Source organism: Arthrobacter sp. SAFR-023, assembly GCF_051965295.1.
Lineage (GTDB): Bacteria > Actinomycetota > Actinomycetes > Actinomycetales > Micrococcaceae > Arthrobacter.
Map to the genome: position 1 here is coordinate 1 of NZ_JBQCMF010000022.1, position 57,671 is coordinate 57,671.

48 protein-coding genes (1 of these 48 running past the window's edge) are annotated in these 57,671 nt (G+C 65.5%); 26 read left to right on the top strand and 22 right to left on the bottom strand.

The genetic code is table 11. The annotated features are described in order from the left end of the window. Positions 1-82 precede the first annotated feature (82 nt). The 4 genes from ACTHQX_RS19545 to ACTHQX_RS19560 all read right to left on the bottom strand — a co-directional run bounded on the left by ACTHQX_RS19545 (position 83) and on the right by ACTHQX_RS19560 (position 4,508). Positions 83-1,273: a Gfo/Idh/MocA family protein gene (locus tag ACTHQX_RS19545; protein ID WP_440158892.1), complete on the bottom strand. Its 1,191-nt coding sequence runs from the start codon at positions 1,271-1,273 to the stop codon at positions 83-85. Positions 1,274-1,355: 82 nt separating this feature from the next. Then, positions 1,356-2,216 carry a carbohydrate ABC transporter permease gene (locus tag ACTHQX_RS19550; protein ID WP_236806042.1) on the bottom strand — a complete coding sequence of 287 codons (861 nt, stop codon included), beginning with the start codon at positions 2,214-2,216 and terminating at the stop codon, positions 1,356-1,358. Then, complete coding sequence (locus ACTHQX_RS19555; RefSeq protein WP_236806043.1) at positions 2,216-3,196, bottom strand: carbohydrate ABC transporter permease; 981 nt, start codon at positions 3,194-3,196, stop codon at positions 2,216-2,218. Before ACTHQX_RS19555 ends, ACTHQX_RS19550 begins: the two co-directional genes overlap by 1 nt. 34 nt (positions 3,197-3,230) lie before the next feature. Further along, positions 3,231-4,508, bottom strand: coding sequence for an ABC transporter substrate-binding protein (locus tag ACTHQX_RS19560; protein ID WP_440174651.1), 1,278 nt, complete (start codon positions 4,506-4,508; stop codon positions 3,231-3,233). Between the two features lie 723 nt (positions 4,509-5,231). Between ACTHQX_RS19560 and ACTHQX_RS19565 the strand changes: the two genes are divergently transcribed. From ACTHQX_RS19565 to ACTHQX_RS19575, 3 genes are all read left to right on the top strand, one after another. After that, positions 5,232-6,263, top strand: a complete 1,032-nt coding sequence (locus tag ACTHQX_RS19565) for a zinc-binding dehydrogenase (RefSeq protein ID WP_440158891.1) — start codon at positions 5,232-5,234, stop codon at positions 6,261-6,263. 43 nt (positions 6,264-6,306) lie between these two features. Further along, a complete protein-coding gene (locus tag ACTHQX_RS19570) occupies positions 6,307-7,164 on the top strand; it encodes a sugar phosphate isomerase/epimerase family protein (RefSeq protein WP_440158890.1) in 858 nt (285 codons plus the stop codon). Between the two features lie 139 nt (positions 7,165-7,303). Then, the gene (locus tag ACTHQX_RS19575; protein WP_440158889.1) at positions 7,304-8,524 is read left to right on the top strand and encodes an ROK family protein; all 1,221 of its coding nucleotides are present in this window, start codon (positions 7,304-7,306) and stop codon (positions 8,522-8,524) included. 1,591 nt (positions 8,525-10,115) lie between these two features. On the opposite strand, the gene ACTHQX_RS19580 is transcribed toward ACTHQX_RS19575, so the two are convergent. Further along, complete coding sequence (locus ACTHQX_RS19580; protein ID WP_440158888.1) at positions 10,116-11,603, bottom strand: DUF4041 domain-containing protein; 1,488 nt, start codon at positions 11,601-11,603, stop codon at positions 10,116-10,118. A gap of 421 nt (positions 11,604-12,024) precedes the next feature. On the opposite strand from ACTHQX_RS19580, the gene metH reads away from it, so the two are divergent. Next, entirely contained in the window at positions 12,025-15,684 is a 3,660-nt protein-coding gene (metH, locus tag ACTHQX_RS19585) for a methionine synthase (protein ID WP_440158887.1), read from the top strand. Here the strand turns inward: metH and ACTHQX_RS19590 are convergent. The 7 genes from ACTHQX_RS19590 to ACTHQX_RS19620 form a co-directional block, all read right to left on the bottom strand. After that, positions 15,674-18,589, bottom strand: coding sequence for an ATP-binding cassette domain-containing protein (locus tag ACTHQX_RS19590; protein ID WP_440158886.1), 2,916 nt, complete (start codon positions 18,587-18,589; stop codon positions 15,674-15,676). The genes metH and ACTHQX_RS19590 overlap by 11 nt on opposite strands. Continuing rightward, positions 18,586-19,143: a hypothetical protein gene (locus ACTHQX_RS19595; protein ID WP_440158885.1), complete on the bottom strand. Its 558-nt coding sequence runs from the start codon at positions 19,141-19,143 to the stop codon at positions 18,586-18,588. The genes ACTHQX_RS19590 and ACTHQX_RS19595 overlap by 4 nt, the downstream gene beginning before the upstream one ends. A gap of 88 nt (positions 19,144-19,231) precedes the next feature. Further along, positions 19,232-20,152, bottom strand: a complete 921-nt coding sequence (locus ACTHQX_RS19600; RefSeq protein WP_440158884.1) for an AEC family transporter — start codon at positions 20,150-20,152, stop codon at positions 19,232-19,234. Positions 20,153-20,232: 80 nt separating this feature from the next. Further along, entirely contained in the window at positions 20,233-21,561 is a 1,329-nt protein-coding gene (locus ACTHQX_RS19605; protein WP_440158883.1) for an enolase C-terminal domain-like protein, read from the bottom strand. Further along, positions 21,558-23,171: an aldehyde dehydrogenase (NADP(+)) gene (locus tag ACTHQX_RS19610; protein ID WP_440158881.1), complete on the bottom strand. Its 1,614-nt coding sequence runs from the start codon at positions 23,169-23,171 to the stop codon at positions 21,558-21,560. Before ACTHQX_RS19610 ends, ACTHQX_RS19605 begins: the two co-directional genes overlap by 4 nt. A 37-nt stretch (positions 23,172-23,208) precedes the next feature. Then, a complete protein-coding gene (kdgD, locus tag ACTHQX_RS19615) occupies positions 23,209-24,123 on the bottom strand; it encodes a 5-dehydro-4-deoxyglucarate dehydratase (RefSeq protein ID WP_440158880.1) in 915 nt (304 codons plus the stop codon). A 149-nt stretch (positions 24,124-24,272) separates the two neighbouring features. Further along, positions 24,273-25,157: a LysR family transcriptional regulator gene (locus tag ACTHQX_RS19620; protein WP_236806058.1), complete on the bottom strand. Its 885-nt coding sequence runs from the start codon at positions 25,155-25,157 to the stop codon at positions 24,273-24,275. Positions 25,158-25,303: 146 nt separating this feature from the next. Here ACTHQX_RS19620 and ACTHQX_RS19625 point away from each other — a divergent pair, with 146 nt between their 5' ends. The 8 genes from ACTHQX_RS19625 (at position 25,304) to treS (ending at position 32,586) form a co-directional block, all read left to right on the top strand. Then, on the top strand, positions 25,304-26,305 hold the full coding sequence (locus ACTHQX_RS19625; protein ID WP_440158879.1) for a Bug family tripartite tricarboxylate transporter substrate binding protein: 1,002 nt from the start codon (positions 25,304-25,306) through the stop codon (positions 26,303-26,305). 5 nt (positions 26,306-26,310) lie between these two features. After that, complete coding sequence (locus ACTHQX_RS19630) at positions 26,311-26,898, top strand: tripartite tricarboxylate transporter TctB family protein (RefSeq protein ID WP_440158877.1); 588 nt, start codon at positions 26,311-26,313, stop codon at positions 26,896-26,898. A gap of 9 nt (positions 26,899-26,907) precedes the next feature. Then, positions 26,908-28,440 carry a tripartite tricarboxylate transporter permease gene (locus ACTHQX_RS19635; RefSeq protein ID WP_440158875.1) on the top strand — a complete coding sequence of 511 codons (1,533 nt, stop codon included), beginning with the start codon at positions 26,908-26,910 and terminating at the stop codon, positions 28,438-28,440. After that, a complete protein-coding gene (locus tag ACTHQX_RS19640; protein ID WP_214849266.1) occupies positions 28,437-28,841 on the top strand; it encodes a universal stress protein in 405 nt (134 codons plus the stop codon). The genes ACTHQX_RS19635 and ACTHQX_RS19640 overlap by 4 nt, the downstream gene beginning before the upstream one ends. Before the next feature lie 94 nt (positions 28,842-28,935). Next, on the top strand, positions 28,936-29,268 hold the full coding sequence (locus ACTHQX_RS19645; protein WP_440158874.1) for a hypothetical protein: 333 nt from the start codon (positions 28,936-28,938) through the stop codon (positions 29,266-29,268). A 97-nt stretch (positions 29,269-29,365) separates the two neighbouring features. Further along, positions 29,366-29,638, top strand: coding sequence for a hypothetical protein (locus ACTHQX_RS19650; RefSeq protein WP_440158873.1), 273 nt, complete (start codon positions 29,366-29,368; stop codon positions 29,636-29,638). 116 nt (positions 29,639-29,754) lie between these two features. Then, positions 29,755-30,078: a hypothetical protein gene (locus tag ACTHQX_RS19655; protein ID WP_440158872.1), complete on the top strand. Its 324-nt coding sequence runs from the start codon at positions 29,755-29,757 to the stop codon at positions 30,076-30,078. 315 nt (positions 30,079-30,393) lie between these two features. Continuing rightward, the gene (treS, locus tag ACTHQX_RS19660; protein WP_440158893.1) at positions 30,394-32,586 is read left to right on the top strand and encodes a maltose alpha-D-glucosyltransferase; all 2,193 of its coding nucleotides are present in this window, start codon (positions 30,394-30,396) and stop codon (positions 32,584-32,586) included. Here the strand turns inward: treS and ACTHQX_RS19665 are convergent. Further along, complete coding sequence (locus ACTHQX_RS19665) at positions 32,532-33,662, bottom strand: LacI family DNA-binding transcriptional regulator (RefSeq protein ID WP_440158871.1); 1,131 nt, start codon at positions 33,660-33,662, stop codon at positions 32,532-32,534. The genes treS and ACTHQX_RS19665 overlap by 55 nt on opposite strands. A 177-nt stretch (positions 33,663-33,839) precedes the next feature. Between ACTHQX_RS19665 and ACTHQX_RS19670 the strand changes: the two genes are divergently transcribed. The 6 genes from ACTHQX_RS19670 to ACTHQX_RS19695 all read left to right on the top strand — a co-directional run bounded on the left by ACTHQX_RS19670 (position 33,840) and on the right by ACTHQX_RS19695 (position 41,137). Next, positions 33,840-34,706, top strand: a complete 867-nt coding sequence (locus tag ACTHQX_RS19670; RefSeq protein WP_440158870.1) for an ABC transporter substrate-binding protein — start codon at positions 33,840-33,842, stop codon at positions 34,704-34,706. 93 nt (positions 34,707-34,799) lie between these two features. Beyond that, positions 34,800-35,588 carry an amino acid ABC transporter permease gene (locus tag ACTHQX_RS19675; RefSeq protein ID WP_111904624.1) on the top strand — a complete coding sequence of 263 codons (789 nt, stop codon included), beginning with the start codon at positions 34,800-34,802 and terminating at the stop codon, positions 35,586-35,588. Beyond that, positions 35,585-36,370 (top strand): amino acid ABC transporter ATP-binding protein, encoded by a 786-nt coding sequence (locus tag ACTHQX_RS19680; RefSeq protein ID WP_440158869.1) that lies wholly within the window; start codon positions 35,585-35,587, stop codon positions 36,368-36,370. Before ACTHQX_RS19675 ends, ACTHQX_RS19680 begins: the two co-directional genes overlap by 4 nt. Continuing rightward, positions 36,370-37,413: a Gfo/Idh/MocA family protein gene (locus tag ACTHQX_RS19685; protein WP_440158868.1), complete on the top strand. Its 1,044-nt coding sequence runs from the start codon at positions 36,370-36,372 to the stop codon at positions 37,411-37,413. The genes ACTHQX_RS19680 and ACTHQX_RS19685 overlap by 1 nt, the downstream gene beginning before the upstream one ends. Before the next feature lie 100 nt (positions 37,414-37,513). Beyond that, positions 37,514-38,632, top strand: a complete 1,119-nt coding sequence (locus ACTHQX_RS19690) for an NAD(P)/FAD-dependent oxidoreductase (RefSeq protein WP_440158867.1) — start codon at positions 37,514-37,516, stop codon at positions 38,630-38,632. A gap of 318 nt (positions 38,633-38,950) precedes the next feature. Continuing rightward, positions 38,951-41,137 (top strand): putative bifunctional diguanylate cyclase/phosphodiesterase, encoded by a 2,187-nt coding sequence (locus tag ACTHQX_RS19695; RefSeq protein ID WP_440158866.1) that lies wholly within the window; start codon positions 38,951-38,953, stop codon positions 41,135-41,137. 11 nt (positions 41,138-41,148) lie between these two features. Here the strand turns inward: ACTHQX_RS19695 and ACTHQX_RS19700 are convergent, their stop codons facing one another. After that, positions 41,149-41,733 (bottom strand): hypothetical protein, encoded by a 585-nt coding sequence (locus ACTHQX_RS19700; protein WP_440158865.1) that lies wholly within the window; start codon positions 41,731-41,733, stop codon positions 41,149-41,151. A gap of 72 nt (positions 41,734-41,805) precedes the next feature. Further along, positions 41,806-42,513 (bottom strand): TetR/AcrR family transcriptional regulator, encoded by a 708-nt coding sequence (locus ACTHQX_RS19705; RefSeq protein WP_440158864.1) that lies wholly within the window; start codon positions 42,511-42,513, stop codon positions 41,806-41,808. 143 nt (positions 42,514-42,656) lie between these two features. On the opposite strand from ACTHQX_RS19705, the gene ACTHQX_RS19710 reads away from it, so the two are divergent. The 3 genes from ACTHQX_RS19710 (at position 42,657) to ACTHQX_RS19720 (ending at position 46,264) form a co-directional block, all read left to right on the top strand. After that, the gene (locus tag ACTHQX_RS19710) at positions 42,657-44,099 is read left to right on the top strand and encodes a flavin monoamine oxidase family protein (protein WP_440158863.1); all 1,443 of its coding nucleotides are present in this window, start codon (positions 42,657-42,659) and stop codon (positions 44,097-44,099) included. Between the two features lie 51 nt (positions 44,100-44,150). Continuing rightward, entirely contained in the window at positions 44,151-45,665 is a 1,515-nt protein-coding gene (locus tag ACTHQX_RS19715) for an APC family permease (protein WP_440158862.1), read from the top strand. A gap of 116 nt (positions 45,666-45,781) precedes the next feature. Further along, positions 45,782-46,264 carry a pyridoxamine 5'-phosphate oxidase family protein gene (locus tag ACTHQX_RS19720; protein WP_440158861.1) on the top strand — a complete coding sequence of 161 codons (483 nt, stop codon included), beginning with the start codon at positions 45,782-45,784 and terminating at the stop codon, positions 46,262-46,264. Between the two features lie 82 nt (positions 46,265-46,346). On the opposite strand, the gene ACTHQX_RS19725 is transcribed toward ACTHQX_RS19720, so the two are convergent. The 6 genes from ACTHQX_RS19725 to ACTHQX_RS19750 all read right to left on the bottom strand — a co-directional run bounded on the left by ACTHQX_RS19725 (position 46,347) and on the right by ACTHQX_RS19750 (position 50,703). Continuing rightward, positions 46,347-47,504, bottom strand: coding sequence for a cytochrome P450 (locus ACTHQX_RS19725; protein WP_440158860.1), 1,158 nt, complete (start codon positions 47,502-47,504; stop codon positions 46,347-46,349). Between the two features lie 49 nt (positions 47,505-47,553). Beyond that, complete coding sequence (locus tag ACTHQX_RS19730; RefSeq protein WP_440158859.1) at positions 47,554-48,477, bottom strand: AEC family transporter; 924 nt, start codon at positions 48,475-48,477, stop codon at positions 47,554-47,556. A 74-nt stretch (positions 48,478-48,551) separates the two neighbouring features. Next, positions 48,552-49,154 carry a TetR/AcrR family transcriptional regulator gene (locus ACTHQX_RS19735; protein ID WP_440158857.1) on the bottom strand — a complete coding sequence of 201 codons (603 nt, stop codon included), beginning with the start codon at positions 49,152-49,154 and terminating at the stop codon, positions 48,552-48,554. A gap of 163 nt (positions 49,155-49,317) precedes the next feature. Then, positions 49,318-49,524, bottom strand: a complete 207-nt coding sequence (locus tag ACTHQX_RS19740; RefSeq protein WP_236806081.1) for a hypothetical protein — start codon at positions 49,522-49,524, stop codon at positions 49,318-49,320. A gap of 108 nt (positions 49,525-49,632) precedes the next feature. After that, positions 49,633-50,100, bottom strand: a complete 468-nt coding sequence (locus ACTHQX_RS19745; protein ID WP_440158856.1) for an SRPBCC family protein — start codon at positions 50,098-50,100, stop codon at positions 49,633-49,635. Between the two features lie 9 nt (positions 50,101-50,109). Then, complete coding sequence (locus tag ACTHQX_RS19750) at positions 50,110-50,703, bottom strand: hypothetical protein (protein WP_440158855.1); 594 nt, start codon at positions 50,701-50,703, stop codon at positions 50,110-50,112. Between the two features lie 121 nt (positions 50,704-50,824). On the opposite strand from ACTHQX_RS19750, the gene ACTHQX_RS19755 reads away from it, so the two are divergent. From ACTHQX_RS19755 to ACTHQX_RS19770, 4 genes are all read left to right on the top strand, one after another. Beyond that, positions 50,825-51,202: a VOC family protein gene (locus ACTHQX_RS19755; protein ID WP_440158854.1), complete on the top strand. Its 378-nt coding sequence runs from the start codon at positions 50,825-50,827 to the stop codon at positions 51,200-51,202. Between the two features lie 6 nt (positions 51,203-51,208). Beyond that, a complete protein-coding gene (locus ACTHQX_RS19760) occupies positions 51,209-52,225 on the top strand; it encodes a PHP domain-containing protein (RefSeq protein ID WP_440158853.1) in 1,017 nt (338 codons plus the stop codon). A gap of 131 nt (positions 52,226-52,356) precedes the next feature. After that, positions 52,357-53,739: an MFS transporter gene (locus tag ACTHQX_RS19765; protein ID WP_440158851.1), complete on the top strand. Its 1,383-nt coding sequence runs from the start codon at positions 52,357-52,359 to the stop codon at positions 53,737-53,739. 31 nt (positions 53,740-53,770) lie between these two features. Beyond that, positions 53,771-54,547, top strand: coding sequence for an SDR family NAD(P)-dependent oxidoreductase (locus ACTHQX_RS19770; protein WP_440158850.1), 777 nt, complete (start codon positions 53,771-53,773; stop codon positions 54,545-54,547). A gap of 16 nt (positions 54,548-54,563) precedes the next feature. On the opposite strand, the gene pdxA is transcribed toward ACTHQX_RS19770, so the two are convergent. Continuing rightward, positions 54,564-56,882: a 4-hydroxythreonine-4-phosphate dehydrogenase PdxA gene (gene pdxA / locus ACTHQX_RS19775; RefSeq protein WP_440158849.1), complete on the bottom strand. Its 2,319-nt coding sequence runs from the start codon at positions 56,880-56,882 to the stop codon at positions 54,564-54,566. 162 nt (positions 56,883-57,044) lie between these two features. On the opposite strand from pdxA, the gene ACTHQX_RS19780 reads away from it, so the two are divergent. Beyond that, a protein-coding gene (locus ACTHQX_RS19780) for an ABC transporter substrate-binding protein (RefSeq protein ID WP_440158848.1) crosses the window boundary here: on the top strand, positions 57,045-57,671 show its 5' portion. 948 nt of this gene lie beyond the right edge of the window; 627 of the gene's 1,575 nt are visible here — the first part of the coding sequence; its start codon is at positions 57,045-57,047; its stop codon lies off the right edge, out of view.

Sequence of the window (57,671 nt, forward strand, 5' to 3'; positions counted from 1 at the left end):
CCAGCCGGACGCGAGCTTGGCGACTTCCTCGAAGGGCAGGTCGGCCCACTGGCCGGTGAACAGGGTGTACGGGCGGGACACGTCAGGCTCCTTCGGTCGGTGTGGCGGCTGCGGCGTCGGTGGGCTGGACGAGTTGGATGGACGCGCTTTTCGCGGCAGCGGATTCTTCGACGGCGGCGAGGACGCGCTGGACGGCGAGGCCTTCCTCGAACGACGGCGACGGCGCGTCACCGGTGCTGATCGCGGTGAGGAAGTCGCGGATCTGGTGCGTGAACGTGTGTTCCCACCCGATGATGTGGCCCTGCGGCCACCACGCATCCAGGTAAGGGTGGTCGGGTTCGGTGACCAGGATCCGGCGGAATCCCTGCTCGCGCACCGGGGCGGTGGCGTCCAGGAAACCGAGCTCGTTCAGGTTCTCCAGGTCGAAGAGGATGGTGCCCTTGTCCCCGTAGATCTCGAGTTTCAGGGAGTTCTTCTGCCCGGTGGCCACGCGGGAGACCTCCACCGAGGCGATGGCCCCGGAGGCAAGGGACAGCGTGGCCCAGGCGGCGTCGTCGACCGTTACCTCCTCCAGTCCGGACGGGCCGGGCCGGCGGGTTGTGAAGGTGTGCAGCCGGCCGGAAACCTCGGTGACGGAGTCTCCGAGGAGGAACATGACCTGGTCGATCGCGTGCGAGGCGATGTCCCCGAGAGCTCCGGAACCCGCTGTTTCCTTGTTCAGCCGCCAGGACATGGGTGATGCAGGATCGCTGAGCCAGTCCTGCAGGTAGGCCGCGCGGACCTGCCGGACGGAGCCGAGGCGGCCCGCTGCGATCAGTTCCCGGGCCAATGCCAGGGCGGGCACCCGGCGGTAGTTGAATCCGACCATGGACTGGACCCCACGTGCTCGGGACGCCCGTGCCGCCTCAGTCATGGCCTCGGCCTCGGCCAGGGTGTTGGCCAGCGGCTTCTCCACAAGCACGTGCTTCCCGGCTTCGAGGGCGGCGACGGCGATCTCGGCGTGCATCCAGCCCGGGGCGCAGATGTCCACGATATCGATGTCGTCCCGCTCCAGGACCGAACGCCAGTCCGTCGCGGACTCGGACCAGCCGTACTTGGCCGCGGCGGCGGCGACCTGCCCGGCGTCCCGGCCGACGAGCACTTTCTGCTCGAAGGCCAGGACATCGAAGAAGCTGGCGACGTTCCGCCACGCGTTCGAGTGGGCCTTGCCCATGAAGGCGTAGCCGATCATGGCGACGCCGAGGGTTTTGGGCGGGGTGCTTTGATGGGACATTTTTTCGTTCTTTCTCATGCGACTTCGCGCGGGCAGGGCGTGCAGAGCGCCAAAGGGGACCTGGCCTGAGGCTATGGACGGATTACTTGACCGCTCCGAACGTCAGTCCGGCGACCATCTGCCGCCGCAGAATGATCATTAGGACCAGGATGGGTGCAACGATGAGCGTCGCGGCCGCGGTGATGTCCCCCCAGTCGGTGCCGTACATGCCGGTGAATTGCTGAAGACCCACTGGAGCGGTTTTGGCTCCGCTTCGCGTCAGGGACAGGGCGAACAGGAATTCATTCCAGGACAGGACGATGGTCAGTACCGCTGCTGTTGCTACCGATGGCACCAGCAGGGGCCAGATGATCCGTCGAAGGATATTCCAGGTCGAGGCGCCGTCCACCATGGCTGCCTCCTGGATCTCGTAGGGCAGCTGCAAAATCGAGCTGCGGAGAATCCAGACAACGATGGGCAGATTGAAGGCGGCGTAAGGGACTATCAGCACCGGGTAGGTGTCCATCAGTCCAAGCTTGCCCGCGAAGACGAAGATCGGGATGACGGCAACGATGGGCGGAAACATGTAGGTGGAAAGGATCCAGGAGGACAGGCCCTTCCGTGCGCGGAAGTCCCTCATGGTCAGGGCGTATGCTGCCGGCACTCCGACCGCGATGGCCAGGACTGTGGCGCCCAAGCTGACGATGGCGCTGTTCAGGAGGAGCTGTCCGAAGGTTTCGGATTTACCGCCGCCCGCTGAGAGGACCGATGCATAGTTTTCAAGCGTCGGCTGGAACAGCCAGGCCGGCGGTATCTGGTTTGCCAGGCCGGCAGGCTTGATGGAGGTGACGAGCATGAACACCAGCGGGATGAGTCCGATGAGGAGCCATGCCCACAGGAAGGTGCGGCCGACAATGGTCCGGGCTATTGCGCCGCGGCCGATGGTTGTTGAAGGGGTTGACATTACATTTCCTCAGGATCGGACCGGCGGCCAATGACGCGCAGCATCAGGGGTACGAGCAGGGACAGGATGATCAGGAAGATCACACCGAGGGCACATGCGAGTCCCACGTTGAAGCTTTGCAGGCCGACACGGAATATGCCGAGATTGATGATTTCGGTGGAGCTGCCGGGGCCTCCGCCGGTGAGGATCTTGAACGAGTCGAAGGTCTTGAAGGCCTGGATGGTGCGAAGAACTGCGGCGATGGCGATGAACGGGATCATCGCAGGCAAGGTGATATGGCGGAACATTTGCCAGGGCGAGGCGCCGTCGACCAAGGCGGCTTCCCGCGGTTCACCAGGAAGTGACTGGAGCCCTGCCATCAGAATGAGGGCGATGAAGGGGGTCCACTGCCATATGTCCAGGATCAGCAGGACGATCCATGCCGAGGTGGGGTCCCCGAGCAGGTCGACGCCCTTGGGGAAGCCGAGCTGGCCCAAGTAGTAGCCGACCCAGCCGTAGTTGGGGTTCAGTAGCTGCTTGAAGACCATGGCTGCCACGGCAGGTGTGACTGCGAATGGCAGCAGCATGAGGGCCGCTCCAACCTTGTTGGCAGTGGTCTGGGCGGCGAGCGGGAGTGCCAGCGCGAACCCAAGGAGCATTTCCAGGATGACGGCCCCTGCCACAAAGGCCAAGGTGATGAGGAATGCGTGGCGGACGGAGGCGTTGGAGACTGCTTCGATGAAGTTGTTGAACCCGACGAACCGCCCCACCCCGCCGAGGATTTTGTCGTTCCGGAATGCTGAATAGAAGATGAATGCCGCAGGTGCGACCGTCATCAGCAGCAGGACGATCATTGACGGGGCCATGTAGGCCCAGGGGAGTGAGCGCTTCTTCCAGGCCAAAGGCTTCCTGCCGGGCGGAACGGTCGGTGTTTGACCGCCCGCGCGACGGGAATCCTCGACCTGCAGCCCGGCTTTGGGCAGGGCAGCGGTGGATCTCATGATTGATGCTCCTTGGACAGGGTTGGGTGCAGGATCAGTAGCCAGCGGATTTCAGGAGTGTTGAAACCTTGTCAGCTGCTCCCTGGAGGGCCTGCTGTGGGGAGGCGGATCCTGTTGCTGCGTTGTTTACGGCCACGGCTATTTCGTGGCTGACTTCGGTGTAGTTGGTGAGGCGGGCGCGGCCGACGCCTACCTCCAGGGACTGCCCCAGCGTTTCGTAGAAACCGGCGAGGGGGTTGTCTTTCTTGATCGAGGTGTACACGGAGCTGCGGCTTGGGTGCAGGGACTTTTCTGTCATGGCTGTCTGCTGCTCTGCCGCGGTCAGCCAGCTGATTGCCTGGTAGGCCCATTCCTTGTTCTTGGAATTCTTGTTGACACTCAGCATCCAGGTGCCGAAGTGGGGGCCTGCGGCATCGGCCTTGGGAACGGGGGCGTACCCGATGGAGCCCTTGACGTTGTCCGCGAGCTTCAGGTCGTGGTAATTGATGGTCATGGCGGTCAGTCCGTTGTCAAAGGATTCAGCTGTGGTTCCCCAGTCGGCGGACGTGCTGCCTGGCGGTACGTGCCCGCTTTGGGCGAGCTTGGCGTAGTAGCTGAGTGCTTTGGCTCCCTCGGGGGTGTTGAAGGCCAGGCTCAGATCCTCGTTGACGAGGTGTCCGTTCCCGCCGAATGAAGCCAGAAGTGTTTTGAAGTCATCGGTTGCCCAGTCCCCCACGCCGGCCATGACAGTGGTTCCGTACAGTTTCTTGTCCGGCTGGGTGAAGAACTCGGCTGCCTGCGCGTATTCGTCCCAGGTCTGGGGAACCTTCAGGTCTTTGCCGTATTTGGCCTTGAAGTTTGCCTTCTGCTGGGGATCGTTGAAGAGGTCGCTGCGGTATGCCATTACTGCCACGTTGGACTGGATCGGCAGCCCGTAAATATCGAAGCCTGCATTCTTGATGGCGTCCGGGGCGGGCTTCTCTGTCTCGTTCGGGTAGCGCTTGATCGGGGACTCGGCGTTGTAGACGGCCGTGTCGTAAAAGACTTTCGGGATGAAGTCCCCGACGTTTGCGTCGCCGATGGTGTTGAGGTCCTTGTTTTGAATGTAGGGGGTGAGCGGCTCGAGGTTCTGCACGAGAGCCGGCGCCCAGGGTGTGTCGACAACGACGATGTCGTAGTAGCTGCTGCTGGACGCGAACTCCGAGAAGACCTTCTGCTGAAGGGCGTCGTAGGGCTGGTTGTCGATCTTCAGATCAATCCCGAGCTTCTCCTTGAACTGCGGGACCAGCGACGCCACAGCGGCACTGTTGGCTTCATCCGTGGTGTAAAGCATTCTGAGTTCGGCCGGCTTCGCGGCGCTGGCGCTTGGATTGGGCGATTCAGCGGAGCACCCGGTTGCGACCAAAGCTGTCGCCACGGCGGCTCCAAGTCCAGCGATCAGGCGGGACTTTGCTACTCGACTCTGAGTTTTGAACATTTGCCTGTCTTTCGTTGATCGGCTACCGAATGACGATTTTCTCGTCAGGGTGCGGAACGGGTAACGCGCCCTTCGCTACCTTGCAGAGATGCGAAGGCGGTGGGGAGGCTCACAAAAAGACTAGGGACACTTTTGCCAAACGTCAAGCAAAAGTTGCATGTGGACTTCGCAGTAGTTGCACGTACGCATATAAGCCCACGCCGTCTCCCACTCTCCACGGTGGCCCTTCTGCGGCACCAGCCCGGCCGCGGCCCACTTTTCGACCGACTGACTATTGTCAGTTATTGAACAGACTTTTGTATGTGTATTGACATAGCCTATGTGTCCGGTGTCATAATCAGGGCATGGAAGTAGAGCGGGGATGCGGAGTCGGCAGCTCGGCCTGACCTGCCGCCGGCCCTCCGGTGCCGCTTGTTCCGGTCTGGCTGTCCCAGCTCGCAGTTGAGCGCGGACAGCAAAGTCGAGAACGGACGACCGGGCTTCCCTTGAACGGACAGAGGTGCCGCACAGGCAGCACTGATGCCGTGAACGAACCAATTTTGTACGGCGTAACCAGGCAAGAGTAGAAAGAGGCTCGAAGTGCGTGCAGTAATTCTCCCCGGCGACAAGAAGGTCGTCGTCGCCGATCGTGAACGTCCGGAGCCGAAACCCCACGAGGTCCTGGTGCAAACCAAGGCTTCCGCTATCTGTCGCAGCGATATGAGCCTGTACTACGGCAACCCAATCGTCGGCGGTGAGGCCGCAGAAACGGGTGACGTGGTCCCGGGCCATGAAGCGGCAGGAGTCGTCGTGGCGGTAGGCGACGCCGTCACCGGCGTGGCAGTAGGCGACCGTGTCGCGGCTCATCTTGCCGTTGGTTGCGGCCACTGCGAGTACTGCGGCGCGGGCTACACAATGCTGTGTCCCGACTGGAAATGTTTCGGCTTCGACTTCCCCGGCGGCGACGCCGAGTTCTTCACCATTGCGGCCCGAAATGCGCTCCCGCTGCCCGATCATTTCAGCTTCAAGGCAGGTGCGGTGTTGACCGACATGATCGGCAGCCAGTACCACGTCCAGAAGAAAATGGGTGTGAGCGGCAACAAGACAGTCGCCGTCATCGGTCTGGGTCCGATGGGCTCGGCAGCCGTTCTCGTCGCCAAGGGCTTCGGGGCGCGGGTTATTGCAGTTGACATCCTGGACGAACGGCTCGAACAAGCCGGGGTCCTTGGCGCGGACGACATCGTTAACAGCAGGGACACTGATGCCGCGGAAGCAATCCGGGAACTGACACACGGACGAGGCGTCGAAGTCGCCATCGACTGTTCGGGCAACCCTGCCGGCCAGAACACAGCCCTCGATGCCGCAGCAAAGCTCGGCTGCGTCGCCTTCGTCGGAGAATCCCGGGCCACGGAAATCAACCCGAGCGACCAGATCCTCCGCAAGCTGCTGACCGTCGTCGGCGGCTGGTATTTCCCGCTGGGCGAGTGGCCCGAAATCCTGCGTTTCATCGCGGACAACAAGGTGGATGTCGAAGCCATCATTAGCCACGAATACTCCCTGGAAGACGCCGAACAGGCGTTTCGTGCCTTCGATCGGCGCGAGACCGAGAAAGCCGTCTTCACCTGGAGCTGAAAGCGCCAGCACAAAGCCTCACATCGAGAAAGGACTAACAGCAATGTTCCGCTACACCGCAGAAATTCTCCCCTATCACGACATGCCGCTCGAGGATGCAGTCAGGGACTTGGCTGAGGTCGGGTTTACCGAAGTCAACCTATGGTCATCCGCATCACCGCTGGCCCACCACGTAAACCCGGGAGATGATCCGGGAAAAATCCGTGAGGTCCTCGACAAGTACGGCATGAAGGCGTGCGGACTCACCGTGTACGGCAAGAACCAGGACGAAATCCTGGAGCGCGTCCAGTTCGCGGCGGACCTGGGCATCGACACGGTCGTCTTCGACTGTGAGGCCAACTATTCGGACTTCGTAGGATCGTTCCTGCCGCCTATCGTGGAAGCCGGTGCCAAGGCGGGGGTCCGCATCGCCGTGGAAAACCACCTCACGGTCCCTTTTTCCGCCGACTTTGAAGCCGGGGGCAACGAAGACAAACGCTGGGACGAAGGCGTGGACACCTTTGCCCAAATCAAGCGTCTTGTACGGGACATCGACGATCCCTATCTCGGGGTCTGCCTAGCCCCGCCCCACATGTGGGTCATGCAGGAAACGATCAGCGAAGTCATTGCTTTCCTGACCGAGCGTAAGAGGCTGTACTACTACTACATCTGGGACGTTGACCGGGCATACCGCCACGGCGTGGACGGCTTGAACTTCGGACCCGGCGAGAAACAACTTCCCTCGCCCCAGGGAACATTGGACCACCGTTTCCTCCTATCGGAACTCAAGCGAGCGGGGTACGAGGGTGCCGCCAGCCTGAAATGCCACGGAACTCACGGGTGGAGCATGGAGAAGATCGGACGGGAGATCCGCAGATCCGATGCTTACATCCGCGACGCGTACGAGGCGCTGAAAAAGTAACAGGTACTTGAGGGTTGCGATGAGCAGTGAGCCGTTTTGATCTAATGGAGGACGTACACATGCGACATCCGGATGATTGCAGAACCAACCATGCAAGCCCGCTCGATGAGGCGGCGCTCTTTATCAGTAAGGGTATTTGATGACCGTGGTCCAGACGTTGCCTGCTGCAGACAGCCAGTCCAGGACGAAGAAAGCGGCACCGGGTTTCGGCGCCAGCGAGCTCTTTCAGATACTGAGGGACGGTCGCCCGCGCACACGCTCCGAGCTCGCGGCAGCAACCGGGTTTGCACGGTCCACCATCACGGCCCGCGTTGAGGAGTTACTGCACACTGGTTTCATTGCCCCTGTTGGTGATGCCGCTTCCACCGGGGGCAGACCACCCGCTCGTGTGGCGTTCAATCCGTCGGCGCGGGTGGTTGCCGCCGGTGATATCGGTGCCACGCACGCGACCGTGGCAATCATGGATCTCGCCGGGACCACCCTGGCGAAAGCAAGAGAACAAATACAGATTGCGGACGGTCCGGAATCTGTACTTGACTGGCTGACCGAAGCCGTCAGCAGCCTTCTGTCGAAGCTTCAGCGCGCCCCCGAAGACCTGATCGCAGTGGGAATTGGTCTGCCAGGGCCAGTCGAACACTCGACGGGGAAACCATCCCAGCCGCCCATCATGCCCGGCTGGGACGGCTTCGACGTGCCCCACTACGTTCAGCGCACCTTTGACGTCGCCGTTCTCGTGGACAACGACGTCAACATCATGGCGCTGGGCGAACGGGCGGCATGCTGGCCACAAACGGACAACATGCTATTCCTGAAAGTAGCCACAGGCATCGGATCAGGAATTATCAGCAGCGGGCAGTTGCAGCGCGGAGAAAAAGGCACCGCCGGCGACGTGGGGCACATCGCCGTCAACAGGGCCGCCGGGATTGCATGCCGCTGCGGCAACATCGGGTGCCTCGAGGCCATCGCCGGCCGCCCCGCCGTGGCCCGTGCCCTACGCGCTGCCGGCGTCGATGTTCCCAACGACTCGGACGTCATGGCACTGGTCCGCCAAGGCAACATACTCGCCAGCCAGACCATGCGCCAGGCCGGGAGGGACATCGGCGAAGTCCTCAACATGTGCGTGAGCCTACTAAACCCCGCCGTCATAGTGATCGGCGGTTCCATGGCTGAAGCCGGAGAACAACTCATTGCAGGGATCAGGGAAGTTGTTTACGCCCGCTCAACACCCTTGGCCACCCAGGACCTATCCATCGTGCAAGCCCGAACCGGAGCCGATGCTGGCATCACCGGCGCAGCCATCATGGCACTGGACCACGTCCTAGCCCCTGAGAACCTCCAGATGCTCGCCGCCAGTCAATGACACACCTGCACCCTGACGGACCTAGCAAGGCTCCAGGAGGTCCTCGCCAGGCTGAACGCCGTTGCTCGTCGTGGACATCTAACGGCCGTCGGGCTCCGGGACTTGCCGGAGGCATCCGCCAAGAAATGACAGACGCGTCTCGCGAGGACCGCGGATCACCAGTCCGACAAAAGTCATTCGCCGCCTTCATAGGCGGCGCGAGTGGCCCTGACATATGGACCCCAATTCACCCTTAGTCACGTCATTCTCCCAGGTACATCCCAAGGATCTGGAGCCCAGTATGTATCCGTCACGGTGAACTCTAACTCCGACCTCCCGAAGCCATAGGGTTGGCCAATAATCACCATGATGGGTTCAGGGCATCGTGCGGGGAGTGCCGGGCAATTGCTTGCAGCGTCTCCAGGTCGCGTGCGCCGGGAGTTGGGAACGCACCGGGGTGGGTGTGCCAGTCGCCCAAATACGCTAAACGCCGGCCCGAGCAGCGTAGAGCCGGGCTATCTGGTGCGACTGCCAGTCCGCATCCGGTTTGAAGGACGCTTTATTGTGAGAGGCTCCGGGGCCCGGGCCAACATCGTTGGTGACGCAGATGTGTCCAGGGCAGCGCCAACCGGGCAGAATGCCGCCCGTCTCCCAATGGGGCGCCTGCTGCAGCTTCTTCCCTGAGTGTTGCGGCTGGGCAGCATGGAGGGAAACTTCGTTGAGGTTGTATGCCGGACCGGCAAAAGTGGGCTCGGCGCAGCCTATGGGCTGGTTCAGGGGCCCAGCGCTGGCTGGCGGTTGAAGTTGTGGGTTACCCGATCGTGCCCACTCGAAACAAGAGAAGCACCATGAAACGGACGCGGGCACGTGAACGGCCGCTCCGCCCAGCGCAACGTCAGGGCCCAAACGTCAATATAGGGATTAACTTGAGTGGCGAGAGCCGCTGCGGCACCCCGATCCGCTTACTACCTTCCGTTATTGGGAATGCCGTCAACATCGAATGCGGCAACTATCCGCCGCAAGATACCCATGGCGAATCTTCTGACGCCTGGGGCTATGCGAACCCTGATGGATGCCCAGGCTGTGAGGTGGGACGGATGACCGACGATGTAACTTTGACTGACCAGGCGCTGCTTCCCCTCGACGTCACCGAGTGGCTTCGGATACACGCATGGACCCGGACAGCCGTACTTGGCAACATCGCCCAGCGTCGGCAGACAGACACCTCCGGCGTTTTGGTTCCTATGGCAGTTGGGTCGCCGGATTTCACGTTGCGGTCTGAGATGCTGAATGGTTTGGCCAGCAGTTTCAACACTGACCCTGCCGGCGTGCTGCTCGCGGTCGCCAAGTCTGGGTCGGACAATGCGGAGTTCCGGGCTTCGGGGCACATTGATGACTCGATCCCCCTGGGTGATGCGTCGACACTCATCGACTCCGTACGTCGATCAATACAGGCCTCCGCTAATTCGGCGCTCCAGCCCCGAAGTTATTACGGCCACAGTTTGCCGGATGCACCCGTGGATATGTGGTGGGCCGGTATCCTCATCCCATTGGCTAGAAAAACTGGTGTTGCGCATTTCCCCCTGCCACCGCCACTTTTGGCCTCAGGGCCTCATACGGGCAAAGCTTCGGCCTCGGGTGAGCTGAGGCGAAATTCCTCGGCTGCCGGCAATTCAGTGAATTCGACGAGTTCGACGTGGTGTTCCTTGAGTACTTCGAGGACTTCGTGCGGGGTGACGCGGAAGAATTCTCGGCGGAGGTTGACTTTGTTGACGCGCTGCTCAGCGAAGGTCCTGTGCAGCATGGCTTCGGTGGCGACGGCGTCATCGGAGTAGAAGAGAGCGTGTACGTCAAAGCGGAAGGGCACGGAGGCGTCGCCGAGTTCGTTGACCCGGTCCATGGGTTCCAGGCGCCGGGTCATGCCGATCTTGACCATGTTCTCCCCGAAGGCGCCGATGTTGGAGATAACGTACACGTAGCCGGCACGGATGTTCGCCGCGCGCCGTTCGACGTCGGCCAGAGCGAGTTCGTCTTCAGCAATTTTCGCCCGCATGCGTTCGGCGCCTTCGAGGTCGCCGTTGGCGATGAGCGCGTCAAGAGTGGCCTGGTGCATGGCGCGTTCTTTGGCGAGCTTCTGTCGGGCAGCGGCCAGCTCGGCTTCGGCCTTCTTCTGCTCGCGCAGGTCTTCGCGGCGGGCTCGCTCCATTTCTTTCTCCGCTGCCACGGCCTGGAGGTGTTCGGCGGCGATAACCATTTCCTGGATGCGCAGGTGATGGTACTGCTCGTCGATGCGCAGGTTGATCATGGTGCCTTGGCGTTCGATCTGCTCTTTGGCCTTGGTGAGGCGGGAGGTCGCGGTGGCCAAATTGCCCGCTTTGACGGTTTTCACACAGTTTTCGGCTTCGGCGTTGTAGGCGCGCAGCATGATGGTGGACATCTGGTTCACAAACTTCTCGCCCTGCTTTGTGGAGTTGTTGAACGTGAAGTTGGAGGTGGCATGGATGGCCCGCTTGGCTCGGGCCATTTCCTTGTACTGTGCACGTAACGCATCTAGCCTCGCTGCCAGATGTGCTGAGTGCTCGGCGGGATGTTCGAAGTCGAAGACCCCGACCTCCTGCAACGCGGCGGAAGCGCGGGAACTCACCAGCTGGCCTTCTGCCTGGGCGAGTTCGGCGCGCAGGGAATGGAGCTGTCCCTGCAGGCGCTGGCTCTCGGACGCCCATTCCTGGCGCTCGTTCTCTGCGATGTGGCGCAGCTCGTCCCGGCTGGCCTCTATCTGGTCAAACTCGAGCAATCCGCGTTCGTCGAGGATCCTCTGCATCCGCTCCACGTTGGCCAGGGCCGTCTCGGCGGTCTTCTTCGCACCGAAAAACCCGACCTTGCGGACTGCTGCGCCGCGGCCCCTTTCCACATTCTGGGTCTGCTGCAAGTGCTGCTGCGGCTGAGCTGACACCTGGGGAGCGTGCGGCGGCTTGGCCGGCTGCAGCGGCACAGGCTGAGGCTGGATCGGCTGGATGTGAGCCGTCCATTGAATGCCGTCCCAGTAGCGGACAAGAGCAGGGTCTTGCGGGTCGTTGTACCAGCCAGCGGGAACGCTCACGAAGGGACCTATCGTCGTCGAAACAGCATCTGCGGGTTCATCGCGCAGCCGTACGGATCAACGTGCGTAGTTCCCCCAAGATGATCTTGCCCCAAGCCCGGTGGAAAGCTGAAGACGCCGCAAACTGTTTCTTGCTCACCGGCTCTCGACGCTTGGACCCTCTCTATAGCGGTCAAGAAAGAGGCGGCCAATGCCGCCGACCATCGGCGATGTCCTCCGCCCACAAGCCCCGATTGTCTTCCTGCAACGTGCACACCGTGTCCACGCACCGCTGATCATGCAGGACCACCATGTCCGCTCGCGACGACCATACGGTCACGGGCGAGTGCTGCTCCGAAGGGGGATGCCGGGCGCTCATCCCACAGCCGTAGCACATGGAAATACGGCGCTCTGTTACGGGGCCCGGCCGTAGTCTGTTCATATGCCTCGTTTTGCGCTTGATATCGACTCCGTCCCCCGCCCCGTCCGTTCGCAGGAGCTTCTCGATGCGGTGAACCAGCGGGTCGTCATTGCCGACGGGGCGATGGGCACCATGCTGCAGGACCGGGAACTGTCGCTCGAGACAGATTTCCAGGGGCTGGAGGGCTGTAACGAGATCCTCAATGACACGCGCCCGGATGTCATCGGGGACATCCACGACGCGTACTTCGCGGTGGGAATCGACGCGGTTGAGACCAACACCTTCGGCGCAAACTGGTCCAACCTCTCCGACTACGGCATCGACGACCGCATCGAAGAGCTCGCCCGGAAGGGTGCAAAAATCGCCCGTGAGCGAGCCGAAGCGGCAGAAAAAACGGACGGACGCATGCGGTGGGTCCTGGGCTCGATGGGTCCGGGCACGAAGCTCCCCAGCCTTGGGCACATCAGCTATGACTACCTCAAGCAGACGTTCGCGCTGCAGGCCGAAGGCCTCATTGACGGCGGAGCGGACGCCTTCCTCATCGAGACGAGCCAGGACCTCCTGCAGACCAAAGCTGCGGTCAACGGCTGCAAGCAGGCCATCGTGGCCCGCGGCATCCGCCTCCCGATTTTCGTCGAGGTGACCGTCGAGACCACCGGAACCATGCTGATGGGGTCCGAAATCGGCGCGGCGCTCACCGCGCTCGAACCGCTCGGCGTCGACGCCATCGGCCTGAACTGCGCCACCGGACCCGACGAGATGAGCGAGCACCTGCGCCACCTGTCCAAGCAGTCCTCCGTGGCCATCGCCTGCATGCCCAACGCAGGCCTGCCCGTGCTTACCGCGGACGGCGCGCACTACCCACTGTCGCCTTCCGAACTCGCCACCTCGCACGAGCAGTTCGTCAGGGAGTTCGGCCTGGGACTGGTGGGCGGATGTTGCGGTACGACGCCGGCACACATGGCCGCCGTCGTCGAACGTCTTGCGCCCTTCCGCAGCAATGAGAACGACGGCGGGACCAGCCCCGCCAGCGGGAGCAAAACAGCCGGCCGCGTTCCCACCGAACGGGAGGCCGGCATCGCCTCCCTCTACCAGCATGTGAACTTCGACCAGGAATCGTCATACCTCGCCATCGGTGAGCGCACCAACGCCAACGGTTCGAAGGCATTCCGCCAGGCGATGCTTGAGGAGCGCTGGGATGACTGCGTCGATATTGCCCGCGAGCAGATCCGCGTCGGCGCGCACCTGCTCGACGTGTGCATCGACTACGTGGGGCGCGACGGCGTGGCCGACATCAAGGAGGTCGTCTCACGTTTCGCTTCGGCCTCCACGCTCCCACTGGTGATCGACTCCACCGAACCGCCCGTGCTGCAGGCCGGGCTCGAACACATCGGCGGACGCCCGGTCATCAACTCCGTCAACTATGAGGACGGCGACGGCCCGGACAGCCGCTTCGCACGCATCATGCCGCTCGTGAAGGAACACGGCACCGCCGTAATCGCCCTGACCATCGACGAGCACGGCCAGGCGCGCACCACCGAGGGCAAGGTGGCGATCGCCTCGCGCCTCATCGACGCCCTGGTGGGTGAGTGGGGGATGCGCGTCGAAGACATCATCGTCGACGCCCTGACCTTCCCCATCGCCACCGGCCAGGAAGAGACCCGCCGTGACGGCATCGAAACCATCGAGGCCATCCGCCAGATCACCACGAAGTACCCCGGCATCCACACCACCCTCGGCGTCTCGAATGTGTCCTTCGGTCTGAACCCGGCAGCGCGAATCGTCCTGAACTCGGTGTTCCTGCACGAAGCCGTGGAGGCGGGCCTGTCCAGCGGCATCATCGACGCCGCCAAGATCGTGCCGCTCGCTTCACTGCCGGAGGAACAGCGCAAGGTGGCACTGGACCTCGTCTGGGACCGCCGCGAATACGACGCCGACGGCAATGTCACGTACGACCCCCTGGCCAGCATGCTGGACATGTTCGCCGGCGTCGACACTGCTGCGCTGCGCGACCAGCGCGCAGCGGAACTTGCTGCGCTGCCCACCGGCGAACGCCTCCAGCGGCGCATCATCGACGGCGAGGGCAAGGGCCTCGAAGAGGATCTCGACCTTGCCCGCAGCGAAGGCATGACCCCGCTTGGCATCATCAACGACCAGCTGCTCGAGGGCATGAAGGTGGTGGGCGAACGCTTTGGGGCCGGCGAGATGCAGCTGCCGTTCGTGCTGCAGTCCGCCGAAGTAATGAAAAATGCGGTCGCGCTGCTCGAGCCGCACATGGAGAAATCGGACGCGTCCGGCAAGGGCACCATGGTGATCGCCACCGTGCGCGGCGACGTGCACGACATCGGCAAGAACCTGGTGGACATCATCCTCACCAACAACGGCTACAAGGTGATCAACCTTGGCATCAAGCAGCCAATAGCCGACATCATCGCTGCGGCCGAGGAACACAACGCCGACGTCATCGGCATGTCCGGGCTGCTGGTGAAGTCCACGGTGGTGATGAAAGAGAACCTGGCCGAGCTGCAGTCCCGTGGCCTGGGGAAGAAGTGGCCGGTGATCCTCGGCGGAGCTGCCCTGACCCGTGCCTACGTCGAGCAGGACCTGGCGGGCCAGTTCGACGGCGAGGTGCGCTACGCAAAGGACGCCTTCGAAGGCCTTTCGCTGATGGAGCCGCTGGTGCGCGTTGCCCGGGGAGAGGCGCCGGATGCCGTCGGCCTCCCCGCTTTGAAGAAGCGGATCCATAAAGGAGGCCCGAAGTTCAAGGTGACCGAGCCGGAGGCAATGCCCGGGCGTTCCGACGTCGCCTCCGACAACACCGTGCCTTCGCCGCCGTTCTGGGGTACCCGCATCGTGCGGGGTGTGGCCCTCCACGACTTCGCGGCGTTCCTCGATGAGCGCGCCACCTTCATGGGACAGTGGGGGCTCAAGCCCGGCCGCGGCGAGGACGGCGCCTCCTACGAGGAGCTGGTGGAACGCGAGGGCCGGCCGCGCCTGCGGTACTGGATGGACCGCATCCTCGGCGAGGGAATGCTAGACGCATCGGTCGCCTACGGCTATTTCCCGGTGGTTTCAGAGGGCGAGCAGGTGGTGGTGCTGCACCACGGCACGGATCCCGACGGCGTACTCGGCACCCCGGGACTCCTCGCCCCAGACGGCGGGTCAGGCGGTCCGATCGGCACCGAGCGGCTGCGGTTCGACTTCCCGCGCCAGCGCCGGGACCGGCACCTGTGCCTCGCCGACTTCGTGCGCTCGCGCGAATCGGGGCGGATCGACGTGCTGCCGGTGCAGCTGGTCACCGCCGGCGGCAATGTGGATGAGGTGACCGCGAAGCTCTTCGCCGGCGATCACTACCGCGATTACTACGAGCTCAACGGTTTGGTCATGCAGCTCACCGAGGCGCTGGCGGAGTTCTGGCATGCGCGCATCCGCTCGGAGCTGGGCTTCGCGGCCGAGGAGCCGAAGGACAAGGCCGGCCTGTTCAAGCTCGACTACCGCGGCGCGCGCTTCTCGCTCGGATACCCCGCGTGCCCTGACATGGAGGACCGCCGCAAGGTGGTGGAACTGCTGCACCCCGAGCGGATGGGCGTGGTCCTGAGCGACGAGCTGATGCTGCACCCCGAACAGTCCACCGACGCGTTCGTGTTCCACCACCCGGAGGCGAAGTACTTCAAGGTGTGAGCTGGCGCCGGTCCTTGTCCTGTACAGATTGAGCCCGGGCGGGTAGCCCGCCCGGGCTTCCACCCGCGCTGGAGACCGGCTTTACCCGCCGGAGGGCGGCGAGGATTGCCCGCCCCACCACCGCGATACCGATGATCGTGGTGACGGCACGCAGGGTGTCCCATCCCGCCGTCGAGGTCAAAAGCGAATAGAGCAGGAAGCTGCTGAGGTTGGTGGCCAGGGGCGCGCCGGGCATGTAGGAGATGCCCGTGCCGGCGCCGACGGCGAAGGGCCAGAACCACAGATTGGTGAGCAGGCCGAACACGTAGGACGCCAGGACTCCATAGCCGCAGAGCATCCACAGTTCGGCCCGCCCCCGCACCCGGCGGGGGAGCAGGCCGGCCCCGGCGCCCACCCACGCGCAGGCGAAAATCTGGAATGGCGACCATGGGCCGATGCCGCTCCACAAGGCGCTTGAGACGGCGATGGTGGCGGCGCCAAGGAGCATGCCGAAACGTGCGCCGAAGGCCCGGCCAGCCAGGATCAGCAGGATAAAGACTGCCTCCACACCCCCGACCCCGGTGCTGGCCACCCGCACCGCCGACCCGACGGCTGCCAGGACGCCGAGCAATGCCACCGTGTGTGCGGAGCGGACCGAGCCGTCGAGGGACAGCACGATCGCAACGACGGCAACGGGGGCAATGGCCAGCGCCGCGTAGGGGACGGCCGCGGCGGCATCCTCCGGGAGTGCCGCAGCGAGCAATGGCCAGCAGAACGCTGCGAGGGCCAGGAGGTTCGCGGCTGCGAGAACAGTGAGCTCGACGCCCCGCAGCATCCGGATGCCGCGGGCTTTTTTGCCAGCTGGAGTTTCTGGCAGCGGCTCCACGAATCGCGGTGCTGCGATGCGTTCTGCTGTTTGAATTCGTTGCGCTGCGGCGCGTTGCGCTGTCTCGTCACTGGCCGGGGCGGCTTCTGCCTCGGTTGCGGGGGCGACGCCGTCACGCATCGGGAGGATCCGGGCGCCGATGCCGTGCGCAAAATCGAGGTCGTGGGTGGCGATCAGGACCGCCGCGCCCTCATCTGCTGCGGCCCGCAGCGCCGCCGAGACTGCTGTGCGCGCAGCCGCATCGAGTCCGCGGGTGGGCTCATCGATCAGGAGTACCTGGGGACTGTCCATGGTCTGCAGTGCGATGGCAAGGATCCTGCGTTCGCCTGCGGAGAGGTCCCGCGGATGCTCGTGGCCGATGGGCATCGTGGCGTCTCCGCGCAACCGGGCAAGGTGCGAATCCGTAGATCTTGGGGGAAGGCGATCACTGCCAGAGCGTCGCCAGGCGCGCGCCTGGCGACGCTCTGCCGCCCGCAGCTCTGCTCCGACGGTGTCCCTTGTGAAGAGGTCGTCCGAGGCGTCCGGCACAAGGGCGACGCGGCCGCCGTCGACCGTGCCGCCGTCGACCGTGCCGCCGTCGACCGTTCCTTCAGTCAGTGTGCCTTCACCGAGCGCGAGTGCCACAAGGAGGGACGACTTCCCGGCACCGTTCGGCCCCACAAGGGCAACCACTTCACCGCGGTCCAGGGTCAGGGATGCGCTGCGCACGAGCGGCTTGCCCTCGCGGTGCACGGCGAGGTCGCTCGCCGTCAGCACTGGCGCGGGCTCCGCCCGCTGTTCCGGCGGCTGTGCCGGCGTTGGACGGCCGGCGACCGGGGGCAAAGGTGCGGTCGCCACGCCCGGTACCAGGGCGCCGTCGTCGATGGTCCACCATGAGTCGGCAACGGGTACGAGCGGGTCCGCCCGGTGCTCCGCCACGATAACGCAGACCCCCTCGTCGCGGGCGAGGGTGCTGAGCACCGCGATGACGCGTGTGCGTGCTGCGGTGTCGAGGTCGGCCAGGGGCTCGTCAACCAGGAGGAGGGCCGGGTGCTCCACCACCGCGGCGGCGATGGCTACGAGCGCTGCCTCACCCGCCGAGAGGGTGCTGACATTCCGGTCCAGCAGCGCCGACACTCCAATGCGCTCCGCGACCTCCAGCACGCGGGCCTTGGCGGTGCCGGATGCCACGCCGCGAAGCTCAAGTGCGAGGGCGATTTCGTCCCGGACCCGGGTGGTGGCGAATGCGGCGCGCGGATTCTGCAGTACGGCGCCGATGAGGCGTGCGGTATCCCGTGGCGGTGCGGTGGCACGGTCCGTTCCGCCGACGCATACCGTCCCGGAAACTTCCCCACCGTCAACGTGGGAGAGGAGGCCCGCGATGCCCCGCAGGATGGTGGACTTGCCGGAGCCCGTCGGCCCGGTAATGACCGTGACCGAACCGCTCGACGGCGCAAAATCGGCGACGTGCACCTGCGCGTCACCGATACGGAACTGTGCGCCCCGGACGAGAACCGGCGCTTCGATGCCACTGACGGGCTGGTGTACTGCCCGGCTTCCGAAGCCGCGCAGCTCCAGGGCCGCGGCAACCCGGCTTGCGTGCTCGAGGGTGCGCTCGAGTACGGGTACCAGGGCGCGGGGCCCAAAGCGTTCGCCCCGCAACCGAAATGCCAGGCGCACGGACTTCACGGCGTCGGAGAGCGCCGGGAGCGCCGCCCAGGCCACCACAAGCATCCGGGCTATACCCTGCATGGGGCCGCCGCGGGCCAGGTGCACGAAGCCGCGGGCCACGTCCACCCAGGCGTTGAGCACGCCGAAACCCAGGATCATCCCGGCAATCGGCAGGGCGGACAGGACCGCCTCCCACAGGCCAGGCGCCGTTACCGGACCTAGGAGGACTACATGGGCATACGGGGCAGGCAGCGGCACCGGCGGTAGATCGAGCAGGACCGGGCTGCCGATGCCCGCCCCGTTGAAGAGGGTGCGGTAGATGACCCGCGCCGCGATGAAGACGGCAGCGAGAGCCACCGCCGCGCGTAACGGCGCGGGTCGGAAGGTCACGCCGCGGGTGCGGCCGGTGCGCCGTCGACCGTGTAGAGCAGTTCCAGGCTCTGTCCCGGGCTCACCTTCAGGGTGGCCAGGCCTTCCTGCGCGTATGCCCAGGCGCCGGAGGCAGGCTTAACCCAGAGCGACCAGTAGGCAAAGGCGGCCGGCATCTTCTTGCATTCTTCCCGGTACGTGCCGCCTTTGTGGGTGATGTCGAAGTCTGCGGCGGGCACACCGTTCACACGGCACACCAGTTCCTTGGGATATTGGTCAGTGCCCTCGGTCTTCACCTTGGCCTCGTCGAGGACCTTGGACGCGAGAGTCGGCGCGTCCACAGGTACGCAAACGGACGAATCGGCGGCGGCCTGCTTCAGGGCGCCTGAATCGACGATGACCTTCACACCGGCGCAGGGCCCGGCGGCGGCGCTGGATGAAGCCGCTGCCGTGGAAGCCGGTGCAGAGGTGGAGGGCTGGGTGGCGGCCGGCGTGGAGCAGCCGGCGAGCGTCAAGAGGAGACCTGCGGCGGCGAGGGAGCTCGCGGCGGCGGTGCGGATCTTAGTCAAAGTCACCAGTCAAGGGTAGGGCGTTGCCTGTCCGGATCAGGATGCCGTCGTGTTGTGTGACGTTAGATGGGGGCAAATAAGAATCCACCAGGAGCTACCCGGCGGCCCACGCAACAACCAGCAGCGCCCCCACACAAAGGATGGTGGTGCAGAGAATCACGTCGCGGGCCACGGTCATGCCCCGCCCGTAGGGGGAGGCGAAGAGAAATACGTTCTGCGCGGTAGGCAGCGTCCCCATGATCACACTGGCCAGCAGGTGCTGGCCCTCAAGCCCGAAGACAAAGCGTCCCAGCAGCCACACGATCGCAGGCATGCCGGCGATCTTCAGGAACGTGGCCACGAGGGTCTCGGTCCGGCCGTCGTCTTTCTGCAACGGCGCCCTCCCGGCCAGAGACAGGCCAAAGGCGAGAAGCACCATGGGAACAGCCCCGCCGGCCAGCATGTCGATGGGTTTCTGCAGCAGATCCGGCTCCTGCCAGCCTGTCAGTGCCACGACGACGCCGAGTGCCGAGGCGATGATCATGGAGTTGGACAGTGGCTGGAGCAGCACCTTCTTCCACGAAATCCGGGCCCCGCCGAAGATTCCCAGCAGCGTGAGGTAGAACGGGGCCAGAACCAGGAGCTGCACCAGCAGCACCGGCGCCACGTGCTGGGCGGTGCCGACGGCGTACAGCGAGACCGGAATGCCGATGTTGTTGGCGTTCGCGTAGCTGCTGGCCATCGCCCCGACGGCGGTCTCCGCGGCCGGGCGCCGGAAGAACAGGAAGCTGAGCAGCCAGTAAAGAAGCCCCACTGCCGCTGCCGATAGCAGTGCCAGCGGGGCGTCGGTGCCGAGGGCCGCCCGGATGTCCGAGCCGGCAACCACGGTGTAAAGCAGGGCGGGGTTGGTGATGTAGAAGGCGGTGCGGGTCAGTGCGCCCTGGACTTCCGGCCCCAGAATGCGGAACCTGGCAGCGAGGTAACCGATGGCGATGACTGCCGAAACGATGAGTATTCCGGAGACAACGCCGCCCACTCTCTTGACCCTTCTGTTTATGTGCACTCCGCACGGCCGCCTCCTGTTGCGTGGGGGCGGCCGTGCGGAAGTCTAGTAACTTACCTGACCAGGCAGGGCCGCTTCGGGTCGAAGGACCAGCCGTCGATGTAGTACTGCATGCCGATGCTGTCGTCGCGGGCGTCCAGTCCGTGCTTCAGGTACAGCTGGTGCGCCTTGTCCAGCGCCTCGCGGTCCAGTTCGATGCCGAGTCCCGGCGCCGCCGGAACCTCGATGGCACCGCCCTTGATCTGCAGCGGGTTCTTGGTGAGGCCCTGCCCGTCCTGCCAGATCCAGTGGGTGTCCAGCGCGGTGATCTCGCCGGGGGCGGCCGCGCCCGTGTGCGTGAACATGGCCAGCGAGATATCGAAGTGGTTGTTCGAGTGCGAACCCCAGGTCAGGCCGAACTCGTTGCACAGCTGCGCCACGCGGACAGAACCGTGCATGGTCCAGAAGTGCGGGTCGGCCAGCGGGATGTCCACCGCGTTGCTGCGGATGGCGTGGGCCATTTCGCGCCAGTCCGTGGCGATCATGTTGGTGGCCGTCTTCAGGCCGGTGGCGCGGCGGAACTCCGCCATGACCTCGCGCCCGGAGAAGCGGCCTTCGGCGCCGCAGGGGTCCTCGGCGTAGGCCACAACGCCCTGCATCCGCTTGCCCAGCCGGATGGCTTCCTCGAGCAGCCAGCCGCCGTTCGGGTCCAGCGTGACACGGGCATCGGGGAAGCGCTTGGCCAGTGCGGTGACCACGTCCACTTCGTCGTCGCCGGAGAGCACGCCGCCCTTGAGCTTGAAGTCGCTGAAGCCGTAGCGCTCCTGCGCGGCTTCGGCCAGGGCAACCACGGCCTCGGGGGTCATTGCCTCCTGGCGGCGCAGTTCCTCCCAGCGGTCCGACGGCGCGTCCTCCACCAGGTACGGCAGGTCCGTCCGCTTGTGATCACCCACGAAGAACAGGTAGCCCAGCATCGGCACGGACGTGCGCTGCTGGCCGTCGCCGAGCAGTTCGGCCACCGGGACGCCCAGGAACTGGCCGTGCAGGTCCAGCAGTGCGGACTCGACGGCGGTGACGGCGTGGACGGTGGTGCGCAGGTCGAAGGTCTGCAGGCCGCGGCCGCCGGCGTCGCGGTCCGCGAACTCCGCGGCGATCTCGCGCAGCAGCGAGCGGTAGCGGGCCACCGGCCTGCCGGCGATCAGCGCGCCGGCTTCCTCGATGGTGGTGCGGATCTTTTCGCCGCCCGGGACCTCGCCGAGGCCAGTCCGGCCGTCGGAGTCGGTCACGATGACCACGTTCCGGGTGAAGAACGGCCCGTGCGCGCCGCTGAGGTTCATCAGCATGCTGTCGTAGCCCGCAACCGGGACTACCTCCACGCGGACGATTGTCGGCTGGGCGGTCATGCGTTCACCTCTGCTTTCTCTGCAACGGGAACAACTTCGCCGTCGATCCGGCGGTTCAGCTGCCACGGGTTGGCGTCCTGGAGCGCTGCGGGCAGCAGTTCCTGGGGCAGGTTCTGGTAAGCGACCGGCCGGAGGAACCGGTTTATGGCCAGCGTACCCACGGAGGTGGTGCGGGTGTCAGAGGTGGCGGGGAAGGGTCCGCCGTGGACCATGGCGTGGCCGACTTCGACGCCGGTGGGCCAGCCGTTCACGATGATGCGCCCCACCTTCTGTTCCAGCGCCGGAATCAGCTGCGCCGCCGTCGGGTAGTCCTCTTCGGTGAGCTGCAGGGAAGCGGTGAGCTGCCCCTCGATCCGGTTGGTGGCTTCCACCAGTTCCTCGGCGGAGGAGTAGCGGATCACCAGGGACGCCGCGCCGAAGATTTCCGCGTGCAGCACCTCGTTGCTGATGAAGTCGCGGATTTCCGTGCCGTAGATGGCCGGTGCCGGGGCGTTCTCGGTGGGGCCGGGGGTTCCGGTCCCGACGACGGTCACGTTCTCGGCGGCGCCAAGCGCCTCGGTCCCGGAGGTCCAGGAGCCGGCGATGCCGGCGGTCAGCATGGTCTGTCCGGCGCAGGCCGAAACAGCGCGGCCGACGGCGGCAGCGAGTTTGTCGCCTGCCTCACCGGCGGGGGCGAACAGCAGGCCGGGGGAGGTGCAGAGCTGGCCGGAGCTGCCGGTTACGGCGGTGACGTACTGCTGTGCCAGGGCGTCGATCTGCTCGGCGGAGCCCTTGAGGGCGCCGGGGAAGACGAAGACCGGGTTGAGCGAGGACATCTCCGCGTAGACGGGGATGGGTTCCGGGCGGGCGGCGGCGGTGCGCATCAGGGCGATGCCGGCGCTCTGTGAGCCGGTGAAGCCCACGGCCTTGATGGCCGGGTCCGCCACAAGGGCCTGGCCGATGCTGCTGCCCGGGCCGTAGATGAGGGAGAAGACGCCCGGGTGCAGTCCGAGATCAGCAACGGCCTTCGCGATTGCCTGGCCTACGAGTTCGCTGGTGCCGGGGTGGGCGTTGTGCGCCTTGAAAACGACGGGGCAGCCGGCGGCGAGGGCAGAGGCGGTGTCCCCGCCCGCCGTCGAGAAGGCCAGCGGGAAGTTGCTGGCGCCGAAGACGGCGACGGGACCGAGCGGGATCTGGCGCTGGCGGATGTCGACGCGGGGCAGCGGAGTGCGGTCCGGGATCGCGGGGTCGATGCGGACGCCGCGGAAGTCGCCCTGGCGGACCACGTTGGCGAAGAGCCGCAGCTGGCCGGTGGTGCGGGCGCGTTCACCCTGCAGCCGGGCTGCCGGCAGGCCCGTCTCCTGGCCCGCGCGGACAATCAGTTCGTCGCCAATGGCTTCGATGTTGTCTGCAATGGCGTCCAGGAAGGCAGCGTGGGCTTCGGGGTCAAGCGTGCTGAATGATGCGAAGGCCTCGGCGGCCGCGGCAGTGGCGGCCTTGAGCTGCTTCTCGCTGAGCAGGGTGTAGGCGGGCTCGAGCTGTTCGTTGCTGGCCGGGTTGAAGGCGAAGGTGGTCTTGCCTTCGCCTGCAACGGTTTGTCCGGCGATCAGGGAGTGTCCGGTAAGGGTCACAGTTTGTTCCTCCTGGGTAAAGGTGGGAGCCGAAAGGTCAGGAGACCTTGGCGATGAGTGTCTTGAGATCGGCCAGGTCCTGCGGTGCGAGGTTCTGCAGCGGGGGACGGACGCCGCCGGCGGAACGGCCGATGGCGTCAAGGCCGCCCTTGACGATGGACACGGAGTAGCCCTTCACGCGGTCACGGATGTCCAGGTACGGGATGACGAAGTCATTGAGCTTCTGGTTGACGGCTACACGGTCGTTGTTGCGGACGTCCTGGTAGAAGTCGAGCGCGAACTGCGGCACGAAGTTGTACATGGCGCTGGAGTAGGTGCTCATGCCCAGCTGCAGGAGCGGCAGCGCGAAGGTCTCTGCGGTGGGGAGGCCGCCCAGGTAGAACAGGCGGTCGCCGAGCTTGGCGTAGACGCGGGCGTCGTGCTCGAGGTCGCCCACGCCGTCCTTGAAGCCGATGAGGTTCTCGTGGCGGTCGGCCAGCGTGGCCACCGTGGTGTCCTTGTAGATGGCGTTGGCGCGGTTGTAGATGATGACGCCGAGCGAGGTGGCGTGGCAGACGGCGCTGACGTGCTCGATCAGGCCGCCCTGGTCGGCTTCGGTCAGGTACGGCGGCAGGAGCAGGATGCCCTCGGCGCCGGCGGCCTCGGCGGCCTTGGCGTTTTCAATGGCCTGGGCGGTGGAACCGCCGGCGGAGGCCAGGACGGGGACGGTGCTGCCGACTTCCTCGACGGCGGCACGGACCACGCGGGCCGACTCGGCCGGAGTGAGCGAGAAGCCTTCACCCGTGCCGCCGGCGGCGAAGAGACCGGCAACGGGGTAGCTGGCCTGCCATGCCAGGTGCTTGCGGTAGTTTTCCTCGTCGAACTGCAGCTCTGCATCGAAGGAGGTCACGGGGAAGGACAGCAGCCCGTCCTTGAGGGTGTTGGCGAGTTCCTGGGGTGAAAGTTTAGCCACGGGATTGTCCTTGGAGTCTGTGCCGCAGGCGGCGGGGTCTGTGGTGGTGGTTCCTTTTCAGACTAGGGAGGCCCGTCCATGCCTGTCCAAGTGCATTTTTGTATCTATTGATACCCCAGCCGCATGGAGGCCGTTGAAGCTGAAGGCGCTCAGTTGGCGGCGAACTCCAAGTCCCGCAACAGCCGCACCAGGGCAGGGTTCTTTGCGTCCCGGTTCCAGATGGCGTGAAGCTCCACGGGCTCTTCCTCGCCGCTGGCCAGCCGCAGGAATGACACCCCCCGGATACCCAGCCCTGTTGCCGAGTGCGGCACGAAGGCCACCCCGCGCTTGGCGGCCACGAGCGAGACCATGGTGAGGATCTGGCTGACGGTGTGCACCACGTTTTCATGCCGGATGGAGTGCAGGCGGACCACAAGGTCGTAGAAGTACCTCGCCTCCGTGGGGGAATGCATGATGAGCGGCTCGTCTTTGAGGTCCTCGTTCTCGATGTCCCGCTTGAGGCCTGCGAGGGGGTGCGACGCGGGAACCGCCAGCACCATCGACTCGCGGTACAGCAGATGGGAGTCGAAAATCTCGGTGTCGAACGGCGGCCGTGCCAGGCCGAGATCCAGTTCGCCGGTGAGCAGGCCCTGGATCTGCTCACCCGTGACCAGCTCCTGAAGGTCGATGTCCACGTCGGGCACGATCGCACCGATCTCTTCGAGCAGCGGGCCCAGAATGCTGAAGCCGCTCGCGGCCGTGAAGCCGATGCGGAGATGGCCCTGCCGGCCGGAGGCGATCCGGCGTGCGGTCACGGGAGCCCTGCTGGCCAGCGCCATGAGTCTGCGGGCCTCGTCAAGGAAAGCGCGTCCGGCCGCGGTCAGCTCGACCCGCCGGTTGTCCCGTTCGAGCAGTTCAGCCCCCACGGTCTTCTCCAGTTTCTGGATCTGGCGGCTGAGCGGCGGCTGGGTCATGTTGAGGCGCTCGGCGGCCCGGCCGAAATGCAGTTCCTCGGCGACGGCGATGAAGCCGGTCAGCTGGTCGAAGGTAAACATGATGCCCTCCCGGTATTACTTGATGCATATTTGGGCTTAGACATGCATCATAGCGCCTCCCTACACTCGACCTAGCGAACCGGCAGTGACCCGGTTCACACAGACCTACGGGCTGAGGCAGCCCGCAGTGCAAACGAGGAGTTTCAATGATGCACTTCCCCACCCGCCGCGCCGTTCTCGGAGCGGCGTCGGCTATCACCCTGCTGGCCATGACCGCGTGCGGCAACGTTTCCGGCGGCAGCGCCGATTCATCGAAGTACCCCAACGGCCCGGTCACCCTGACCGTGGGCCAGGCGCCGGGCGGCAGCACCGACCTCATCGCACGCGCCGTCTCCGAAGGTGCGGCAAAGACCCTCGGCGCCCCGATGCCCGTGGTGAACAAGCCGGGCGCCAACGGCGCGCTCGCCAGCAAGGAGGTGGCGGGCAAGCCGGCCGACGGCCAGAACCTGCTGCTGCTCACCGCTTCCCTGATCACGATCACCCCGCTGGCCGTGACCGCGGACGAGGCTGTCAACATCGATGACTTCGACATCATCTCGGGCCTGTCCCAGGACGACTACGTGCTGGTTGCCAGCGGGAAGTCGGGTTTCAAGTCCATCAAGGACGTGACCTCGGCCGGCCGCAACATCACCTACGGCACCACCGGCGTCGGCACCGGCAGCCAGCTCGCCCAGACCGTTCTCTTCAAGCAGGCCAACGTGAAGGGCACCGACGTGCCGTTCGACAGCGGCAAGCCCGCCCTGACTGCTGTCCTGGGCAACCAGGTGGAACTGGCAACCATCCAGCTCGGCGAGGCCATGCCGCAGATTGAGGCCGGCAAGGTGTCCCCGCTGCTCGTCTTCTCGGAGGAGCGCAACTCCTTCCTGCCGGACACGCCCACCGCCAAGGAATCCGGCTACGACGTTCCGGTTGCGCAGTACCGCGCCGTCGCCGCCCCCAAGGGTACGCCGAAGGAAGTCAAGGACAAGCTCGTTGCCGCCATCCAGGAAACCTTGAAGTCGGATTCCTACAAGGAGTTCAACAAGAAGAACATGCTGACTCCGAAGGAAATCTCGGGTGAAGAAGTTGTCACCCAGTGGAAGGACTACGCAGCCAAGTACAAGGCCCTGGTGGAGAAGTACGACATCAGCCTCGCCGGGAACAAGTGATTCCAGTGCAGGCAGCATCACCGGTATCCGGCGGAGGGAACAGCTCCAACGCTGTTTCCTCCGCCGGGAACGGCACCAATGACCTTCCCGGCACAGAGTTGGATGACCTGACTCCAGAGCAGCTGGCAGCCCAGTGGGAGGAAGAAAAGCCTCCGGCGGCCGGTGCCCTGGCAAATGTCGGATCTTCGCTGGTGGTCATCGGCGTGGGCATCGGCGCCGTGGTCCTGTCCGTGGCCATGGGCTTGGGTACACCGTCCGCCCCGCAGCCCGGCCTGTGGCCGTTCATGATCAGCTGCGTGATGGTGGTCCTGGGCCTGTTCCAGCTGATCGTCGGCCGGCACAACCGGGACGCGGAGCAGTTCACCCGCATGTCCGCGGCCCCGCTGACCGGGCTGGTCACACTTGCCGCCATGGTGGCCCTCATGCCAATCGCCGGCTTCGAGCTGCCGGCCCTGGTGCTGTGCATCATCTGGATGCGCTTCCTCGGCGGCGAAACCTGGCGCTCCACGCTCCTGGTCAGCGCCGTCGTCGTGGCAGCTTTCTACGGCATCTTCGTGATGGCGCTCAACACTTCCATCCCCCACCTCTTCTAGGAGACCACCGTGGATTTCCTGAATCCCGTGATCAACGGATTTGCAGTCGTCCTGGAGCCAATGAACCTCCTGTACTGCCTGATCGGCGTCGTCATCGGCATGCTGATCGGTGTATTGCCCGGTCTGGGGCCCGCGGCAACCATCGCCATCCTGCTTCCGCTCACCTACAACGTTGAGCCCGTCACCGCCATCATCATGCTGGCCGGCATCTTCTACGGTGCCCAGTACGGCGGCACCATCACTTCTGTGCTCCTGCGCCTGCCGGGCGAGGCATCCTCGGTGGTCACCGTCTTCGACGGTTACCAGATGGCCAAGCAGGGACGGGCCGGCACGGCACTGGGCCTGGCATCCATCGGTTCGTTCATCGGCGGCACCGCGGCCATCATCGGCCTGACGTTCCTGGCCCCGATCGTGGCGAGCTTCGCCCTGGACTTCGGCCCCGCCGAGTACACGGCCCTGGCGCTGCTCGGCATCCTGCTGGTGGCCACGATCAGCAGCGGCTCCAAGACCAAGGCACTCATCGCGGCCGCGCTCGGCCTGCTGCTGGCGACCGTTGGCCGGGACATCTTCACCGGCGAAAACCGGTTCACCTTCGGAAGCCTCGAGCTCGCCGACGGCATCGACTTCGTCCCGATCGCCATGGGCATCTTCGGCCTCGGCGAGATCCTGTACAACCTCGAGGAGCGCCACCGCGCCGCGAAGGCGCCCTCCGCCGTCGCGAACGTCTGGCCCTCCCGGGGTGACCTCAAGCAGGCATCCGGCGCAATCGGCCGCGGTTCGGTCCTCGGCTTCTTCCTGGGCATCCTGCCCGGCGGCGGTGCCACGATCGCCTCGATGGCCTCCTACGCCATGGAAAAGAAGCGGGCCAAGCAGCCCGAGCGCTTCGGCAAGGGTGCGCCGGAAGGCGTGGCCGGGCCGGAAACCGCCAACAACGCCGCGGCGACGTCCTCCTTCATTCCGCTGCTCACCCTCGGCATTCCGGCCAACGCCACCATGGCACTGATGTTCGGCGCGCTGCTGATCCAGGGCGTCACCCCTGGCCCGCAGCTCGTGGAACAGGACCCGGGACTGTTCTGGGGCGTGGTGAACTCCATGTACATCGGTAACATCCTGCTGCTGATCATGAGCCTGCCGCTGGTGGGGATCTTCGTGAAGATCCTCCGCGTCCGCGCCGCCATCCTGGCGCCCATCACGGCGCTGATCACCCTGCTCGGCGCGTACACGATCAACAACAGCATGTTCGACGTCACGCTCGTGGTGGTCTTCGGCATCGTGGGCTACCTGATGAAGAAATTCGGCTTCGAGCCCGGCCCGCTGGTGCTGGCCTTCGTGCTCGGCTCCCTGCTCGAAAGCTCGCTGCGGCGCTCCCTGCTGGTGTTCGGCGGTGACCCGCTGGGCTTCTTCGGCCGGCCCATCTCCGCCACGCTCCTCATTGTGTTCGTCCTCGTGGCCGCGCTCCCGGGCATCCGCTCCGCGCTGGCCAAGCGCAAGGCCACCGTCCCCGCGGGAACCGCCGCCACAGAAATCAAGGAGAAGGTATGAGCATCATCGTTGGATTCGTCCCCACACCGGCGGGGGAAGCTGCCCTCGCGGCCGGCATCGCGGAGGCCCGCCTCCGCAACCAGGATCTGGTGATCGTCAACTCCGCCCGTGAAGGCGCCCTCGTGGACAAGTCAGTTGCACCGGACGACGTCCTGGCCAAGGCGTCCAGGCAGGCAGCGGACGCAGGCGTCACGGCCCGGGTGATCCAGCCGCCCTACCAGCATGACCTCGCGGACGAGTTCCTCGACGTCGCCCGGGAGGAAAACGCCTCCCTGATTGTCATCGGGCTGCGGCACCGCACGCAGGTGGGCAAGTTCATCCTGGGCAGCCACGCCCAGCGCATCCTCATGCAGGCTGACCGTCCCGTTTTGGCCGTGAAGGCCGACGGCGGCCAGTTTTAGTACCCGAAGCACCGCTTGGTAAGAGGCGGGCCGGGACCCGTACGGGATCCGGCCCGCCTCAGCCGTATCCGCACTCCATAAACGGAAAGACCCCATGACCACTCTGATCGCATCCACTCCCCGCCAGCACCGCTCGCGGCAGCGGACCATCCCCGCAGGCGAGCCCACGCGTGCCAACCCGCTCGAGCCCGTGCCCAACTGGTGCAAGCTTTCGCGCCGGGACGAGGTGACCGTGTGCCGCGACCGGCGGAGAGTGGCCGCCGGCCGCGTTGACATGGTGGCGCTGGACGGCAGCGTCTTCTGGATCATCCAGGAGGACGGCAAGGGCCGCGCCATGATCCACCAGAAGGACGGGCTGACGGTCTTCCGGAAAGCTGGCAAGGCCCGCCGTCCCCGGCACTACGGAAACAAGCTCGCCCTGCCGTGACATCGGACTCTTAACCTCCCTCAGCGGAATACCAACGGCCGAAGGGGCCTTGTTCTAAGCGGGCTCCGACGACCGGTTGCCCCGCGAAAGGACATCTTTGCCTGCCTTCATCCCGTTCACCATGTGCGCCACAGTCCGCGACGGCCACGGCCGCTCCTTCGGCACCGACTTGGAACGCCTCACGTCCACCCACCGCGGCTGGGCGCCGTTGGACATGGTCAAGTCCACCAATTCCAAGGCTCTCCTGCGCGGTGCGATCCGGCAGAGCGCTCACACAGCCACCGACGCGAGCCTTGCCCGCTACCTGCAGACCCGCCTTGCCGCCGACACGGACATCCACTTGGACCTCACCGTGAGCATCGAGCGGTAAGGGACTTTCGCCAGCCCCGGACCTGTGGGTCCGGGGCTTTCCTGTGCAGCGACACGAACGTTCCGGCAGGCATAAGCTAATACCAGAAGGTCGCTTCCAGCACCGGGGAGCTTATCGTGGACACTGAAACCGCCGCCGTCACCGGTCATGACGTCACCACCATCACCTGCGTGTGCGGCAACACCGTCAGCAGGGACGGACTAATACAGGCCAACTCACAGGGCGTGCCCGTTTACGCCGGCGCGAACGCCTCCCTCCCCTCGGAGCTCGCGCAATGGCCCGCCGATGAGGATCTTTACACACTCTGTCCCTCATGCGGCCGCGTGTACCGTGACACGACAATCGAAGAGACAGGGACCGCGCCCGTTGCTTTCCGGGTGGACGTCACCGTTAGTCCGATCGCAGAAGCAATCCGGGCCCACTGGAACCTCAGCACATGAGAACCGCACCCGTAAAACAATCGTGATTCCCGCCGTCGTCGGCATAGGGTGGGCGAAGCGGACAAGCGTGAATACTCTCCCGACGCCGGGGTACGGAAGGACTTGAAGAACACCCCGGGGGGAGGTGCCACGCAGGAACCACCGATAAAGGAGAACTCTGTGCGGGAAGCAAGCTTCAACAACAGCGTTTCAGCAGCGGACGAATTCACCGACGAGCCCGATGGCTTCGGGCAGGACGGTGCGGCGGTCCCGGCTGGCGAAGAGGCTGCGGCCGGCGACGCAGTCTCGGCTGACTCAGCAGCCGAAGCGCCTGAAGTGACTGAAGCGGCCGACATCACCTACGACGAGCAGTTCTATCCCGCCCGTCCCAAGGCGCTGCGGCCGATCGCCCGCCGCCGCCAGTTCTTCGCCGACCGCCCATCACTGGAATTCGACGGGCGCAACGCGGCCTATGTTGAGTGGCTGCGGAACCAGGCCATGCTTGGGGATGCGAACGTCATGGCACGGCAGCTCTCCGGGCAGGCCAGCATGTGGCAGAACTCGTATGCCCATCCCAACCCGCGGGCTGCCGTGGAACGCGCCCCCGTCTGGTTCACGGCCTACCCGCTGTCCTTCATCACGCGCCCGGGCCAGTCCTTCCTCTCCGCGCTGGGCGATCCTGAGCTGTGGGACGCCTTCCGCGAGATCGGCATCAGGGGTCTGCACACCGGCCCGGTCAAGCTCGCCGGCGGCATCAGCGGCTGGTCGCAGACGCCGAGCGTGGACGGGCACTTCGACCGCATCAGCATGGCAATCGACCCGGTGTTCGGCACTGAGGACGAATTCCGCAAGATGTGCGAGGTCGCTGCCGATCATGAAGGCACCGTGATCGATGACATCGTCCCCGGCCACACGGGCAAGGGGGCCGACTTCCGCCTGGCCGAGATGAACTTCCGGGACTACCCCGGCATCTATCACATGATCGACATTCCGGAAGAGGACTGGCACCTGCTGCCGGACGTTCCCGAAGGCGAAGACTCAGTCAACATCAGCCCTGATGCGGAGCAGGCACTGCAGGAGGCCGGGTACATCATCGGCCGGCTGCAGCGCGTGATCTTCTACGAACCCGGGGTCAAGGAGACCAACTGGAGCGCCACCCGGGCGATCGTGGACACGGCCGGGAAAACCCGGCGCTGGGTCTACCTCCACTACTTCAAGGCCGGCCAGCCGTCCATAAACTGGCTGGACCCCACCTTTGCGGGAATGCGCCTGGTGGTCGGTGACGCGCTGCACTCGCTGCTCGACCTGGGCACGGGCGCGCTGCGGCTGGACGCGAACGGGTTCCTGGGCGTGGAGAAGAGCGCCGAGGAGCAGCCTGGCTGGTCCGAGGGGCACCCGCTGTCCGAAGCGGCAAACCAGCTGATCGGGTCCATGATCCGCAAGGTGGGCGGGTTCTCCTTCCAGGAACTCAACCTGACCATCGACGACATCAAGGCCACCTCCGAGGCGGGTCCCGACCTTTCCTACGACTTCGTCACCAGGCCGGCCTACCACTACGCGCTGGTGACTGCCGATACGGAATTCCTGCGCCTGACACTGCGGCTGGCCATGGAAATCGGCGTGGACCAGGCATCACTGGTCCATGCCCTCCAGAACCATGACGAACTGACCTACGAGCTGGTCCATTTTGCCGCCGGCCACAGGGACGACGTGTTCGAGCTCAACGGCCAGGAGCTCACCGGCGCCGAACTGGCAGAGCACGTTCAGCAGACCCTCCGCGAACGGCTGACGGGCCCGGACGCGCCCTACAACGCGTTGTTCACCACCAACGGCATCGCCTGCACCACGGCCAGCGTCATCATGGCCGCCCTGGGCATCCAGGACCCGGAGAACCTCTCCGACGAACAGCGGGCCCAGATCCTGGACGTCCATATCCTGCTGTCCATGTACAACGCCCTGCAGCCCGGTGTCTTTGCCCTGTCCGGGTGGGACCTCACCGGCATCGTCACCCTTGACCGCCAGAAAGTGCGGGAGCTTACCGCGCAGGGAGACACCCGCTGGATCAACCGCGGCGCACACGACATCATGGGCACCAGCCCCGACGCGGAGGCCTCCTCCGCCGGAATGCCCCGTGCCCGCAGCCTCTACGGCCCGTTGCCCGACCAGCTCAAGGACCCGGCGTCCTTCGCCCGGCGGCTGCAGAAAATCCTCGCTGTCCGGGAACAGAGCGGCATTGCCACCAGCACCCTGCTGGACGTGCCGGAAGTTTCCCAGCGCGGCCTGCTGGTCATGGTTAACCGGCTGGGGGACGGGAACCTGCAGGCGACCGTGCTCAACTTCTCCGGCCAGGACATTGCGGGCAGCATCCAGTCGAGCCACCTGGTTCCCGGCAGCAGCGTCCACGACCTCTTCAGCGGCGAGGCCGTGGGGCAGGTCGACGACCTGCACAGCTTCTTCCTGGAGCTGGGCGCCTATCAGGGCACGGCACTGGTCCTGAAGGAAGGCGAGAAGGACGACGACGCCGAGTGAGCCGGCTCTGAATCTGGCACCGCGCCTACCGAGCCCCGGCGGACCAGCGTGGCGTTGAACTCGGGCGCCGGGGCCAGAGGCGGGCGGCCCTCGATCTGCCTGATCAGGGCGCTCGCCGCCGCGGCCCCCATGTCGTAGACCGGCTGCGCCACCACCGTCAGTGGTGGCGTGGTCAGGCGGGTCCAGGCGAAGTCGTCGTACATGAGGAACGACACGTCATCCGGGATTCGAAGTCCCATCTCCTGGACGGCTTCCACCACGCTGAGGGCAATCAGGCCGTCTGAAGCCACGACGGCGGTGGCCGGGTCTGTGCCGAGCAGCACCTCGCGCGTGAGGTTCCGGATGGAGCCGGCATCGCCGGCGTTGAGCCGGACGAGGTCCCCCGGGAACTCGCGCCCCGCGTCAGCAAAGGCCCGCCGCATCCCCGCCAGGCGGTCCGAGATTTGCGATGAATCCAGCCGCGTTCCCTCGGAGTACTCAGCGTCGGTGCGCAGCGTCGAAATGAAGGCGATCCTTCGGTGCCCGGCATCCAGAAGGTAGCGCGTTGATTCGTAGGAGATGGAGGCCATGTCGACGGCGACCGTCTCCAGCGCGAGGCCATCAGCAGAGCGGTCCAGGAGCACCAGCGGGCGGCCTGCTTCGTGGACCCGCCGCAGGTGCTGCGTCTCCACGGACGAGGCCGGCGCGACGATCAGGCCGTCCACCCTCTTGTCGAGCAGCACGCGGACAGCGTCCACTTCCGCCGCGGTGTTCTCGTCCGTGTTGATCAGGATGACGTTGTACCCGCTCTTCTTCGCGGTGTCCGTGATCCCCCTGGTGGCCAGGCCGAAATGCGGGTTTTCGATGTCGCCCACCACCACGCCTATGGTGTGCGATTTCCCGGTATTCATGCTGCGTGCCAGCTCGTTGGGCCGGTACTCCAGCTCTTCCGCCGCGGCAAGAACCCGCTCGCGGACATCATCGCTGACAGCACCGTAGTTGCCCAGCGCACGGGCGGCCTGGGCTTTGGAGACCTGGGCAGCTTTTGCGACGTCGGCAACTGTCACGTCCCGCCGTCTTGCTCCGTCACTGCTCATGTTCACCTTTCAGAGGGGCTGTTGACGTAGCGTGTGAGTTCCGCTACATTTCTAGCAATCGATGTGAGTCCGGTCTCAATCGTAGGGACTGAGACCGGACTCAGCAAGAGCTTCATCGACCAAATCCTTCGGCGGCCCCTGACAGCACCGCTTTCCCTCCCACGATTGGACAACGCTGTGATCAAACTGAACTTCCGCCCGGCAGCAGTGGCTGCGGCAGCCTTGGCGGCAATCCTGGCCCTCTCGGGCTGCGGCGGTTCCTCCTCCGCCACCTCGAGCCCGGCCGAAAACCCGTACGGACTGATTGAACAGGGCACCATCCGGGTGGCCAGCCTGGGCGATTCGAAGCCGTATACCTTCACCGACGCGCAGGGTAACTTCACCGGCTTCGACGTCGAACTGTTCAAGGACGTGGCCCACCGCGCCGGCGTAGACAAAGTCGTCTTCACCGGCCAGGACTTCTCCGGGCTGCTTTCCGCCGTAGCCAACGGCCAGTTCGACGTTGGCGTGGCCGCCATCGGCATCACGGACAAGCGCAAGGAAACCGTCGACTTCTCCAACGGCTACCTCGCCGGCTACCTGACGGTCATCACCACCAAGGCCTCCGGCATCAAGGACGTGGATGGCCTCAACGGCAAGCGCCTCGGCGTGGTGCAGGGAACGCTGCAGGAAGCCTACGCGGTGAAGAACTTCACCTCCGCCAACCTGGTGCGGTTCCCGGACAACAACACTGCCATCTCCGCCGTCAACAGCGGCTCGGTGGACGCGCACTTCCTCGACTACGAGGCCGCCAAGGCCTACCAGGAGCAGTACGGCCTGGTCAGCGCAGCTGACATCCCCTCCTTCGACGCCCCCGCAGGCTTCGCCATCGCCAAGGACAAGCCCGCCTTCAAGGAAGCGCTGAACAAGGGCCTGGCCGCAGCCATGGAAGACGGCACGTGGAAGAAGCTTTACCAGAAGTGGTTCCCGGGCTCGCCGATGCCGGAGCAGTACCTGCCCAAGGCCGAGCAGACCGCCACCCCTGCCCCGACGGCAAGCAAGTAAGCCGGATCGATTCACCACGATCCATGCCGGGCGGGCTGCACTCCATCACCCGCCCGGCACCCGAACAAAACAACTAACGTCTGAGAGCACTAAATGGACTGGCTCAACATCATCGGCCGTACCTTCTTCGACTTTGAAGCAATGCTCGAGGTGCTGCCCCAACTCCTCGGGGTTGGCCTCCTGAACACGCTGATCATCTCCGTCGCCGCCACCATCCTTGGCGTGGTGCTCGGCATGGTGGTGGCCGTGATGGGCATCTCGCGGTCCCGCTGGCTGCGTATTCCGGCCCGGATCTACACCGACCTCTTCCGCGGCCTGCCGGCCATCCTCACCATCTTGCTGATCGGCCAGGGCTTCGCCCGGTTCAGCCAGTCGGTGTTCGGGCCCTCGCCCTACCCGCTGGGAATCATCGCGCTGAGCCTGATCGCTAGCGCCTACATCGGCGAAATCTTCCGCGCCGGCATCCTCAGCGTGGACAAGGGCCAGGGCGAGGCCTGCCGGGCCCTGGGCATGAGCTATGCCAAGTCCATGGCCCTCGTGGTGGTCCCCCAGGGCGTCCGCCGGGTCCTGCCGGCCCTGGTGAACCAGTTCATCGCCATCGTCAAGGACTCCTCCCTGGTCTACTTCCTGGGCCTGCTGGTCAGCGAACGCGAGCTCTTCCGGGTGGGCCAGGACGCCGCGGTGCTCTCCGGCAACCTCTCGCCCCTGGTCATGGCCGGCATCTTCTACCTGGTGATCACGGTGCCCCTGACCCACCTGGTCAACTACTTCGACAACAGGTTCCGCACCGGCCGCCGGCGGCCCACTCCGCCCACGTCCGGCCTGAAGGAAGTCACCGAACTCGACGCGGCCTCGCCGCTGATCACCGGGAGCAACACATGAACCTCGCAAGCAACACCGCCAGCACCAACAAGACGGACGCGGGAAGCCATACCTTCCACGGCTCCAGCCTGGAGCTTAAGAACCTGACCATGGCCTACGGGGACATTGAGGTCCTCCGGAACGTCAGCCTCTCGGTCGCCCCGGGCACCACCACCTGCATCATCGGGCCCTCGGGCTCGGGCAAGTCCACGCTGCTGCGCGGCGTCAACCGGCTGCATGAGCCCAAGAGCGGGGACGTGCTGCTCGCCGGCGAAAGCGCCCTGCAGGTCAAGCCGGACATCCTGCGCGCCCGCATCGGCATGGTCTTCCAGCACTTCAACCTCTTCCCGGACCACACGGCACTCGAAAACGTGGCACTGGCCCTCTGGAGCGTCAAGGGAATGTCCAAGGCAGAAGCCAGGGAACGCGCCAGCCGCGGCCTGGCCGAAGTAGGCCTGGCCGAGCGCGCCGACCACCGGCCCCGCGACCTCTCCGGCGGCCAGCAGCAGCGCGTGGCCATCGCCCGCGCGCTGGCCATGGAACCGGAAGTGATGCTGTTCGATGAAGCCACCAGCGCCCTGGACCCCGAACTGGTCAAGGGCGTCCTGAACCTGATGGCAGGGCTCGGCCGCCGCGGCATGACCATGCTGGTGGTCACGCACGAGATGGGCTTCGCCCGAAAGGTCGCAGACCAGGTGGTGTTCATGGACGAGGGCGAAGTGGTGGAGGCCGGGACCCCGGCCGAACTCTTCGACAACCCGCGCAGCGAACGCCTGCAGCGCTTCCTCTCCGAGGTGCTGTGATGGCGAACGGTACAGCGGCACCCTTCCGGACCGCCGTCGTCGGCTTCGGAATCTCCGGCAAGGTCTTCCACGCACCGCTGATCGCGGCGGACCCGCACTACTCACTGGACGTGATCGTAACGGCGGACCCTGCCCGGGCCGCCGAGGCGGCCAGGCTCTACCCGCAGGCCCGCATCGTTCCCACGCCGGAGTCGATGTTCGCCCAGGCCGGGGAGCTGGACCTGGTCATCCTGGGCACCCCGCCGCACACGCATTTCGACCTCGCGGCCACCGCCATCGCCCACGGCCTCCACGTGGTGGTGGACAAGCCTTTCGTGCCAACCTCCGCCCAGGGGACGCAGCTGATCGCCCTGGCATCCGAGGCCGGGGTGCAGCTCACCGTGTTCCAAAACCGCCGGTGGGACGCCGACTTCCTGACCCTGCAGAAACTGCTCCGGCAGCAGGCCCTCGGTGAGGTGCGCACCTTCGAATCCCGCTTTGAATGGTGGCGGCCGGAGGGCTTCGGGAACTGGCGCGACACCGTTTCCCTTGCCCAGGGCGGCGGAATCCTGCACGACCTCGGTGCGCACCTGATTGACCAGGCCGTCCAGCTGTTCGGCCCGGTGGAACAGAGCTACGGGGAGACGGCCAACCGGGGGTCCGACCCCGGCGCCGCCGACACGGAAGCGTTCGTCTCCCTGCTGCACGAGTCCGGCGTCCGCACCAGGCTGTGGATGAACGGCATGGCAGCGCAGGTGGGCCCGCGCTTCCACGTCCTCGGCTCGGAATCCGGCTATACCAAGTGGGGTCTGGACGGCCAGGAACCCGCCCTCGCTGCCGGCATGATGCCGTCGGATCAGGCCTACGGCGTTGATCCGCAGGAGTCCTGGGGGCTTCTTGGCGTGGATGGTGCCACCAGTCCCGTTCCTGCGGAGCGGGGCGCCTACCCCGAGTTTTACGTCCAGCTCGCCGCCGCCCTGCGCGGGGAGGGGCCGCTGCCCGTTGACCCTTCTGAACCGCTCGAGGTCCTCAAAATCATCGAAGGCATCCACGCCGTCGTCTAGGGGCGTGGCCTGACCCTCACCGCCTGAACATTCCGGACGCGGCGGAGTCCAAAGCCGCGTCCCCATCAACCATGCCCAAACTCCTCAGAAAGGGAGAACCATGTCCTCCACCGACACCAAGCACGTCGCCATCATCGGCGGCGGCATCCTGGGCGTCTCCACCGCCGTCCACCTGCTCCGCGAAGGAGCCTCCGTCACGCTGCTGACCGAGAAGGGGCTGGCGAGCGAAGCCACCGGCCGTTCGCTCTCCTGGCTCAACTCCGCCGGCGAACGGTCCGCCCCGTACCACCAGCTCCGCCTCGCCGGCGTGGACCGGTACCGCACCCTGTTCGCTGCCGACCCCAGCCGGGAGTGGCTGCAGTTCGGCGGCGGGCTGATGTGGAACGCCGAAGGCCAGCGGGAGGTCACAGAGGCCCGCCATGCCTACGAGAAGTCCATCGGCTACGACTCCAAGCTCCTGGCCCCGAAGGACATTGCCGCCTTCACGCCGGGCATCGATGCGGCCGCTGTTCCGGAAAATGCCATCTTCAACCCGGGTGAGGGCTGGGTCAGCCTGCCGGACCTGGTGGAGTTCCTGATGGAGGAGTTCCACGAGCGCGGTGGCCGGCTGGTGCTGAACGCCGGAAAGTCCTCCGTGGTGGTCGACGGCGGCCGGGCCGTGGGCGTCGAGACGGAAGCGGGAGAGACGTACGACGCCGAGGCGGTACTGGTGGCGTGCGGGGCGGCGACGCCCGCCGTCGTCGCGCCCCTGGGTGTGGACATCCCCAACGGTTCGCCGGTATCCATGCTGGTGCTGACCAAGCCGGTGGAACATGACGTGCGGGCCGCGCTGAACACCCCGCGGGCCGCCGTGCGCCCCAACCCGGGCAGCACCCTTGCCTTGGACCACGACTGGTACGAGGAGCACATCACGGAGCACGCGGACGGTTCGTTCAGCATCCCCGACGATGTGGTGCAGGAACTCGCGGACGAAGCCTCCAAGCTCATTGCCGGCAACCCCGAGCTCAAGCCAGCGAGCTGGAAGATCGGCTACAAGCCCATTCCGGGTGACGGCGAGCCGGTGCTGGGCGAGCTCGGCCAGGTCCCCGGCTGCTTCGTGGCGTTCACCCACTCCGGTGCGACGCTGGGGCTCGTTGTCGGCGAACTCCTCGCCGGTGAGATCCTGACCGGGGCAAGGCACCCCATGCTGTCCACGTTCCGTCCGGCGCGTTTCTCCTGACCCCGGTTCTCCCGGGAGAGGGAAGCGGAAGCCCCGCACCGTCCGCGAAAGACGGTGCGGGGCTTCTTTGGCGAATCCTCCGGGTGTCTGGGGTCCCGGAGTGCTTCCCTAAAGCTACCGGCCGGTAACCAGAAGTCAAGAGGCGGTCACAATCACGAGGCGCCTATCGGATGAACCGTGCCGGTGCCGTACGATACGAGTCACATGCGGTCACTGCTGGGCGCATCTGATGCTGGGGGGCGGATGAAGACAGGCGTGATCCGTAGATCGCTTCAGTCCGGTGGGCGGGCCGGACCTCGGCCCTGGCTGCTGTGGCTCATGTGGGCGTTTCTGGGCCTGTACCTGGCGGGTCTGATGGCGCACGGCGAGGGGTTCAATCCCCTGGTGGACCTCGGGTTGGGCATGCCCGCTTCGTGGGCGCCGGCTGCAGTGGCCTGGCTTGCGGCCTACCGCGCCAAAGAGCGCCGCGCGCTCGCCCTGGTGGCGATGGCGTTGACTGCCTTTGCTGCGGGGAGCACTTTCTACGTCTCCTCGCTGTCGGGGGCCAGTTCGCTGCCCTTCCCGTCGCCGGCGGATGTGGGCTACCTGCTGTTTTATCCGCTGGTCCTTGGTGGCTTGTTCGTCTATCTGCTCCCGCTGCGCCAGCGGCTGGCCTGGTCGGTGCTGCTGGACGCCGTCGTCGGCTCACTCGGTGCCGCCTCCGTCCTGGTTGTCCTGCTCAGCCCGCTGCTGTCGGCCGCCGGCGGATTCCCCTCGTTCGCCACGTCCGTTGCGGTCGCCTACCCTCTCATGGATCTTGTGGTTCTGGCCGTGACCGCGGGCATGGCTGCGGTGCCGGGCCTTGCCACCGGCCGTAGCGGGGTGATCCTGATGCTGGGACTTATGGTGTTCGCTGCGGCCGATGTTGCCTATGCCTTCAGGCTCGAAAACAACACTTACGTCCTGGGAACACCCCTGGATGCAGGATGGACAGCAGGTCTGTGCCTCATTGCAACCTGGGCGGACGGGTTCGCCCGGCAGGAGGAAAAAGCCCAGGGTGCCAGTGAAGGCTCGTGGACGCCGGCCGTTCCGATGGTTGCCACCGCCGCCGGGCTCGGTGTCCTGATCGTGGGCACCGGGGTCCCGGTGCCGGAACTCGCCGTCGGGCTCGCCGCGGCCACCCTGGTGTCAGCGGGCACCAGGACCCAGCTGGCCTTCCGCCAGTTGGTCACCCTCGCCGAGGTGCGCCGGCAGTCCAGGACGGACGAACTGACGGGGCTGCCGAACCGGCGGGCGCTGTATACCGACGCCCCTGCCGTGCTCGAGGCGCGGCAGGGTGCACCGTGCGCCTTCCTCCTGCTGGATGCAGACAGATTCAAGGAAATCAATGACAGCCTTGGCCACGACGTGGGGGACCGGCTGCTGATCCAGGTCAGCGAACGCCTTCGCCGGTGCCTTGGCCCCGATGATCTGATAGCCCGGCTGGGCGGGGACGAATTCGGCATCCTGCTCCTTGATGCCGGCGAGCACGAAGCCCTGCAGCTTGCCGACCGGCTCCGGGCAGCCCTGAGCGAGCCCCTTACCCTGAGGGGCATTGCCCTTCAGGTCGGTGTCAGCATCGGCATCGCCCTGTTCCCGGAGCAGGGGGAGGACCTGAAGACGCTGCTGCGCAAGGCGGACACGGCCATGTACCGGGCCAAAGCCTCGCGCAGCGGCAGGCACGTGTACGCCAGTGAGGACCACAGTCCCGGGGAAGAGCGGCTGAGGATGCTCCAGGAGCTTCGCGCCGCGCTCATCGAGGACCAGCTCGTGCTGCATTACCAGCCCAAGGTGGACGCGCTCACCGGCGAAGCGAAGGGCGTGGAGGCCTTGGTCCGCTGGAACCATCCCCGGCACGGACTGCTGGCCCCCGGTTCGTTCCTCCTGCTGGCAGAGGAGGGCGGGCTCATGAACGCCCTGAATGACCGCGTGCTCACCCTGGCCCTGGATCAGGCAGCCGTCTGGCATTCGCAGGGCAGGCCAATGACCGTGGCTGCAAACCTCTCGGCCAGCTCACTCATTGACGCAGAACTGCCGGACCGGATTGCCGCCATGATCAAGGAGCGTGGCCTCGAGGAGTCGGCGCTGATGGTCGAGATCACCGAGGATTTCATGATGCCGGACCGTGTCCGCGCCAGGGATATCCTGTCCGCGCTGCAGTCCCGAGGCATACGGGTGGCCATTGACGACTTCGGCACGGGCTACAGTTCACTGGCCTACCTCCGGGACCTCCCCATCAACGAGCTGAAGCTTGACCGCTCCTTCATCGTTTCGATGACAGAGGACCCTCGGGCTGCTGCCCTGGTGGCCTCCACGATTAACCTCGCGCACAGCCTCGGCCTGACCGTGGTCGCCGAAGGAGTGGAGGACGGGGGTGCACTGGACCAGCTGGGCAGCTACGGCTGCGACCAGGCGCAGGGGTTCCATATCCTCCGCCCCGTACCTGCAGCCGAGCTGGACGACTGGTTCGCCGTGTCCGCGCTGTAGCCGGCGTGTTGTCAGGCCAGGATTTTCTTGTGGAAGAACACGAGGTAGTCGCCCGTGGCCTCCTCGAACCCGAAATCCCTCCAGTACGCCCGCAGGGCCGATTTAGCCTCGTCATACGCCGGCGAGTCCTCCGGTGGGGATCCTTCCCCGTCGGTCGGCGCGGCGTGGACCACCACCAGGTTTACGGACCGGCCCACCGTTTCAACGATGGCGTTGAGCACGGAGTAGCCTGTCCTGCCGCCGCGGTACTCCGGGAAGATCTCGAGCGAGGAGACGATCATCAGGTCCCCGCCGTCCTGCAGGTACTCCCTGATCAGGTCCGGACGGTCCATGGTGAGCATCTCAACGGCCTTGGCCATCTCCCTGTCGGCCGCGCCGGTGGTGAGGAAGAGTTTGATCATGCCGGCTTTGGGAACAACCTGGACGACGGCGCTCCCCAGTTGCCGCTCCCCGTCGCCGCCGGGGGTGGGACTCGGACAGCTCACCGCCACTTCCCAGCGCAGCGGATAGTCCGAGGGATCATGCTCCAGTCCGGGCGTTCCGCGGTACCGGAGCTTGTACTCAAAGAACAGCGATTCCGGGTCGAACACGGTCATGGCGCCGTCCTTGAGCTCGCAACGTTGCGTATTAGGGAATTTTAGTCCCCTTGGACCATGCGGGAAATGGCATCAGCTCCGAAGGCCGCCCAGCCCGCTGATCAGTGCCTCAAGGCCAAGACTGAAGGCGACGTCGGCCGGCCGTTCGTGCCCCTGCTCGGCCAGGCTCCGGACGGCACCGGTGAAGCTGGGTGTCGCCTCCGCCATGGTTCCGGGATCAAAGATGTCCGCCGGTGCCGTGACGTCGTAGGCCGAGCCGAAGATGAAGGACTCCAGCGCGACGATCGAGGAGACGATCCGCTCCTCGGGAAAACCGGCGTCGCGGAAGCCGGCGCTGACCGTTTCATACATGGCCAGGGTTTGCGGCGCGTCGGTCACGGGCAGAACGGCAATGACCGGAATCAGCGGGGTGTGCTGGGAGAACACGTCGCGGTAGCTCCAGGCCCACGTCCGGACGGCATCCTCCCACGGGCCGGCACCGAACGCCGAGACATCCACGAGGGAGGCGAGATGGTCCTCCAGAAGCAGGAGCACGTCCCGCTTGGATTTCACATGGTTATACAGGGCCGACGGCGCGACGTTCAGTGAGCGCGCCAGCGCCGCCATGGTCAGGCCGTCGTAGCCCTTTTTCTCGATCAGCCGCAGCGCGGCTTCGGTGATGCCGGCCTTGTCCAGCACGCCGCCCACGGGGCGCCCGGCGCGGCGCCGGCTGCCCTGTCCATTTGTTGCTGAGCCAGCTGATGCTGAACCGGCTGTTGCTACGGCTGGTGATGCCGGCATGGCTGACCTTTCTCCGGGTGAACGTCCTTCGCATTATTCCATCAGCCTCTTCCGCTCCCTCGCCAAAGGCTCTATAGTTCTTTATAAATGAATGACATTCATTTAGTGGTTCGCATCACTCGCGGCCACCGAGAAAGGACATCATGCTGAATCTTGACCGCGACGTAGTGATCGTCGGCGCCGGCCCCTCCGGCCTCACCGCCGCACGCGAACTGAAAAGAGCCGGACTGACCGTCGCCGTGCTGGAAGCCCGCGACCGCGTGGGCGGCCGGACGTGGACCGACACCGTGGACGGAGCCATGCTGGAAATCGGCGGCCAGTGGGTATCGCCGGACCAGACCGCCTTGCTGGCCCTGCTGGAGGAGCTCGGCCTGAAAACGTACTCCCGTTACCGTGAAGGCGAGTCCGTCTACGTCGGGGCGGACGGCACCCCGGTCCGCTACACCGGCGACATGTTCCCGGTCAGCGCCACCACGGCTGCCGAGATGGACAAGCTCATCGCACTGCTCGATGAACTGGCGGCCGAGGTCGGCGCCACCGAACCGTGGGCGCACCCCAAGGCGCGGGAGCTGGACACCATCTCCTTCCACCACTGGCTGCGCCAGAACTCCCCGGACGAGGAAGCCTGCAACAACATCGGTCTCTTCATTGCCGGCGGCATGCTCACCAAGCCGGCGCACGCGTTCTCCGCCCTGCAGGCCGTCCTGATGGCCGCCTCCGCGGGCTCCTTCACCCACCTGACGGATGAGGACTTCATCCTGGACAAGCGGGTGATCGGCGGGATGCAGCAGGTCTCGCTGCTGCAGGCAGCGGAACTTGGGGCCGACGTCGTCCTTAACAGCCCGGTGCGCACCATTAACTGGGAGGCCGACGGCGAAAACGGTCATCGCGTCACGGCCGTTTCCGACCGGGCCACGGTGAACGCCCGCTTCGTGATCATGGCGGTGCCGCCCAACCTGTACTCGCGGGTTTCCTTCAACCCGCCGCTGCCGCGCCGCCAGCACCAGATGCACCAGCACCAGTCGCTGGGCCTGGTCATCAAGGTGCACGCCGTCTACAGCACGCCCTTCTGGCGCGAGGACGGGCTCTCCGGCACGGGGTTCGGCGCCGGCTCGCTGGTCCAGGAGGTCTACGACAACACCAACCACGGCGACACCCGCGGAACGCTCGTGGGCTTCATCTCCGACGAAAAGGCCGACGCCGTCTTCGAGCTGAGTGCCGAGGACCGCAAGAAGGCCATCCTGGAGTCGATCGCCGGCTTCCTGGGGGACAAGGCCCTCGAGCCCGAGGTGTACTACGAATCCGACTGGGGCTCCGAGGAATGGACGCGCGGCGCCTACGCTGCGAGCTACGACCTCGGCGGGCTGCACCGCTACGGCAAGGACCAGCACGCAGCCGTCGGCCCCATCTACTGGTGCTCCTCCGACCTCGCCGCCGAAGGCTACCAGCACGTGGACGGGGCGGTCCGCATGGGCCAGTCCACGGCCGCCCGCATCGCCGCAGCTGCCGCGTCCACCGAAGCACAGGCTGCACCTGAACTGAGCGGTGCACCTGAACTGGCGAACGCAACGGCCGCCGTCGGCTAACAGCGCAGCCGCGCACATCCCATTCAACGATGAATGACAAGAGGCAATCCCATGAGTACAAAAGCCGCCGTCACCCCGGACGCGCACAAAAGCCTGAGTGAAAAGGGCCTCAAGGCAGGGTCCGTCGGGCTGGTCGGGGCCGTGGTGATCGGGGTGTCCTGCATCGCGCCGGCGTACACGCTCACCGCGGCCCTCGGCCCCACCGTGTCCGAGGTGGGCGTGCACCTGCCGGCGGTCTTCCTCGTGGGCTTCATCCCCATGCTGCTGGTGGCGCTCGGTTACCGGGAGCTGAACAACGCAATGCCCGACGCCGGGACCTCCTTCACGTGGGCAACGCGCGCCTTTGGCCCGTGGATCGGCTGGATGGGCGGGTGGGGGCTGATCGCCGCCACCATCATCGTGCTGTCCAACCTGGCGGCGGTCGCCGTCGACTTCTTCTACCTGATGCTCGCCCAGTTGCTCGGCAACCCCGGGATCGCTGAGCTGTCAAAGAATTTGCCACTGAACATCGCCACCACCCTGGTGTTCATCGCGGCGGCGTGCTGGATCTCTTACCGCGGCATGGAAACCACCAAGGGCGTCCAGTACGTCCTGGTGGGGTTCCAGCTCCTGGTGCTGGGGTGGTTCGCAGTCTCCGCGTTCGTGCACGTGGCCAACGGGACCGCCTTCGACGCCACGGCCATCTCGCCGGACTGGTTCAACCCCTTCGCCGTGGACTCCTTCTCAGCCTTCGCGGCCGGGGTGTCACTGTCGATCTTCATCTACTGGGGCTGGGACGTGACCCTGACCATGAACGAGGAGACGCGGAATCCGGAGAAGACCCCCGGGCGGGCGGCGACCGTGACCGTCGTCGTTATCGTGGCCATCTACATGACGGCCGCACTGGCCACGCTGTCCTTCGCGGGCGTGGGGGAGGCGGGCCTGGGCGCCGGCAATCCGGACAACCAGTCCAGCATCTTTGCGGTCCTGTCCGGGCCGGTCATGGGGCCGTTCGCCATCCTGATGTCGCTGGCCATCCTGAGCAGCTCGGCGGCGTCGCTGCAGTCCACGTTCGTTTCCCCGGCCCGCACGTTGCTGGCCATGGGTCACTACAAAGCCCTGCCCGGGAAATTCGGCAAGGTCAGCCCCACCTTCAAGTCGCCGAGCTACGCCACGATTGCGGCGGCTGCTGCCGCAGCGGCGTTCTACGTCATCACCCGGACCACGTCGGAGAATGCGCTGTGGGACACCATCACCGCGCTGGGCATGATGATCTGCTTCTACTATGGGATCACGGCGCTCGCGTGTGTCTGGTTCTTCCGGGCCGTGGCGTTCAGCAGCCCCCGGGCGTTCTTCTTCAAGTTCCTGGCTCCGCTGCTGGGCGGCGTGATCCTGCTGGTGATGTTCGTGAAGACGGCGTACGACTCCATGGATCCGGAGTACGGTTCCGGTTCATCCGTGGGCGGCGTGGGCATGGTGTTCATCCTGGGCATGGGCGTCATCCTGCTCGGCGTGGTCACCATGCTGGTAATGGCCCGGGTCCGGCCCGAGTTCTTCAAGGGCAAGGTGCTGGCGCGGGGCCTCTGATCACCGGGTACTGTGACTGGAAACTAAGCACGCTTACCAATAGGGTGGCGGGTAGGGCAATGACCCGGTCCAACTGAACGTACTGAGAACGTACTCGAGCAGAACGAGGTGACAGCATGACGGGCACGGAAAGCATCAGCAAGGTCACGGACATCATCAACCATTCCCACATCGGAATGTTCACCACCCTCAACGAAGAAGGCGCCCTGGTCAGCCGGCCGCTGGCCGTCCAGGACGTGAAGGACGACGGCGACATGTGGTTTTTCACTGGCGAGGGAACCTCCCAGGTGGCCCACGTCGCCGCCGACGCCAGGGTCAACGTGTCCTTCGGCAAGGGCACCGAGTGGGTCTCCGTGGCAGGGACCGCCGAAGTGGTGCGCGACCGTGCCAAGATCCGCGAACTGTGGAACCAGTCCGTCGAGGCCTGGTTCCCGGACGGCCCGGACACGCCCGAGGTGGTCCTGCTGCGCCTGGACTCCGACTCCGCTGAGTACTGGACCAGCCCTGGCGGCACCGCGGCGACTGTCCTGCAGTGGGTCAAGTCGAAGGTCACCCACAGCCGCGTGAGCGTCGGCGAGAGCGGCACTGTGGAGCTGTAACTTCGCTACCAAGCGCAACGCGGGGTCACTTAGCGCCCATTCGGAGGTCCGTATTGGGCGCTAAGTGACCCCGCGTTGCTGTTTACCACCTGACGGGCAGCTCCTTGACTCCGTAAATAATGGTGCTGTCCATCCGTTCGAGGTGGGCTTCCGGGGCGAGGGCCAGTCCGGGGAGCCGGTCCAGAATGCCCTGCAGTGCAATCCTGGCTTCGAGCCTGGCCAGCGGGGCGCCGAGGCAGAAGTGGATGCCGTGGCCGAAGGCGAGATGCCGGTTCGGTGTCCGGTCGATGTCGAACTGTTCTGGACGGTGGAATTGCCGCTCATCGCGGTTGGCTGAACCGATCCAGGCAACCAGCGGGGCGCCAGCCGGCACCTGGACGTTGCCCACCGTGGTGTCAGCCGCTGTCACCCGGTACATCGACTGGACGGGAGAGCGGTAGCGCAGCACTTCTTCTATGGCGTGGGGGAGCAGGGACGGCTCGGCGCGGAGGCGTTCCATCGTTCCGTGCTGTTCGGTGAAACAGAGGACCGCGTTGCCGATGAGGTTGGTGGTGGTTTCATTGCCGGCCACGAGCAGGAGGCTGCAGAAGCCCAGTAGCTCGGCCACGCTCAGCTTCTGCCCGTCGATCTCGGCCACGAGCAGGTTGCTGATCAGATCAGCTCCGGGCTGGCGCCTGCGCTGTTCGATCAGGGCCAGGAAGTACTCGGTCATTTCCCGGTTCGTGGAGCTGTGGTCGGCAGTCTGCGCTCCGGTCTGCGTCTGGCTGACGATCACATCGGACCAGTGCTTGAAGCGGCCGCGGCCCTCGGCGGGGATGCCCATGAGCTCCGCGATCACGATCACCGGCAGTGGGTAGGCCAACTCGTCGATGAGGTCTGCCGATCCCTTAGAGGCAATCCCGTCCAGCAGCTCCTCCGTCAGGGTCGAGATGCGCGGCGCAAGGGCGTCCACTGCTTTGGGGGTGAAGGCCTGGGTCACGAGGGAGCGCAACTGCCGGTGCCGGGGCGGATCGGCGGTGATCAGGCTCGCCGCGAACAGCTGGCCGGTCTCGGATGGATCGTCGCCTCCCATCCTGGACGAGAACGTCCCGTGTTCGGACAAGACCCGCTGGACGTCGTCGTACCCGTAGACATGCCAGCTTCCGGATCGCTCGTCATGGAAGATGGGAGCGGATTCCCGCATCCGTTCGTACAGCGGGAAGGGATCCAGCGACGGCCCCTCAGGGTTCACGAAGTCCATGGCAGAGTTTATTCCGGGAATGCGCCCGCCGTCAGTACCTGTGCAGGACTCATCCAAACAGCCAGGCCGCCCCCAGAAGCAGGGGGATTGCCAAAGCCGAGGTAATGACCGCCGTGGACTGCGCAAGGTTTTTGCCCACGCCGTACCGGACTGCGTAGAGGACCACGTTCTGCCCGGTGGGAAGGATCGCGCAGGCGGTCACAACGAAAGTACTGAAGGCATCGAGGTGGAACACAAACACGGCCAGCAGCCAGGCGAGTACCGGCTGGACGGCCGACTTGAGAACGACGGCGAACAGCGTGGGGACGCGGTCCACCGAGTCTTGGCGCGGAGAGAGGCCGTGGAGCGACATGCCGAAAATGATCAGCATCAGCGGAACCGTCAGCTGGGCCACCAGCTTCAGGGGATCCAGGACCAACGCCGGTAGCTCAATTCCGGCCGCGCTGACAATGACGCCGAGGATCGCTGCCACGGTAACGGGGTTGCGCAGAGGAGTGGAGAGGATGCTCCACACGGACGTTCTTTTCCCGTCAGGATCGGTCAGGTCCAGGATGGTCAGCGCCACCGGGGTTACGAGCGCCAGTTGGAACAGCATGATCGGCGTGACGAACGTGGCGCTGCCGAGAATGTACAGGGACAGCGGAACGCCGAGGTTCGTGGAGTTGACGATTCCGGTGGCCAGTGCGCCGACCGTGGTGCGCCGGACGCCCCATCTCCCGATCGCTCCGCTGAGCGCGAAAAGCGCCATGCAGCAAAGTGCCGTGACAACGGAAATGAGGCCTGTCTGGCTGAGGACTTCGGAGATATGCCGCGAAGCGATCGTGGAGAACATCAGGCTTGGCAGCCCGACCATGAAGGTCAGGGTGGACAGCACCTTCGTCCCGTGCGGCCCAAGGGCATTTGTCCTGGCCAAGATGTAGCCAACGAGCAGGACCACGCCCACCACAAAGAATCCCTTTAAGACTCCATCCAAGCCGCTGTCCTCGCTCGTCTGTTTCGCCATTACGACGCCGGGTGGCTGGCGCTTATCTAAGACTACAGTGTTATTTAGCGCAGCCCTTGGATGGCGCTCCAGTAGAGGCGGCTGCACCGCTGCACGAGTTGCTCGTCCGGCATGTTTTCCACGGCCCGGAAATCCATTATTTCCCTGGAGTTGAACATCGCGTTGAACAGGGAAAGTGCATAAGGAAGCTGGTTCGGCTCGATGTTGGCTTCCTCGAGCAGTTGCCGGACGGGTGGCCCCCATACCCGCTCCAGGGCGTGGGCGTGGGGTTCGCCGGCCTGCAGCCTGGTCAGAAACCCTTCGCGGGAACGGACAAGGACCATGGCGGGGCCGTACTCGGCCACCACCTTGAGCCATTGCGCCATGGTGTCATTGAAGAGGTCCCTTCCGGTGCTTTTCAGGCTCTTCGTCGACTCGTAAAGCTCGTCAATGACACTCAGCATGAACTTGCGGTGCAGCTCGTCGAGCGTCGGAAAGTACCGGTAGGCCGTGGCCAGGGACAGGCCCGCGCGTTCTGCCACGGCGGGCATGGTTGCCGAGTCCGGGTCCTCGCGGAGAAGCTCGCCGACAGCCACTACGAGTTCCTGCTGGTTGCGGATCGAATCCTGCCGGAGGCGGCGCTGCCGCGGCGCAGCTTCTGGCTTCATGCGTCCTGCCCCTCCATTGGTTCACATCGATCAGTGCTCTGTTTAGACGATAATCCAGCGTCCACGCGCACAGAAAAGACGGGTTTTCCGCCAAATCGCGGGAAACCCGTCTTTTCGGTGCTGCGGCCCGGCCGGAGCCGGTTCTAGCTAGACCTCGATACGGCTACAGCCCGAGGCCCCCAAGCTTGTCCCCCAACCCGCCGGGAAGCTTGCCGAGCAGGTCCGCAGGATTGATGCCGAGCTTGGAGAGAAGCCCGGCGTGCTGGTCGGTGTCCACCTGGTCCGGCAGCTCATTTTCAGCCTGTGCGGCCTTGTCATTGTCGCCTTGCGACCTCAGGAATTCGAGGATTTGGGACTTGTCGATCTGCATGGGATTCTCCTTTTGCGATTTCCGGAACTGCTAAGGATGCTTACTACCATTCCGGAAAAAGGCCCCTCGAACAAGTGCAGGCAAGAACCCGCGGCCGAAGAAGCGGGACTAAGCCTGTCTGTTACCGACGGCGGTAGCCAGCGATGCCAGGCCCTTTTCGAAGTCGCCGCCCACCATCTTGTCCATGTTCATGAACAGCGCAAAGATCTTGCCGATGCCCTTGTGCTCCCCGACCATGGTCCAGGTGACACGGGTTCCTCCACCCTCCGGAACGAATGTAAAGGCAGTGGGGTTGACTGCGGCGAACGGCTTAGTGAACTCGAGCCGGAGCCGAACGACGTCAGCTTCCTTCGACTCGACGATCTCCATGGTGCCGGCGCCGGCCTTGCGGTTACCGCTCCAGGCATACTTGGCGCCGACGCCGGCTTCCGCGCCGGAGTACGTCCTCTTCATGTCCGAGTCCACGGACTCCCAGGGCGACCACTTGGGCCACTCGTGGAAGCTGTTGACCAGCGGAAACACGTCCTTGGCCGGGGCGGGGATGACAGTGCTGCGCGTGACTGAGTACGTTGACATGGGCCCATCCTACGGCCGCAGGCCCGCCGGGACCCCCGCTGCGGTTTCGGCGCGCTCGAGCGCCCGGCCGAGACGGTCCACGGCATGCGGATATCCGGAATCCCAGGCGGTTTTCAGCGTCTCGGCCTCCCGCAGGGCCTTCACGAAAGCAGCCGTCTCAGGCCGTGCCACGTCCGTAAGGTCCGGATAGCTGATGGCGAGTGCGGGGTCCAGTTCGTACCGCGCCCAGCGTCCCAGGATCTCTTCATGCACGACGGCGGCCGCCCGGCAGAGCGGGCCGTCCATCCGCCGGCGCCGCCGGATTTCGTACCAGGAAAGCACCGCAGGGCTGCCGCGGTACGCGGCAACGCCGCTCAGCACCGCCACGGCCACCATGGCCAGGCCGGCCGGCGGCGATGCCACCGCAGGGATGAGCAGGGCCGGGGCAATCACCGCGGCGCCACCGAAAAGGTCCCAGAACAGCAAATCTGGACTGTCGCCGTCGGACCTCTCTGAATGGTGCCGCACGACAAAAACCGTGCAGGCGACGGCGGCCGCCAGTACTGCGCTCCAGAGGACCAGTTGCAGCAGCCCCAACGGGGCGGCTTCGGAAACTGCGGGCACCACTGCACCTCCCAAGGACGGGCGCTGCCCGGCATTTCGGGCCGCACTTAAATTGCATCCTGTACTGAAGCCCTGGTCAATGGGCTGGTTTGCAGCCGCGGCCGCGGCTAGCGTAGGCGCCATGCGACTCAAAATGTGCAGCATCCATGTCCAGGACCCCGCCTCGGCGCACTCGTTTTACACGGAGACCCTCGGCTTCGAAACGCTCATGGCCATGCCCGAACATAACCTGTTCATCGTCAAGGACCCAGGGGAGGCCGGCACCGTGGGCCTGCTGCTGGAGCCCAGCGACAATCCCATCGCTGCGGCCTACAGCAAGGGGCTGCGAGAGGCCGGGCTCCCTGCCATAGTCTTCGGCACCCCGGATGTGCGGGCTGAGTATGAACGGCTGACCGCTGCCGGCGTCCGGTTCCAGGGTGAGCCTGCCGAGGACCCCTTCGGGATCACCGCAGTGTTCGACGACGGCTGCGGCAACTACATCCAGCTGCACCAGGACTGATACTGCATGGACGCCGCTGACGCCCTCAACGAGATTGCCTTCTGGCTCGAGCGCTCCGCCGCGCCGACGTTCAAGGTCCAGGCCTTCCGGAAGGCCGCGGGCGTCATCAATGGGCTGACGCCGGCCGAGGTGGCGGAGCGCACCCGCGACGGGCGGCTCAAGCGGACGAAGGGGATCGGGGACACCACCTTCAACGTCATCCGGCAGGCTGTGGACGGCGATGTGCCTGACTACCTGGAAAAGCTGCGGCAGGGCGGCGCCAAGCCACTCGCTGCCGGAGGAGATGGGCTCCGCGCGCAGCTGCGCGGCGACCTGCACAGCCATAGTGACTGGTCCGACGGCGGTTCCCCTCCGGAGCTGATGGCGGCCGCCGCCCGTCACCTGGGCCGCGAATACCTGGCCCTAACGGACCACTCGCCGAACCTCAAGATCGCGAACGGGCTGACTGCTGAGCGGCTCGCCGAGCAGCTGGATGTGGTGGCCGGGCTGAACGCCGACGGCGGCTTCCGGCTGCTGTCCGGCATCGAGGTGGACATCCTGGAAAACGGCGAACTGGACCAGACGCCGGAGATGCTGGACCGGCTGGACGTGGTGGTGGCCAGTGTGCACTCCAAGCTCCGCTCGGACCGGCGCACCATGACGGACCGGATGCTCGGTGGAATCCGCGATCCACACACCAACGTGCTGGGCCACTGCACCGGCCGCCTGCTGCAGGGGTCCCGCGGGACCCGTCCCGAGTCCGAGTTCGATGCCGAGCGGGTCTTCGCGGCCTGCGCGGAAGCCAATGTCGCCGTCGAGATTAACTCCAGGCCGGAACGGCAGGACCCGCCGGACAACCTGATGCAGCTGGCACTCGAGGCCGGCTGCCTTTTCAGCATCGACAGCGACGCCCACGCGCCGGGGCAGCTCGACTTCCTGCAGTACGGCGCCGAGCGGGCAGAACGCAACGGGGTTCCGGCTGAACGCATCATCACCACGTGGCCGCTGGACCGGCTGCTGGAGTGGCTGAACAGCAGGAACTAGCGGCACCCAATAGAAGGATGCCTTTGCTCAGGAATTTAGTAAGCATAATGACTATCTGTGCACGGAGTGGTAAACCTTAATTGTTCCGCCGAGGAACCCCGGCGGGTCCGTCTCTTCCTGCGAGGTGCACCATGAGCGCTGCGAATCCCGCTAACCATCTCGACGAACTTGGCCGGCGGACCCTTCGAAAAGTGCGCGGCCGGCTCATGCCGCTCATTGTGCTGCTCTACTTCGTGGCGTACCTGGACCGGAACAACGTGGGTTTCGCCAAGCTGACCATGAGCGAGGACATCGGCCTCAGTGCCGCAGCCTACGGCCTCGGTGCGGGCATGTTCTTCATCGGCTACGCACTGCTGGAGATCCCCAGCAACGCAGGCATGTACAGGTTCGGCGCCCGGAAGTGGATCGCACGCATCCTGATCTCGTGGGGCATCTTCGCCACGGCCATGGCGCTGGTGAACGGGGAGACCACCTTCTACATCATCCGCTTCCTGCTCGGAGCGGCCGAGGCCGGCTTCTTCCCGGCCATTCTCTTCTACCTGACGCTGTGGTTCCCCGCCGCCCAACGTGTGCTGGTGCTGGGCATCTTCATCCTCGCCCAGCCGGTCTCCAACGCGCTCGGCGCACCGGTGTCCGGCCTTCTGCTGCAGATGGAAGGCATCGCAGGCCTGCACGGCTGGCAGTGGCTGTACATCATCGAAGGCATCCCGGCCATCCTCCTCGGGCTGCTCACGCCGGTGCTGATGACGGACAAGCCAAGCCACGCCCAGTGGCTCGCCGCGGATGAACGGGAATGGCTCACCCGGACCATGGACGAGGAACTGGCCCACAAGCAAAAGGGCCAGCCGCACCACTTCCTCGCCGGCCTGAAGGACTCCCGGACCATCGCCTACTCGGCGCTGTACTTCGGACTGGTCTGCGGCATCTACGGCCTCGGCCTCTGGATGCCCACCATCGTCGCCGCGCTGGGCAAGTTCAGCACCACGGAGGTGGGCTTCATCGTCGCCATCCCGTACACGATCGCTGCGGTGTTCGTTTACTACTGGGGCAGGCGGTCCGACCGCACCGGCAACCGCGTGCTGCACGCCAGCATCAGCATGGTGATGGCCGCCGTCGGCCTGGTGGCTGCCGGCAGCCTGGTGCAGGTCAACGCCATCCTGGCCCTGATCGCCCTGACCCTCGCGGCCATGGGCATCTACTCGGCCATCGCCCCGTTCCTGGCCATGCCGTCCACCGCGCTGGTGGGAGCCGCGGCCGCGGCCGGGCTCGCGATGGTGAATTCACTCGGCAACCTGGGCGGCTTCGTGGCGCCGTACATCGTGGGCGTGCTCAATGATGCCACCGGAGACAACCGCTCCGGCCTGCTCTTCCTGGCCGCCTGCCTCGCCGTCACCGCCATCGCCACCTTCCTGTACGCCCGCAAACGTCCCGAAGGGCACGTGAAGCCGGGCACCCACGCCGCTGTCGGTGAAGAAGCAGTCGCCGCCGACGAATTCGACGACACCAAGTACTGACGCTGCGGCAAACGACGAGGGGATCACGGACATGACGCACCACGACACGTTCCCGGCCGAACGCACCGCGGTGCTGACCGGGGCCGCCTCCGCACGCGGCATTGGCCGCGCAACGGCGGAAATGCTCGCCAGCCACGGCTGGTCCGCGGCCATTCTCGATATTGACGGCGACGCTGCCCGGCGCGCTGCGGAGGACATCTCCTCGGTGTACGGGGTGGCGGCCAGGGGAGTGGGGGCCGACGTCTCCGACCAGGCCGCCGTGAACTCCGCCATCGACGAGGTGGAGGCCAACATGCCGCCCATCGTGGGACTGGCCAACCTCGCAGGCATCAGCTCGCCCACGGAATTCATGGACGAGACGCTCGAAGCCTGGGAGCGGGTGTTCCGGATCAACATGACCGGCACGTTCCTGGTCACGCAGCGCGTGCTCCGAGGCATGATCGAACGCAGGCTCGGCCGCGTGGTCAGCGTGTCCTCCATCTCCGCGCAGCGCGGCGGCGGCACCTACTCGAAGGTGGCGTACAGCTCGTCCAAGGCAGCCATCATCGGCTTCACCCGGGCACTCGCGCGGGAGATGGGCCAGCACAACATCACCGTCAACTGCATCGCCCCCGGCCCCGTGGACACCGACATCATGGGCGGCACCTTGACCGATGAACGCAAGGCGGACATGTCAAGGGACATCCTCGTGGGCAGGGTGGGCACGGTCCGGGACATCGCCGCCCTCATGGCGTTCCTGATGGGGGAGGACGCCGGCTACATCACCGCCGCGACGTACGACATCAACGGCGGCCTGCAGATTTCCTGACTGTCAGCGGTAGTGCTCAGGCTGCTGCTGGGCTGGGCGACATCTCCGCTGCCTGGCGCAGCGCCTCGATCATGCTGCGGACGTCCACGATGCCCTTGCCCGCGATGTCGAAGGCCGTGCCGTGGTCCACTGACGTCCGGATGACGGGCAGGCCCACCGTGATGTTGACGCCGGCCTCGATGCCGAGGACCTTGATCGGCCCGTGGCCCTGGTCGTGGTACATCGCCACGATGAGGTCATAGTCGCCGCGGCCGGCCAGGAAGAACGCCGTGTCCGCCGGCAGCGGGCCGCGGGCGTCGATGCCGTCAGCCTGGAGCTTCTCGATGGCCGGGGTGATCTTCTCCGCCTCCTCGCCGTAGCCGAAGAGGCCGTTTTCGCCGGCGTGCGGGTTGATGGCGCACACGCCGATCTTCGGGGTGGCGATGCCGGCGCGCTGCATGGCGCTGTGGCCGCGGCGCACGGTCCGCTCAACCAGGCCTGGCTCGATCTTGTTGATGGCATCGATGAGGCCGATGTGGGTGGTGACGTGGATGACCTTGACCTTGGGCGTGGACAGCATCATGGACACTTCCTCGACACCCATGAAGTGCGCGAGCAGTTCGGTGTGGCCCGGGTAGACGTGCCCGGCCTTGTGCAGCGCCGCCTTGTTCAGCGGCGCGGTGCAGATGCCCTGGACCTGTCCGGCCATGCCCAGCTCGCACGCGATCCGGATGTAGTGGTAGGCGGCGTTGCCGGCCTCCGCGGACTCCTGGCCCCAGGGGAGGTCGGCCGAAAGCAGCTTCGGGTCGATCACGTTGATCCGGCCGGCTTCGAAGACGGCGTCGCCCACGTTCTCCACCTCGACGATGTTCGCTTCCACGCCCAGAGCCTTGGCCCCCAGCTGCAGCCGGTGGACGTCGCCGATGACCACCGGGCGGCAGTCGCGGTAAGCGTTCTGGTCAAGAAGGGCACCGACGGTCACCTCGGGGCCGACGCCGGCGCCGTCGCCCATGGTCACGGCGATGAAGGGCCGGGTGTCGTGTTCGGTTGCGTTCACTGCAGATGTCATTGGAGCTCCAGGTGAGTGGGAGGGGTGGGAAGTGCTGTTGGAAGACCGAAGGTCTTTGATGGCGGAGTAGAGCTGGACGAGGGCGTCGCTGTCGCCGAAGCTGCCGGGCTTGGTGCCCACCAGCCGCCCGTCATCGGAAAGGCTGACCACGGCGCCATGCTGTACGGACGCCAACGGGGTCAGCGAACGGACGCCGAGGGCGTCGAGCACCTCGCGGGCCGTTTCGCCGCCGGTGAGGACCAGGTCTGCTGCCGCGGAACCTGTGGCCGCTTTGGCCACCAGCCGCGCGAGGTTCCGCACGATCGTGGCGGACTCGTCGGGATTGACGACGGCGGCACTGACAGTCAGCGCTGCCGGCTCGCCTGCTGCCAGGAGTTGCTGGGCTTCCGCGAGCCTTGAGCGGAAATCCCCAGGACGCTGCAGCTCGCCGGGAGCGATCCGCAGGGCGGTGAAGCCGCCGGCTTCCAGGTTCAGCAGCTGCGCCGCGGCCTTCGCCGAGGCGGAGCCGACGGCGGCCAGCAGCGGCCGCGGTCCGCCCGCCGTTGTCAGGCCTTGCGTCGCTGTTTTTTGCGCGTTCCGCGCAGAGCTGACGCTCAGTTTGTCCGCCAGCAGCAGCGCCATGCCACCGGTCCCGGCCAGCACGATGCGCCGTCCGCCGGCCTTGAAGTCCAGGTCCAGTAGCGCGTCCGCGGCGGCCTCCAGGTCGTCCGGAGTCTCGCCGTCGACGATCACGGTGACGGGACCGCCGTCGGAAAAGGCATCGGCGAGGAAAACCGCCAGGCCGCCCGAGCGCACCGCGGACAGCCCGGCAAGCTGCACTGCGGAGGTGGAACCGAACAGCTGCGAAATCTCCGCGGGCGGGGCGGCTTGTTCTGCCCGCCATAGGTCCGTGCCGTCCAGCCGGGCGCCGTCGGCAAAGGGCCGGCCGCCCACGACTGTCCGGTTGAGCTGGGGGAGTGCGCCAGCCACCACCACGTGGTAGCCCAGCGCCGACAGTGCCGTGATTTCCGGGCCGATATTGCCCCGCCACAGCGAATCGATTTTCTTGAACAGGACCCCCGCGCCGTCTGCGGCAGGGCTGCCGAAGACGGCGGCCGACGCCGCGGCGGCGACGTCCGGGGCCACTGCCCGCGAGTGCGTGTCGACCACCAAAACGTCCGGGGCGTATTCGGTGCCCCCATCCGCGGGAGACAGGAGGAGGCGCGTGTCCAGTCCCTGGGCTGCAAAGCACTGCCCCACTTCTGCTGCGCCGGAAAAGTCGTCGGCCTGGATGAGTACTGTAGCCACGTCGTCCTCCCTTCTTCTGGTTGTCGGTAGCACCATGATGGCATGACTGCGCGAATCGCGCTAGAGCTGTTGCGCGTTTTGCGCAGACGTGGCAGAGTGATGCATGTAACACGGCGCAGGCCATCCGGCCCCCAGCCGTCCCATTCAACCGAGAGGTCAACGATGACCGTTCTTCCTCAAGGAAGTGAGATCTCACGGCGCCGCCTCCTGCAGTTCGGCGCAGCCGCCGGATTTCTCCTGGGCACAGGCTCCATGGCCGGGTGTGCCGGCCCCACGGGCCTGCCGGGGCCCAGCACACTGACGCTGGCCCTTAACAGGTCCCTCGTCAGCCTGGACAACAAGCTCAACCAGTTCGACGCCGCCGTCACCGTCCAGCGCGCTGTGCGGCAGGGACTGACCGCCATCGGCCCCGAAACCAAGCCGATCCTGGTCCTCGCGGACCGATTTGAGATGACCTCACCAACCGCCTGGACCGTGCGGCTGCGCGAAGGCGTCCGCTACTCGGACGGCACCCCGGTGGCCATCGAGGACATCGCCACGGCACTGAAGATGTACCAGCAGGTGCAGGGTTCCTTCGTCGCCGGGTTCTTCCCCGAGTTCCCCACGGTGGTTCCGGTGGATGACCGGACGTTCCGGATGGAGTCCAAGAACCCCATCCCCATCCTCGATTCCCTCATGAGCATGATCCTGATCAGCCCGGCAGCCAAGAACAAGCCGGAGGAGCTGCAGGAAGGCGTGGGCACCGGCCCGTACGTTGTTACCAAGTTCAACCGGGGCGCCGGCACCTAC

What these genes read in the sequence shown, in the direction of transcription:
- ACTHQX_RS19545 (WP_440158892.1), bottom strand. Translation starts at nt 1,273, where the DNA reads ATGTCCCATCAAAGCACCCCGCCCAAAACCCTCGGCGTCGCCATGATC.
- ACTHQX_RS19550 (WP_236806042.1), bottom strand. Translation starts at nt 2,216, where the DNA reads ATGTCAACCCCTTCAACAACCATCGGCCGCGGCGCAATAGCCCGGACC.
- ACTHQX_RS19555 (WP_236806043.1), bottom strand. Translation starts at nt 3,196, where the DNA reads ATGAGATCCACCGCTGCCCTGCCCAAAGCCGGGCTGCAGGTCGAGGAT.
- ACTHQX_RS19560 (WP_440174651.1), bottom strand. Translation starts at nt 4,508, where the DNA reads ATGCTTTACACCACGGATGAAGCCAACAGTGCCGCTGTGGCGTCGCTG.
- ACTHQX_RS19570 (WP_440158890.1), top strand. Translation starts at nt 6,307, where the DNA reads ATGTTCCGCTACACCGCAGAAATTCTCCCCTATCACGACATGCCGCTC.
- ACTHQX_RS19575 (WP_440158889.1), top strand. Translation starts at nt 7,304, where the DNA reads ATGACCGTGGTCCAGACGTTGCCTGCTGCAGACAGCCAGTCCAGGACG.
- metH (WP_440158887.1), top strand. Translation starts at nt 12,025, where the DNA reads ATGCCTCGTTTTGCGCTTGATATCGACTCCGTCCCCCGCCCCGTCCGT.
- ACTHQX_RS19605 (WP_440158883.1), bottom strand. Translation starts at nt 21,561, where the DNA reads ATGACCGCCCAGCCGACAATCGTCCGCGTGGAGGTAGTCCCGGTTGCG.
- ACTHQX_RS19620 (WP_236806058.1), bottom strand. Translation starts at nt 25,157, where the DNA reads ATGTTTACCTTCGACCAGCTGACCGGCTTCATCGCCGTCGCCGAGGAA.
- ACTHQX_RS19625 (WP_440158879.1), top strand. Translation starts at nt 25,304, where the DNA reads ATGATGCACTTCCCCACCCGCCGCGCCGTTCTCGGAGCGGCGTCGGCT.
- ACTHQX_RS19640 (WP_214849266.1), top strand. Translation starts at nt 28,437, where the DNA reads ATGAGCATCATCGTTGGATTCGTCCCCACACCGGCGGGGGAAGCTGCC.
- ACTHQX_RS19645 (WP_440158874.1), top strand. Translation starts at nt 28,936, where the DNA reads ATGACCACTCTGATCGCATCCACTCCCCGCCAGCACCGCTCGCGGCAG.
- ACTHQX_RS19665 (WP_440158871.1), bottom strand. Translation starts at nt 33,662, where the DNA reads ATGAGCAGTGACGGAGCAAGACGGCGGGACGTGACAGTTGCCGACGTC.
- ACTHQX_RS19675 (WP_111904624.1), top strand. Translation starts at nt 34,800, where the DNA reads ATGGACTGGCTCAACATCATCGGCCGTACCTTCTTCGACTTTGAAGCA.
- ACTHQX_RS19680 (WP_440158869.1), top strand. Translation starts at nt 35,585, where the DNA reads ATGAACCTCGCAAGCAACACCGCCAGCACCAACAAGACGGACGCGGGA.
- ACTHQX_RS19685 (WP_440158868.1), top strand. Translation starts at nt 36,370, where the DNA reads ATGGCGAACGGTACAGCGGCACCCTTCCGGACCGCCGTCGTCGGCTTC.
- ACTHQX_RS19690 (WP_440158867.1), top strand. Translation starts at nt 37,514, where the DNA reads ATGTCCTCCACCGACACCAAGCACGTCGCCATCATCGGCGGCGGCATC.
- ACTHQX_RS19695 (WP_440158866.1), top strand. Translation starts at nt 38,951, where the DNA reads ATGTGGGCGTTTCTGGGCCTGTACCTGGCGGGTCTGATGGCGCACGGC.
- ACTHQX_RS19700 (WP_440158865.1), bottom strand. Translation starts at nt 41,733, where the DNA reads ATGACCGTGTTCGACCCGGAATCGCTGTTCTTTGAGTACAAGCTCCGG.
- ACTHQX_RS19705 (WP_440158864.1), bottom strand. Translation starts at nt 42,513, where the DNA reads ATGCCGGCATCACCAGCCGTAGCAACAGCCGGTTCAGCATCAGCTGGC.
- ACTHQX_RS19710 (WP_440158863.1), top strand. Translation starts at nt 42,657, where the DNA reads ATGCTGAATCTTGACCGCGACGTAGTGATCGTCGGCGCCGGCCCCTCC.
- ACTHQX_RS19715 (WP_440158862.1), top strand. Translation starts at nt 44,151, where the DNA reads ATGAGTACAAAAGCCGCCGTCACCCCGGACGCGCACAAAAGCCTGAGT.
- ACTHQX_RS19720 (WP_440158861.1), top strand. Translation starts at nt 45,782, where the DNA reads ATGACGGGCACGGAAAGCATCAGCAAGGTCACGGACATCATCAACCAT.
- ACTHQX_RS19725 (WP_440158860.1), bottom strand. Translation starts at nt 47,504, where the DNA reads ATGGACTTCGTGAACCCTGAGGGGCCGTCGCTGGATCCCTTCCCGCTG.
- ACTHQX_RS19735 (WP_440158857.1), bottom strand. Translation starts at nt 49,154, where the DNA reads ATGAAGCCAGAAGCTGCGCCGCGGCAGCGCCGCCTCCGGCAGGATTCG.
- ACTHQX_RS19740 (WP_236806081.1), bottom strand. Translation starts at nt 49,524, where the DNA reads ATGCAGATCGACAAGTCCCAAATCCTCGAATTCCTGAGGTCGCAAGGC.
- ACTHQX_RS19745 (WP_440158856.1), bottom strand. Translation starts at nt 50,100, where the DNA reads ATGTCAACGTACTCAGTCACGCGCAGCACTGTCATCCCCGCCCCGGCC.
- ACTHQX_RS19755 (WP_440158854.1), top strand. Translation starts at nt 50,825, where the DNA reads ATGCGACTCAAAATGTGCAGCATCCATGTCCAGGACCCCGCCTCGGCG.
- ACTHQX_RS19760 (WP_440158853.1), top strand. Translation starts at nt 51,209, where the DNA reads ATGGACGCCGCTGACGCCCTCAACGAGATTGCCTTCTGGCTCGAGCGC.
- ACTHQX_RS19765 (WP_440158851.1), top strand. Translation starts at nt 52,357, where the DNA reads ATGAGCGCTGCGAATCCCGCTAACCATCTCGACGAACTTGGCCGGCGG.
- ACTHQX_RS19770 (WP_440158850.1), top strand. Translation starts at nt 53,771, where the DNA reads ATGACGCACCACGACACGTTCCCGGCCGAACGCACCGCGGTGCTGACC.